We start from the raw sequence: 56,123 nt of genomic DNA, 5'->3' as shown, positions 1-56,123 counted from the left end.
GGTCGGCCAAGGCGCTCACTCCCGGGTTCGCCGCCATGGCCGCCGCCGCACGGCGCACCGGTGAGCCGACGGCCCGGCTGCGTGCCGAGCTGGGGGCGATCGGACGGTGTGCCGAGCATTCGGTGGGGCTCGCGGGCGGCGGGCACCGGGGGAGTCTGTGGGTGCTCGGGCTGCTCGTCGCCGCCGCGGCCCTTGAGCCCCGGGCGGCGGATACGCGGGATCTCGCCGTCCTGGCCAAGCGGATCGCCGCTCATCCGGACCGGGGCGCTCCGCGCCGGGCCACGCGTGGGTCCTCCATGTCGGTGACCTACGGCGCCGCCGGGGCCCGGGGGGAGGCGCGGGCCGGATTTCCGCATGTGCGGCGGGCGTTGGACACCCTCGCCGAGGCTCGCCGTGCCGGAGCCGATGAGTCACGGGCCCGGCTCGACGCCCTGCTCACCGTCATGTCCACCCTTCAGGACACCGAGCTGCTGCACACGGCCGGGCCGCTCGGGCTGCGGCAGGTGCAGGCCGGGGCGCGGGAGGTGCTGGAGAAGGGGAGCACCTCCACACCGGAGGGGTGGCAGGCCCTGTGCGCGTTCGACGCCGAGCTTCAGGCACGTGCCTGGAGTCCGCGGGGGAGTGCGGGGCTGCTGGCCGGGGCGTTGTTCCTGGACGCCCTGCCGCAAGGGGCTCGGAACTGATCAGCTGGGGTCCGCCGGACACGGTGTTACGTTGAGCCCATGGCTCTGCGCAACGCTGTGATGGCCGCCCTTCTGGAGGGCGAGGCGTCCGGATACGACCTCGCGAAGGGCTTCCAGGCATCGGTCGCCAACTTCTGGATGGCCACCGCCCAGCAGATCTACCGCGAGCTGGAGCGCATGGAGGGCGAAGGGCTGGTCGCGGGGCGGCTCGTGCCGCAGGAGCACCGGCCCGACAAGCGGCTGTACACGCTCACCGACGCCGGGCTCGCCGCCGTACGCGCCTACACCGCCGCGCCGCCCGCCCGGCCCACGGCCATCCGCGACGAGCTGATGGTCAAGGTCCAGTGCGTCGACGTCGGCGACCTCGACGCCGTGCGCGCCGCGATCGCCGACCGCATGGAACTGGCCGCGGTGAAGGCGGCACGTTTCGAACGCGGCCGGGTGCGGCTGCTGGCCGGGCGCAGCGAGGACGAGTTCTTCCGTACGGCGGAACGCGTCGGGCCGTATCTCACCTGTCTGCGCGGCCTCGCCCTGGAGCGGGAGAACCTCGCGTGGGGCGAGCGGGCCCTCAAGCTGCTCGACCGGCGTGCCGAGGCGCTCGGCTGACGCCGGTCGAGGCCCGTCAGGTCCCGTCAAGTCCCGTCAGGTCAGGTCCGGTCAGGTTCTGTCGGTCCGGGCAACTTCTGTGCCGCGCGGCTCAGTTCAGCTTGGCCAGCAGCTCCGTGGCCAGGGGAGCGGAGGACGCCGGGTTCTGGCCGGTGACCAGATTGCGGTCCACGACGACGTTCGGTGCCCACGGCTCGCCCACCTGGACCGCCACGCCCGCCTCGGTCAGCCGGGTCTCCAGCAGCCACCTGGCCTTGTCCGCGAGCCCGCCCAGGGTCTCCTCGGTGTTGGTGAACGCGGCGACCCGGTAACCGGCGAACGCGTTGGAGCCGTCCTCCTCCTTCGTCGCCGCCAGCAGCGCGGCCGGTCCGTGGCAGACCACACCGAGCGGCTTGCCGGAGGCCAGGGCGTCGGTCAGCAGCTTCCCGGAGACGGCGTCGACCGCCAGGTCCTCCATCGGGCCGTGCCCGCCGGGGTAGAACACGGCCGCATAGTCGGCGAGTTCGACGTCCTCCAGCCGCAGCGGGTGCTCCAGCTCGGTCATCGCGGCGAGCGTGCCCGCGATCTCGTCGGCCTTGTCCTGGCCGCCGTTGGCCTGAGCGGTGAGGCTGCCCCGGTCGGCGACGGGGACGACTCCGCCGGGCGTGGCCACGACGATCTCGTGACCGGCCGCCTTGAACGCCCGGTACGGCGCCACCGCTTCCTCGGCCCAGAACCCGGTGGGGTGCTTGGTGCCGTCGGCGAGGGTCCAGAAGTCGACGCCGGTCATCACGAAGAGGATCTTGGACATGGTCGGTCTCGGTTCTCCCAGGTCGGGGTGGGGTTCAGGTTTCGGATTGATCACTTCGAACCTAACCCGGTGAGCCATAGATTTCCAATGCAACGATCAATGTCCGGCATTGGATGTCCTATGGGTTCTCGGGAATAATCGGGCAGGTGGAGCATCCCGCCGCATCCCCCGTCGACGCGCGCCTGCCCGGCCAGCCCGATCTGAACCTCCTGCGCACCTTCCTCGCCGTCCACCGCTCCGGCTCCTTCACCGGTGCCGCCCAGCTGCTCGGCCTCTCTCAGCCGACGGTGACGACACAGATGCGCTCGCTGGAGCGGCAGCTCGGCCGGGAGCTGTTCGAGCGGCTGCCGCGCGGCGTCGCGCCCACCGCCGTCGCCGACGAACTCGCGGCCCGTGTCGCCGCCCCGCTCGACGAACTCGCCGCCGTCGCCGGACCGGGCCCCGCGCCCGGTGCCCGACCGGGTCCCGTCCACCTCGCCGGCCCCGCCGAGCTGCTGTGCACCCGCGTCCTGCCCGCCCTGGCACCCCTCGTGGCGGACGGCGGTCTGCGGCTGCGTGTGACGACGGGGCTGACCGAGCCGCTGCTGGACGAACTGCGCGCGGGCCGCCACGACCTGGTGATCTCCACCGTACGGCCGCGCGGCCGCACCCTTTCCGCGGTCCCGCTGACCGACGAGGAGTTCGTGCTGGTCGCGGCACCCGGGTGGGCGGACCGCGTCAAGGACCGTCTCGCCGCCGAGGGCCCGGCCGCGCTGCACTCCGTCCCGCTCGTGACATACGCCGACGATCTCCCCATCGCCCGCCGTTACTGGCGCCATGTCTTCGGACGGCGCCTGTCCTGCCCCGCCGCCGTGACCGTGCCCGATCTGCGCGGCGTGCTGTCGGCGGTCGTCGCGGGTGCGGGCTTCACCGTCCTGCCCCGCTATCTCTGCCTGGACGAACTCGCCACGGGTGCCCTCGTGGCGCTCCACGACCCCGACGACCCGCCGATCAACACCGGCTTCCTCGTCCAACGTCCCGGCACCCCGGAGAACCCGGACGCGGTCCGGGTACGGGAGCGGCTGCTCTCCGCGGGCCGCGGCTGGTGACCGGCCGGCGGCCCGGGCCTTCGCACGCCGGCCGCCGCAGCCGGGGGCCGCAGCCGGGGGCCGCAGCCGGGGGCCGCAGCCGGGGGCCGCCCGGCACATCCTGCTCCGCCGATGAACCCTCCACCGCCCCCACACGTCTACCTACCCGGACGGAGGGGACGGACCGGACCATGGGGGGACGATGCGGAGTACACCTCCGGCTGCCACACTGCTCAGGGCTGCACGAGCCCTCGGGCGCGTGGTGCGGGGCGAGTGGTACGGCATCGTTGTCGATCCCGTACGGCAGTTACTGAGCCGCGGGCTGTCGGGCCTGGTGCTGGCCTTCGTGGCCTGCTCCGGCGTGATCTTCTTCCACGCCATCGCCCAGCACCCGACCGGCGCCGTCGCCGTCCGGCTTCTCGGCGGCGTACGCGGCGAACTCCCGCTGTGGCTGGCCCTGCTGCGCACCCCCGTGTCGCTGTACGTCCCGGCACTCGACCTGCCGGTGTGGGCGGGCATCACCCAGCTCTTTCTGGCGTTCGCGACCGCCGAACTCGCCCTCGGCCGCAGGCGCACCCTCTTCATCGCGTACGCGACGACCCTGGCCGGCACGCTCACCGTACGGCTGATGATCGCGCTCGGACCGGATTGGGGCGGCGGGCTCGGGCTGCCGCCGACGGCCGGGCATGTCCTCGACACCGGGCCGTCCGCCGCGGTGGTCGGCCTGTTCACCTACCTCGCCGTGGTCCGACGGGCGCCCGTGCTGTTCACCCTCACCAGCGGGGCGATGGTGTGGGAGTCGATCGCCGTGCCCAATCTCGCGGGCGGCGAGCATCTGATCGCGGTCGCCACGGCCGTCGTCCTCGGCCTGGCCCACGGACGGCGCGCACCGCGCCGGTACCTGACCGCGCTCAGCGCGCCGGTCCGACGGCCACCCGCCGCCCCGGTCGCCGCACCGGACCCGGTTCCGGCAGTGACCCCGGTCCCGGCAGCAACCTCGGTTCCGGTACCGGTCCCGGGACCGTCACCGCGCCCCGTCCCGGCCAAACGGCCGGTCCAGCCAAGACGGCCGGATCCGGCCGCCGTATGCGGTTCCCGGGAACATCTCGACGTGGTGGGTGACACTACGTAGGACGTATCTGAGACGGGAGACGCGGATGGCCGAAGCAGTCCTGTTCCACCACGCCCTCGGGCTGACCCCCGGCGTCACCGCGTTCGCCGACGAACTGCGCCGAGCCGGGCACACCGTTCACACCCCAGACCTCTTCGAGGGCCGCACCTTCGACAACGTGGACAAGGGCATGGCGTACGTCGAGCAGATCGGCTTCGGCGAGGTGATCGAGCGCGGTGACCGTGCCGTCGAGGGACTGCCCGCAGGTATCGTCCTCGCCGGGTTCTCGCTCGGTGTGCTCCCGGCGCAGAAGCTGGCGCAGACCCGGCCCGGGGCGAGTGGCGCGCTGCTGTACTACTCCTGCGTGCCCACGGCGGAGTTCGGCACGGGCTGGCCGGACGGCGTGCCGGTCCAGGTGCACGGCATGGACGCCGACCCGGTCTTCGCGGGAGAGGGCGACCTGGCGGCGGCACGTGAGCTGGTGGCGTCCACCGGCCGGGCCGAGCTGTTCCTCTACCCCGGGGGCAAGCACTACTTCGCCGACAGCACGCTCGACTCCTACGACCCGGCCGCGGCCGCGCTGCTGCTGGAGCGTACGCTCACCTTTCTGCGGGACGTGGACCAGGGGCCGTCCCCCGCAGCATGATCATGCGCGACACGACGAACGTCACCGGGATCGCGGCGGCGGACGTGACCAGCGGGGCATAGCGGTGCCCGGCGTGCAGGACGTCCACGATCACATACATGCCCGCCGTGGTGAACAGGAAATTGGTGAGGTTCGTCAGCGGAAAGAGCAGGAATTTCCGCAGCGTCGGCCGGGTCCGGTAGGTGAACCGCGCGTTGAGGAAAAAGGAACCGATCATGCTGAGCGTGAACGCGACGGTGTGTGCGGCAAGATAAGGCAAACGCATGAGCAGGAGCAGGTAAAGGCCGTAATAGACACCGGTGTTGACAACACCGACGACGGCAAAGGCGATCATCTGCCGAGAGACACCACCCCTCCTCGCTCCCGCCCGCTCCTCTGGGCCTGCGTCCGTGCCCGCGCCGGAGCCCACGCCCGTGTCCGTGTCCGTGTCCGTGTCCGTGCGAGCCTGCGCAGCAGTCCCCCTCTCCGTGTTCGTCTCCGTCTCCCTCTCCGTCTCCGTGGTCATCAGGGGATCAGATCCTTCGTCGTGTCCAACGGTGAACGCCCGTGCTTCGGTTCCGTGTTGGACGCTTTCACCAGGAAGTGTGGGCGTCGCTTCACCTCGTAGTAGATCCGCCCGGTGTACTCCCCGATCACCCCCAGCATCACCATCTGGACCCCGGCCAGCGCGGTGACCGCGGTGATGATGGTGACATAGCCCGGTGTCTCCACGCCGTTGACGAGCGCGGCGCCAACGATCCACGCCGTATAGCCGCCCGCGCACAGCAGCAGCGCCAGCCCCAGATGGAGGGCGGCGCGCAGCGGCCGGTTGTTGAAGGAGAGCAGCCCGTCCAGGGCGTAGTTGAGCAGGCCGCGGAAGGTCCATGAACTGCGCCCGTGCTCGCGCACCTGGTTCTCGTACTCGAAGGTCGTGGCCGGGAAGCCCACCCAGGCGAACAGGCCCTTGGAGAAACGGTTGTACTCGGTGAGGGACAGCACCGCGTCCACCACGCGCCTGGACAGCAGCCGAAAGTCCCCGACACCGTCGAGGAGTTCGACGTCGACGAGCCGGTTGACGAGGCGGTAGTACAGCCGGGCGGTGACCATGCGGGCGACATGCTCGCCCCTCCTGGTGCGCCGGGCGATCACCTGGTCGTGACCCTGCTCGCGCAACCGCACCATGTGCGCGATGAGTTCGGGCGGATGCTGGAGATCGGCGTCCATGACGACCACGGCGTCCCCCGAGGCATGCCGCAGACCCGCGAGCAGGGCGGCCTCCTTGCCGAAGTTGCGGCTGAAGGAGACGTACCGCACGCGCTTGTCGGCCTCGGCGAGTTGCTGGAGGACGGTGAGCGTGCGGTCGCGGCTGCCGTCGTCGACGTAGACGAACTCCATGTCGTGGCCGAGCGGCAGGAGTTCTTCGGCGACCTTCTGTACCTCCTCGTGGAAGCGCGCGACGACGGCTTCCTCGTTGTAGCAGGGTGCGACGATCGAGATGAGCACGGGTTCTTCTCCCCCCGGGAGCGTGGTCGGTCGGCTTCAGCGAGCGGTGGTCGGGTGCTCGCGCGGATGGTCTGGCGCGGCCGGTGGTGCGGCCCGCCGTCGTCGGCGGACGGCGGGCAGGGTGCCGTAGAGGACGAGGGCCAGCAGTGAGCCGCCCCCGGCAGTCGTGCCCAGCCGCAGGCCGGGCGGATGGAAGGTGCAGGTCACCTCGGCCGAGGAGCCGTCGAGCGGTACCGCGATCAGACCGTGGAACGACTCGGCGGGCTTGGCGGCCGAGTCGCCGGTGGCGCACCGCCAGCCCGCGATCCGGGGCGCCGCCATGACGGCGATCCCCTTGCTCCCGGCGGGTAGTTGGGCCCGCACAGTGCCGTCGGACACGGTGACCTTCGTGGCCCCACCCGCCGTGAGCCCAGCGACGGCGGTGTGCAGCCGGGCGGTGTCCAGGCAGCCGACTGCGCCCAGCGGGATCCGGCTGGTGCCGGCGGGGGACAGCTCGATCCGCACCTGCCCGGACGCGGGCACGGTCCCGAGCCGCTCCATCGCCGCCCGGTTGCGCGGGTACCTGGATCTGAACCGCCCGGTCAGGGTGGTCCCTTGGAGCTGGGCGGTGCCGGAGAAGGACGGTGCCCACAGATACACCTCGCTGCCCGCCGGGCAACGCGCGGTGATCGTCGGACGGCCGGTGACCGAGGGGTCCGGGCCGCCGAGGAGCAGGCCGGCCGGATCGTCGGCGACATACCGCGGGGGCCTGCCGTGCGCAGTGCGGACCGTGAGGGACGGGACGGTGTAGACACGGGAGCCGAGCAGCAACTCCTGGTTGCGGTACGGCGATGGGCCGAAGGCGCCGTCACCGGCCGCGGACGGCCGTACCGTGACCAGCGGAGGCGCCGCCTGCCGGGCGACCGAGGTCCGCGAGCCGTCCTGCGGGAACCAGTTCTGGTGCGGGTCCGGCGGCGAGTGCACCCGGGCGCCCACCGCGAAGATCGCGTCGGTGACCGCGTTGTCCAGGCTCTGCATGTTCCGGCCGCGCGAGGTCCAGCCGTCGCCGAGGGCGGTGAGGGTGCGGGTGAGGACGTCGGCGGTGAGACTGCTGTAGTACTGGGAGCCCTGACCGCCCACCAGCAGCGGGTCGTTGGCGACGGTCTGCTCCCGGCCGGGCTCCGTGCGGTACCGGGGCCAGGCGTCGGCGCCCGCGATCGCCGCCGCCTGCGTCCGCTGGCGCGTGCCCCAGGGTGCGTAGTCGTCCATGTGTGCGAGGCGCAGCCGGTCGGCCACCGCGGAGGTCCCGGCGGCCTCTCCGAGCTGTGTGCACAGCAGCAGGGCGACCGCGAGCCCGGTGACCCAGGTGCGGCGCGGGCGGGTGCCGTCCGCGTGGCGCAGTACGGCGAGGCCCAGCAGCGCGCCCAGCGCGGCGAGCGCGGCCAGGGGCAGGGTGAAACTGCGGTGCGCCAGTTGGCTGCCGCTCGCGAGCAGCGTGACGAGAGCGAGCAGCAGGGCCGACGCCCCCAGTGAACGCCGGTCGGGGGTGCCGTGGCTGAGCGTGTGCCAGGCGGTGATCACCAGGATCGCGCAGAGTACGAACGTCTGCCGGTACGGGCTGCCCTGCGGGGTGGTGAAGGCGTGCCACACCAGATGGGTCGGGCCCCACTGCATCGACAGCGTCATCAGGACCACCAGCAGCGGCCACCCTGCGCGCACCCGCCGGGGTGCCGCGCGGTGGAAGGGCAGCGCGAGTGCGAGCAGCAGCGCCGTGGTCCCGACGAAGGCGGCCGGGGAGCCGAAGCCGTACGTCGTGGGCAGCAGCCGGGCCAGCAGATCCTCGGTCGGCACCGGCGCGAACTGCCGGACCCGGCCCGGGTAGGCGTGCCGGGTGCCGAAGTACACGACCGCCACCAGCGGCGCGGCGAGACCGACGCCCAGCACTACACTCACCGCCGCCCGGCCCAGCGCCAGGAGGCTCTCACGGCGCGGGAGCCGGGCGAGCCACAGCCGTAGCAGCAGCACCAGGCCGGCACCCAGGGTGGCCATGTAGCCGGTGTAGAAGTTGGCCGTCCAGGCGAGCGCCACGACCAGCACGCCCAGCACCCGGTGCTGTCCCGCCAGCGCCCACTCCCCGGCGAGAATGAGCAGCGGAAGGAAGATGAGACCGTCGAGCCACATCGGGTTGTAGACCGCGTCGGTGAGGGTCCAGCCGCACAGCGCGTACGACGTGCCCAGCAGCCCCGCCGCCCACCAGCGGCCCGGCTGCAGCCGCGGCAGCAGCCAGGCCATGGCGGCCCCGGCCGCCGCGGCCTTCAGCAGGGTGATCACATACACGGCCAGGTCGATCTCGTCGCGCGGGAACAGCGCGACGAGCGGTGCGAACGGGCTGCTGAGATAGGTGCCGAGGTCGGGCAGGAAGCTGGAGCCGTACCCCGACTGCCAGTCGACGAACAGCCCGCCGTCCGCCGTGCCGTGCAGCAGGTCCCACAGATGCGCGTGGAAGGGCACGTACTGGTTGCCGAGGTCGTTGACACTGCGGGTGCGCGGGCCGAACGGATAACTGCGGGCGATCGCGTCACCGGCGCACAGCGCGGTGACGGTGAGCAGCGCCGCGAGCAGCGCGGCGGAACCCGCCGCGCCCCTCGGGGACACAGGTCGCGGCAGCCGCAGCCATGGCTTTTTGGCGCCGCGCGGAATATCTCCGGGCGCTGGTAAAGCGGGTGCGGGTATGGCTGAGTACGGCATTCGCGATGGACCCCCAGTGAAGGTGGGACGCAAACTTTCTCGTCCGGGGGTGCCACTCCCCGCGCGTCATCGATTCGCCCGGTTAGACGGGAGGTACCTCCCGATGGTTGTGCCCTGGACGAAAAGTGACGGCCGGAATTCCGAATTCTTTTTTGGGGTGTGAATGGTTGGGAAAGGAATTCTTTCTATTCGGAGGCGATTCGGCGTACCGGGGGTGTCGCCGAGGTGAACTGGCGCAAATGGCGGCCCTGGACGCAGGCCGACACGGAGGGCGGGTGTTCCCGTGCCTGCCGACATCAGGCACGGGAACACCGGTCATGAGGTGCTGCGGCACACGCTCAGCGCGACGTCAGCTTCCAGAGGTGGTCGGCGGTGCCGTTGTCGTCCCACTGGAGGACCTGAGCGCCGGACGACGTGCTCATGCCGCTCACGCCCATCAGCAGCCCGCTGTTGTAGTTGGCGATCTTGTAGTAGCCGTCGCCCGACGGGATCAGCTGCCACAGATGGTCGGCGGTGCCGTTGTCATCCCAGATCAGGGCGGTGCCGCCGTCGGTCGTGACCATGTCCTTGATGCCGAGCAGCAGCCCGCTCGCCTTGTTGACGATCTTGTAGAGGCCCGAGCCCGCCGAGGTGACCGTCCAGGACTGGCTGCTGCCGGTGCCGGACACCGTCTGCACCACTGAGGTGCCCTGCGCCGTGCCCGCGCCCTGGGTGTCCAGGGCGAGAGTGCTGTTGCGGTTGGTGATCTGGTACGTCCCGGCCAGCGAACCGGAGGTGCCGCTCGGGCTGATCGTCAGGTGGTAGCCGTCGGAGGCGTTCATCGCGACGGGCATGGTGATCGAGCCGCCGGAGACCGCGACATCGGTGTCGTAGACGGTGACCGGCCCGGACACCGCGGTCGTACGGCCCTTCGACGGCGTGTACTCCAGCTTGACGTGCACCGTGTTCCCGAACGCGGACAGCGCGCCGAGCCCGTCGACCCGTACGGCGTTCGCCCCGGCGCCACCGCCGAAGATCACACTGATCTGCCGGTCGTCACCGGTGAGCGAGGCGGCGCCGTCGATGCCGGTCTGCGCCGGGGGAGTGGTGACCAGCATGCTGCCGGACATCGCGCCGTACCACTTGTAGAGCCAGTACGACCCGTTGGGCGAGCCCCCGGTGTCGGTCAGGGTGTCGCCGAGGGTGCCGTAGTGGTTCCAGAAGGCCAGTTCGGCGTCGTGCACACCGGTCCGCTCGAACTTGGCGATGTAACCGGCCAGCGGACCGGGCACCCCGACCTCGGACGGAGTGCCGTACTCCTCGATCGCGATGGGCCGCGCGCTGATCCCGAGGCTCGACTCCAGCGCACGGTAGGCGGCCACATGAGCGGCGATGTTCTGCGAGCCCTGGAGCTCGTGCCAGGCGATGATGTCGGGCACGGTGCCGGATGCCTTGGCGTCGGTGAGGAACGTGGTCATCCAGCTCTGGTTCCAGGCGGAGTGGCTGGGGCCCTGGATCGGGGTGCTCGTGTCCTTGGCGCGGACCTCCTTGTACGTCTTCGCCCAGCCGTCGTCGAACGCCCCGGCGGCCGAGGTGTCCCACGTCCAGTCGGGCTCGTTCCACAGCTCGTAGGCGCTCACATTGCTCGCGCCGGACGACTTCACCGCGGCGACCTGTTTGTCCACGGCGGACAGCCAGTCGCTCCAACCGACCCACTTGTAGGGGAAGTCCGGATACCAGTCCGGCATCCGTACGACGACCTTGGCACCCGCACGCGCCGCCTTGGCCGCGACCTTCAGCGCATCACCGGCGGGCGCCGGCTCGCCGTTGGGCAACTGCGCGCCGCCGGGCGCCATCTGGACGAAGGTGTTGGGCTTGAGCGGGGTGACCAAGCTGTCGGCGGGCGTGCTGTCCGTGGCCAGGCCGTAGAGGCTGCCCGTGGCGACGTGGGTGACCGAGCGCAGTGCCTGACTGGCGTTCACCACGAGGGTGGTGGCCGAGGTGGGGGCGGCATGCGCGGGGAGTGCGGTGCCGAGGGAGGCGGCGAGTACGGCCGTCCCGAGGGCGGCGGTGAGGCGGTGACTGCGCCGTCTGACGGTGGGTGTGGATGGGGGTGTGCGGCTCACGCGGGTTCTCCTCTGCGGGAGGTGTTGGGGGGGATTGCCGTGCCGGGGGTTACCAGGTGCTGCTGCACGGATCGGCTGGGGAGTCAGTCCTTCACCGCGCCCGCGGTGATGCCCGCGGCCACATAGCGCTGGGCGAGGATCAGCAGGACGGCGGCGGGGACGGACGCGACGACGGCGGTGGCCATGATCGCGTTCCACTCCTGGTTGTTGTTGCCGATGTACCGGTAGATGCCTAGGGTGATCGGCTTCAGGTCGCCTCCGCTGTCGAGGGTGTTGGCGAAGACGAAGTCGGACCAGGCCCACAGGAAGCCGAAGAGCGAGACGGTGACGACGGCGTTGCGGCTCAGCGGCAGCACCACCGAACGGAACGTCCGCCATGTGCCCGCCCCGTCGACACGGGCCGCGGAGATCAGTTCGCCGGGGATGCCCGACATGAACGCCGCGAAGATCATGACGCCGAACGGCACGGCGATGGTCGAGTCGGCCACGACCAGCCCCCACCAGGAGTTCAGCAGCCCCAGGTCGAGGAAGACGCCGTAGAAGCCCATCGCCATGACGATGCCCGGGATCATCTGCGCGATCAGCAGGGCCAGGCTCAGCACACCGCCGCCGCGCGGGCGCAGCTTGGCCAGGGCGTACCCGGCGGGTGCCGCGACGACCAGGGTGACCGCGACGGTGCCGAGGCCGATGAGCAGACTGGTGCCGAGATACGGCAACTGGTCGTCCAGAACGGCCCGGTAGCCCTCGAACGTGGGGTGCAGCGGGAGCAGATCGGGAGGGTCCTTGCGCATGTCGCGCTGCGGGGTGAGGGACACGTTGAGCATCCAGTACACCGGGAACAGCATCAGCGCGGTGAGAAGCAGGCCGACGGCGGTGTGACACCGGCTGCGGGTACGGGAGTTCACGCCTCGTTCCTCCTCTGGACGCGGACGTACAGCAGCCCGAAGGCGAGCGCGATGAGGATGAGGATGTTGCCGACGGCCGCACCGGGGCCGAACTTGGGCAGCAGAGTGCCGAAGCCGAGCTGGTACGACCAGGTGGCCAGGGTGGTCGAGGCGTCACCGGGACCGCCCTTGGTCATGATCCAGATCAGGTCGAACACCTTCAGCGTGTAGACCAGCCCGAGCAGCAGGGTGATCGCCGACACCGGCCGCAGCAGCGGGAAGGTGATGTGCCGGAAGCGCTGCCAGGCGCTCGCCCCGTCCAGGGCCGCGGCCTCGTACAGTTCGGCCGGGATGTTCTGGAGCCCGCTGTACAGGACGACCAGGTTGAACGGGACACCGATCCAGATGTTGGCCACGATCACCGACGTCAGCGCCCAGTCCGGGGAGGTGAGCCAGCCGACCGGGTCCATGCCGACCAGGTGGAGAGCGTAGTTCACCACGCCCGACTCGCTGTTGAACATCCACGACCAGGTCGACGCCGACACGATCAGCGGCAGCAGCCACGGCACCAGGAACAGCGCCCGCAGCACCACCGACAGCCGGAATCGCCGGTTGAAGAAGACCGCCAGGCCGAGACCGATGACGTACTGGAACACCAGCGACACGAACGTGAAGACCACCGTGTGACGCAGCGCCGGACCGAACGCCGGGTCGTCCAACACGTGTTGGAAGTTGCGCCGGCCGATGAAGGGCGCGTCCCCCGCCACGAACGACCGGACCGTGTAGTCGCGCAGGCTCAGATCGAGGTTGCGGTAGAGCGGATAGACGTAGAAGGCGGCGAGATAGCAGACGAGCGGGGCGACGAACGCGAACGCGGTCAGACTGCTGCGGCGGCGGTGTCTGCGCAGCAGGGCCCGTGGGTCAGGGCGCCCGCCGTCCGCGGCGCTCCGTGCGCCGCTGGCCCCCGTAACGTCCGGTCCGGGCCGGGACCGCCCGGCCCGTGCGACGGCCGTGCCGGCCATGTCAGCCCTTGCCCTTCTGCGCGCTCGACTGCGCGGTCCCCAAGGCGGACCCGGCGTCCTTGCCACCGGACAGGGCCGACTGGACGGCCGTCCACAACGGCTCGGATATCACCGGGTACTTGGTGCCGAGACCGCCGCTGGTCCGGCCGCGGGCGGCGGCCACGGCGGTCACCCAGGGCTTGAGCTCGGGGTTCGCCGCGACCTGCTTGCTCTGTACCGTGCTCGTCGGCGCGACGTACATCAGGGTCGTGTCGGTGGCCAGCAGGTTCGCGGACGACGTCAGACACGTGACGATCTTCTTGCTGACGTCGTAGCGCGCGCTGTCCTTCTGCACCGGCACCGTCACGAACTCGCCGCCCGTCGGCACCGGCGCCGAACCCCCGCTGCGGCCCGGGATGTTGATGATCCCGTACGGGAAGCCCGCCTTGTCGGCGTTGCCGAGCTGCCAGGTGCCGTTCTCCGAGAACGCGTAGTCCCCGGTGGCGAACTCCTGCCAGCTCGTGGTCTGGGTGTTCTGGAGGACGTCTTTGGGCGCGTACCCCTGCTCGACCCAGCCCTGCCACAGCGACAGGGCGGCAACTCCCTTGTCGGAGTCCAGCTTTGTCAGGTCGCCGCCCGCGCCCCAGAACCAGGGCAGGAACTGGAAGCTGCCCTCCTCCGTGTTGATCGCGGAGAAGGTGATGCCCTTCTTCCCGGCCGCCTTCACCTTCTTCAGCGCGGCCGTCAGCGTCGCCCAGTCCTTGACGGAGGCGGGATCGACGCCCGCGGCGGTGAGGATCTTCTTGTTGTAGTAGAGGGCCAGGGTGTTGGCGCCGATCGGCACTCCGTAGGAGGCGCCGTCGAGGGTGCCCGCGCCGATGATGTTCTTCTGGATCGACGAGGTGTCGATGCCGAGATCGCTCGTCTTGTTGAGGATGCCCGCCTCGACCAGCGTGGAGACGACCGGGTTGTCCACGAGCATCACATCGGGTGCGTTGCCCTGCTGCGCGGCCAGCAGCGCCTTGTTGCCGAGATCGGTGGTGTCGTAGGCGGTGCGCTTGAGCTTCACCCCGGCCTGCGTACCGCACGCCGTGACGCGTCTGCCCCAGGCCGAGGACGTGTCGAACTGCGGATAGGGGTCCCAGAAGGTGTACGTCCCCGCGGCGGCGCCGGAGGATCCCGAGGAGCCGGAGCCGCCCTGACAGGCGGTGACGGAGATGAGCGTGCAGGCCGCGGCGAGGGCGGCCAGGAGGGTGCGGCGGGTGGGTGTCACGGGGCGACCTCGTTGTCGTAGAGCAGAGTTGAGGGACGGTCGGGACGGCTGGGACGGTCGGGACGGCAGGGCACGGTCGGGATGGCTGGTGCGGTCAGGACCGCCGGGGCGGTCAGGAGGTGGGCAGCCAGACACGCATGGCGCCGTCCTCGCGGTTGGCCCATGCGTGGTAGGGGACGGCGGTGAGCTCGACGGGATCGCCGTCGCCGGGCTGGGGCGCGGTACCGGGTTCGGCGGCGGGTTCGACGGCGGGTTCGACGGCGGTGTAGGGCCACCAGCCCCGCTCGGGCGTGCGGCGGCGCCTGCCGGCGGCGACCATGGTGGTGACGCCGCCGAGCAGGTCTGGGCGGTGCTTCACGGCGAGCGGCCGGGTGGTGTCCAGGACGAGATCGTCGAGCCCGCCGTCAGGGTGGTCGGCCTGCTCCAGGCAGTACACGAGCGGGCCGCGCTCGATCGCCGCACACCCGCGCACGGCGTCCACGCGCGGATCGGCGGCGGTGAGCCGCGGCTCCAGGGTGAGTTCGAGAACCACCCGGTCGCCGGGCGCCCACCCCCGCTCCAGCCGCAGCCAGCCGTCGGTGACGGGTGCGTCGTGCTGGTCGTACGCCGACTCCCCGCAGGTGAGCCGGAACTCACGGCACCACTGGGGGATGCGCAGCGCCAGCGTCCAGGGGCGGTCGGCGGGGGTGTCCTCGACGGTGAACGTGATGCTGCCGTGCCAGGGGTAGTCGGTCTCGGCACGCACCGCGAACGGCCCGGCGGCGTACCGGCCGCTGGTGAACTGATGGATCTGGAGGCCCTGTTCGTCGCCGCTGGCGAGGTAGTGCCCGAGCCCGGCCAGCAGCCGCATCACGTTGGGCGGGCAGCAGGCGCAGCGGAACCAGCGGGTGCGGCGGGCCGACTGGTCACCCCCGGTGTCGGTGTGACCGTCGCGGACCTGGAGCGGGTTGACGTACAGCCAGTGCTCCCCGTCGAGGGAGACACCGGCCAGGAAGCCGTTGTAGAGGGTGCGTTCGACCAGGTCGGAGTAGCGGGCCTCGCCGGTGAGCAGGGCCATCCGCCAGCTCCACTGGATGGACGCGATGGCGGCGCAGGTCTCGCAGTAGGCGCGTTCGTTGGGCAGTTCGTACGGGTCGCCGAAGTCCTCCCGGTCGTGGTGTGCGCCGAGTCCGCCGGTGAGATGGGTCTTGGCCGCGGTCATCGCGTGCCACAACCGCTCGGCGGCGGCGCGCAGTTCACCGTCCCCGGTCTCGGTGGCGAGATCGGTCGCCCCGGCGAGCAGATACAACTGCCGTACGGCGTGGCCCTCGACGTCCGTCGCCTCGCGCAGCGGTACCCGGTCCTGGCAGTACGCCTCGTGCCCGAGCAGCCCGTGCCCGTGCCGGTCCACGAAGTAGGCGGCCAGCTCCAGATGGCGGTGCTCACCGGTCTCCCGGTACAGCTCGACCAGCGCGGTCTCCACCTCGGGGTGGCCGTCGATGCCGTCGATCGGCCTGCCGCTGCCGGGCGGGCCGAACACTGAGCCGATGTGATCGGCGAACCCGCGGGCCACATCGAGGAGCCCGGTGCGTCCGGTGGCCCGGTGGTGGGCCACGGCGGCCTGGATGAGATGGCCCGCGCAGTACAGCTCGTGCCCCCAGCGCAGGTCCTGGTAGCGCTCACCGCCCTTGACCAGCTGGAAGAAGGTGTTGAGATAGCCGTCGGGCTGCTGGGCCGCCGCGACCAGGGCGATGATCCGCTCCACCTCGGCGGCCAGCGCCGCGTCCTCCGGACGGCGTTGGGCGAGCTGCCAGGACGCGGCCTCCAGCCACTTGTAGACGTCCGTGTCCACGAACGGGAACGCGCCGCGGAACTCGCCTTCCGCCGTGCCCGCCGCCAGCCGCAGATTGTGCAGATTCCCTGCGGACTCCAGCAGATCCGGGCCCTGAGGCACGGAGACCCGGGCGTTGGTCTCCCGGCGGGCGTGCCAGAACCCGGCGGTGATGTCGACGGCGGCGGGACGGAGCACGGCCCGCGCGCCGGGGCCGAGCCGGACGGGGCCCAGGGGAGCGGGAGCGGACGAAGGGGTGGGGCTGGTGCCGGGCATGGCTCTCCGGGGGTGAGAGGCGGGCGGGCCTCGGGACGGACACCCCGTGGCCGGGGCCAGATGTGTCCGATATCCCGAACATTGATCGAAATCAAGAGGCGGGTGATGGGACCACGGTGGGAAACCGTTTTCTCAACGAGCAAGTACAGGGCAGTACACCGACCCGGTCAAGGGTCGCGGCAAAGGTTTTTTCCAAGCCTGCCAGGGAAGGTGGGAGTCTGCACCGCCCCCGAGACTGCCTCTGGAACTTCCGCCCGGAGCCTGCCACCATGGCTGCCGTCACCGTCGTGAGGAAAAGGTTTGCCCGTGCCGCCCGTGTCCCCCTCCGCCCCAGACTCGCCCCCCACCGGCCGAGCGAGGCTCACCGACGTGGCCGCGCTCGCCGGGGTCAGCGTCGGTACCGCGTCCAAGGCGCTGAGCGGTGCCGGCCGGATGCGCCCGGAGACCCGGCAGCGGGTCCTCGACGCGGTGACGGAACTCGGCTTCCGGCCCAACCAGCATGCGCAGAGCCTGCACAGCGGCCGCAGCTGGACGGTCGGCCTGATGACCACCGACGGCATCGGCCGCTTCAGCACCCCCGTGCTGCTCGGCGCCGAGGACGCGCTCGGCGCCGGGAAGATCTCCGTGCTGCTGTGCGACACCCGCGGCGACGCCATCCGTGAGCAGCACCATCTGCGTACCCTCACCGACCGCCGCGTCGACGGCATCATCGTCGCCGGCCGCCGCACCGATCCCCGGCCGCCGCTGACCGGCCTCGATCCCGCGATCCCCGTCGTCTACGCGCTCTCCCCGTCCACCGACCCCGCCGACACCTCCGTCGTCACCGACGACCGCGGCGGCGCCCACCTCGCCATGGAGCATCTGCTGGCGACCGGCCGCACCCGCGTCGCACATGTCACCGGCCCCGAGCATCATCAGGCGGCCCGCGACCGAGCCCGTCACGCGATCGACCACCTGGCCGCCGCCGGACTCGAACTCTCCACCTCACGCGTCCACTTCGGTGAGTGGAGCGAGGCCTGGGGCCGCCGTGCCGCCGCCGCGGTCCTGCGCACCGCCCCGGACACGGACGCCTTCTTCTGCGGCAACGACCAGATCGCCCGGGGCGTCGCCGACACGCTGCGCGAGCGCGGGAGGGACGTGCCCGGGGACATCGCTGTCGTCGGTTACGACAACTGGGACACCATGGCGCTGGCCTGCCGCCCGCCGCTGACCACCATCGACATGAACCTCACCGAGATCGGCAGGATCGCCGCCCTGCGCCTGCTCCAGGCCATCGACGCCGAGCCCGAGCCCGGCGTCCATATGGTGCCGTGCCGCCTGGTGGTGCGGGAGTCGACCTGACGGGGCCTGATACGAATCCGGCCCGACGGCGCCCGGCGCGCCCGTCGGTCTGGTCTCCGCATGCCGGTCAACGGGCCGGGCGCACCCCCGGCGACGCCTGGCCGCCTTCCGCCGCCCAGAGTGCGTCGCGCAGACGCCGTAGATCGTCCGCCGGACGGCCGAGGCCGTTGAACTGGAGCCGGGCGGCCTCGGTGCGGACGCCGGGACGGGTGGTGAATGCCAGGTTCTGCGACTGGCGCAGCATCCACTGGTCGTAGGCGAGCAGTCGTCCGGCGTGCGCCTGGATCTCGGTCAGATCGGGCTCGGTCAGTTGCAGATCCCGCAGCCGGCAGCGCAGCCGGTGCACCGCCGAGGAGGCGAGGCGGCCGTCCTGGGCGGTCCGCGTGGAGACAGGGCCCGGCTCCCCGCATGCGGCCACGGCCGCGTCGGCCGGGCGCTGCACCACCACGGCCTCGTCCAGCACCGACAGCAGCGCCCGCACCTGCGCGGGTCGTGACAGGGGGCGGGGCGCGGGGTGCGGTGTACGCAGCCGGGCCGCCAGCAGGGCGGCAAGGCGCCACGCGCCACCGCAGACCGCGGACACAAGGGGCACTCGCCCAGCGGGTTCGCGCATGGCCCCTCCCCGATCGGTGCGGCAGGTTCCTCCAGTGTGCGCCCGCGGGCCCGCCCCGGAACGGTGTCATCCGTTCGCGGCGGCGTGTGCGCACCGCCCGGGCGGCCGGTGTCGCATATCTTCGGCCAGACAGCGACATCCGGAGTAAAAATGTCAAAAACGGATGAAATGGTTGATGGGGCGGTACGGCTGCCGCGACACCCGGCTGCCGCCCCCGCGGACACACCTCGCCCCCGAGCCCCCGGCAGGGCGATCGCGCTGGTGGCAGCCGTCACCGCGACAGCGGTCGTACTCCTCCTCTCCGCCACGGGCTGGCTGAGCCACCCCGCCGTTCTGGCCTGGCGCACCGTCTGCCTGGCCATCACCGTGCAGGCGCTGCCCTTCCTGGTCCTCGGTACGGCCCTGTCCGGTGCGATCAACGCCTTCGTCCCGGCGGGCCTGTTCACGAGGGTGCTGCCCAAGAGCCCCGCCCTGGCCGTTCCGGTCGCCGGGGCCGCGGGTGCGGTGCTGCCGGGCTGTGAGTGCGCCTCTGTCCCGGTGGCGAACAGTCTGATCGGCCGGGGTGTGACTCCGGCGGCGGCGTTCGCGTTCCTGCTCTCGGCTCCGGCGATCAATCCGGTGGTGCTGACGGCCACGGCGGTGGCGTTTCCGGCTAGTCCGGTCATGGTGCTGGCGCGGTTGCTGGCGTCGCTCGTCACGGCGGCGGTGATGGGGTGGTTGTGGCTCTGGCTGGGCAGGGCGGAGTGGCTGCGTCCGGTCGTGCGGCACGCGGGTCATGACCCCGGAGGGAGCCGCTGGCGGGAGTTCCGCGCTGGCTTCCAGCACGATTTCCTCCACGCGGGTGGCTTTCTGGTGCTGGGTGCCATGGCCGCCGCGACCTTCAATGTGGCTGTACCGCGCGCCGTCCTCGACGCCTTCTCGGGTTCGGCGTGGTTGTCGGTGCTGTTCCTGGCGGGTCTTGCGGTGGTGCTGGCGGTGTGTTCGGAGGCGGATGCGTTCGTGGCGGCGTCGCTGACAGGTTTCTCGCCGGTTGCGCGATTGGCGTTCATGGTGGTCGGTCCGATGGTGGACGTGAAGCTGATCGCGCTTCAGGCGGGCACGTTCGGGCGGGCGTTCGCAGTCCGCTTCTCCTCCGCGACCGCCGTCGTCGCCGTGCTGTGCAGCGTGGTGATCGGAGGCGTACTGCTGTGAAACGCCCCCTCCAGTCCCTCCTCCTGCTCCTGACCGGCGTCGGCCTCCTGCGCACCACCCTCTTCACCGACGACTATCTCCGCTACGTCAAGGAGGGCCTGCGCCTGCCGCTCGTCGCGTCCGGAATCCTGCTCACCCTGCTCGGTCTGGTGAGCGCGGTAAGCGGTGGGAAACACGACGATCACACCGACCACAAAAGCCATGACCGCGACCGTGACCGCGACCACGGCAATGACCACGGTCACGACCACTCTGCCGCCCCCCAAGTCGCCTGGCTGCTTCTCCTCCCCGCCCTCAGCCTGCTCCTGTACGCCCCACCCGCCCTGGGGTCGTACACCGCCTCCCGCTCGGACGCCCAAGCCGTCAAGCAGCAGAAACGCTTCGACCCCCTGCCCGTCGGCTCCCCCGTCCCCTTGACCCTCACCGACTTCACCACCCGCGTCCAGCAGGACCGCACACACGCCGTCGGGGGCCGCAGTCTGCGGCTGACCGGCTTCGTCACCCCGGCCGGGCACGGCGGCGGCTGGTATCTGACCCGGATCATCTTCACCTGCTGCGCGGCCGACTCCCAGACCGTCAAGATCCGTGTCTACGGCCCCGAGTCCCCGTCGGCCGACAGCTGGCTCGCGGTGACCGGCACCTGGCACCCGCACGGCACCCTCGGCACGGCATCCGCCGAGGCCGCGCTCGACGCGCACACCCTCACGCCGATCGCACAGCCGGTGAACGCCTTCACCGACGACCTGCCGCTCACCCCTTCTTGAACGCTGAACGACCTGCCGTCGGTCCGGAAGAGGGTCCGGAAGAGCCCCCTGTCCCCCAAATGGCGGCCCCGGGTTGCGGGGCGCACGATGGTGTGGTCGGAAGGGAGGCTCTGCCATGCTGGAAGTGAAGACGGTCGACAAGCCGGACGAGCGGCGTGATTTCCCGCGCGGCCACCTTGAGGCGGTCCATCTCACGGGTCTCGACTTCGCCGTGGCCACCTTCGAACCGGGCTGGCGCTGGTCGGAGTCCGTGGGCCCGCTGGCGGGCACGGAGAGCTGCCAGATCCACCACAACGGCTATGTCGTCCAAGGCCGGATGCGTATACGCATGGACGACGGCGCCGAGAGCGAGGTCGGTCCCGGCGATGTCTTCGTCTGCCCTCCGGGCCATGACGCCTGGGTCGTCGGAGACGAGCAGGTCATCGCGTACGACTTCGCCGGTGGCATGGCCACGGACTACGCGAAGCCGGCGGGCGCGTGACACAGAAGGCGGTTGGCTTCCCGGGCCGGAACGGAGGTGATCCGGTCCGGCCTCGGCGGCCGTTACCTGTCGTGTGCGTCGATGTCGGCCGAGGCCGGGACTTGCGGGCCCCGGGTGTCCACCAGCACGACCTCCAGGGTGCGCGGCCCATGCACCCCCTCCACCCGGTCCAGCTCGATGTCGCTGGTCGCCGACGGCCCGGAGATCCACGTCAACGGGCGGGCGGGGTCCAGCCGTTCGAGCGCCTGCGGGACGGACGAGACCACCTGGTCCGGCACCCGCACCACACAGATGTGATGGTCCGGGACCAGGGTGATACGGCGGCGCCCCTGGTCGGGTGAGCCGTCGAGGACGATCGTGCCGGTCTCCGCGACGGCCACCGCGCACGCGGTGACCACGCTGTCGACCAGGTCCAGCTCCCGCGCCGTACTGCCCGCCTCGTCGGGCACCCGTGTGACGTCGGCCGCCGTCTCCGACAGCCACTCCTCGGCCGGTCCCGGCGGCACCAGCACCGACCCCGACTTGTGCTCCGCCAGCAACCGGCCCACGACGGCGGCGAGTTCGGCGGTACCGCACCGGTGCACCATTGCCCGGTAGTCGGCGAGGTTCTCGGCGAGCAGGTCCACCGTCTCCTCGGTGCTCCGCTCGCCGTGCTCACGCAGATAACCGCGCTCTACGGCCTGCTCGTACGGTGTGGTGTCGGGCGCGGTGCGCTCCAGCGCCCTGCGCACCCGGCCCAGGATCCGGTCCCTGCTGTTCACCGCTGAGTGTCCTTTCCTCCGTGGGTGCGCTGCCACCAGTCGCGGAACGGCTCCGCGGGCACGGCGGGCAGATCCCGGCTGCCGCTCCACGCCCTGCCCGGGCCGGGCAGCGTACGGGGATGCAGCCGCCGGGTGCGGGAGGCGAGCCGCTGGCCGGTGCCCAGCGCGCCGGGGTGGGTGAACGCCCAGCGCGCCGCGCGCATCGCGGCCCGCTCGGCGGCGTGACCCTTCGCCGGTCTCAGCACCACCTTGTTGCCCTCCCGGACCGCCGGGCCCCCCTGCGCGACCCGTTCGCGCAGATGCACCAGCACCTCGGGGATGTCGATGGCGACCGGGCACACGTCGTAGCAGGCGCCGCACAGCGACGACGCGTACGGCAGCGAGGCGTCGATCTCGCTGGCCGTGCCCCGCAGTTGGGGGCTGAGGATCGCGCCGATCGGGCCGGGGTAGACCGAGCCGTAGGCGTGGCCGCCCGCCCGTTCGTACACCGGACACACGTTGAGGCACGCCGAGCAGCGGATGCAGCGCAGCGCCTGGCGGCCCACCTCGTCGGCGAGGGTGTCGGTGCGCCCGTTGTCCAGCAGCACCAGATGGAAGGTGCGCGGGCCGTCCTCGTCGGTGGTGCCGGTCCACATGCTGGTGTACGGGTTCATCCGCTCGGCGGTGGAGGAGCGCGGTAGGGTCTGGAGGAAGACCTCCAGGTCCCGCCAGGTCGGCACGATCTTCTCGATGCCGACGACCGAGATCAGCGTCTCGGGCAGGGTCAGGCACATCCGCCCGTTGCCCTCCGACTCGACGACCACCAGGGTGCCGGTCTCCGCGACCATGAAGTTGGCGCCGGAGACACCGACCTTGGCGCGCAGGAACTTCTCACGCAGATGCAGCCGGGCCGCCTCCGCCAGCTCGGCGGGCGTGTCGGTGAGCCCGTCGGGGGCAGGGCGGCCCCACTCGCCCATCTCGGAGCGGAAGATGTCGCGGATCTCACCGCGGTTGCGGTGGATCGCCGGGACCAGGATGTGTGAGGGGCGGTCCTTGCCCAACTGGACGATCAGCTCGGCGAGATCGGTCTCGTAGGCGTGGATGCCCGCCGCCTCCAGCGCCTCGTTGAGCCCGATCTCCTGTGTGGCCATCGACTTGACCTTCACGACCTCCGACTCGCCGGTCTCCCGGACCAGTTCGGTGACGATCCGGTTCGCCTCGGCCGCGTCCGCGGCCCAGTGCACTGTGCCGCCCGCCGCGGTGACCGATTCCTCCAATTGCTCCAGATAGCGGTCGAGATGACGCAGCGTATGGTCCTTGATCCGCTTCCCGGCCTCGCGCAGCTCGGCCCAGTCGGACACCTCGGCGACCGCCTTGGCCCGCTTGGCGCGGATGGTGTGTGTGGCGTGCCGGAGATTGCCGCGCAGGGTGCTGTTGCCGACCGCCTCGCGCGCCGCCTCGGGAAAGGCTGTGCTGCCCCCGCCCGCCGCGCCCCGCATACCCACGAACGTGCCGCTCATACGGCCGCCTCCCGCTCCGTGCTGGCCAGGATCTCCGCGATGTGCACGGGCCGCAGGTCCGCGCCGAGCCGGGTCATGGTGCCCCCGATGTGCATCAGACAGGAGTTGTCGGCCGCGCACAGCACCTCCGCGCCGGTCGACTCGGCGTTGCGGACCTTGTCCGTGCCCATCGCAGCCGACACGGCCGAGTTCTTCAGTGCGAAGGTGCCGCCGAACCCGCAGCACTCCTCGGCCCCCGGCAACTCCACCAGCTCAAGACCCCGCACCGCCTCCAGCAGCCGTCGGGGCCGCTCGCCGAGGCCGAGGCCGCGCAGCCCGTGGCAGGTCGGATGGTAGGTCACCTTGTGCGGGTAGTACGCGCCGACGTCCGTCACACCCAGCACGTCCACCAGGAACTCCGTGAGCTCGTACGTCTTCGGCACCACCGGCGCCAGTGCCCTCGCCAGGCTGTCGCCCCGGCCCTCGGCCCTGGCCCGCTCGCCCATCCGCGGATACAGCTCCCGCACCATCGCCCCGCACGACCCGGAGGGGGTCACGATCGCCTCGTAGCCCCGGAAGACCTCCGAGAAATGCCGGGCGAGCGGCTCCGCCTCGTGCCGGTAGCCGGTGTTGTAGTGGGCCTGCCCGCAGCAGGTCTGCGCCATCGGGAAGTCCACCTCGACACCCAGCCTGGACAGCAGTTTCACCACTGCCCGGCCGGTGTCCGGATAGAGCGTGTCGTTGACACACGTCAGGAACAGGGCGACACGCATCACGGCTCCTCGGGGATCGATCATCGGGTGATCATCGGGTGATTGCAGCCTAGTGGGCGGACGGGGCCGCGGACAGGACCACCGGCATGCCCCGGCTCACCGCGTGGCGAGCCGGGCCTCCGCCGCCCGCCAGGCCGCCGGGTCGCCCTGCGGCTCGTAGCGGGTCAGCGGCTGGGTGCGGACGAGGAGCTCCCGCAGCCGGGTGCGGTCGCCGCCCAGCCCGTGCGCCCGCGCCTGTACGAGGACGTTGCCCAGCGCCGCCGCCTCCGCGGGCCCCGCGATCACAGGCAGCCCGCACGCGTCGGCGGTGAGCCGGCACAGCAGGGTGTTGCGGGTGCCGCCGCCGACGATGTGCACCACGTCCACCGGATGCCCGGCGAGCCGCTGGGCGTCCGCCACGGCCCGGCGATGGGCCAGGGCGAGGGAGTCGAGGATGCACCGGGTGATCTCGGCCCGGGTGTTCGGCACCGGCTGCCCCGACTCCCGGCAGGCGTCGGCGATCCGCTCCGGCATATGGCCGGGCGCCAGAAACACCGCGTCCCCGGCGTCCACCACGGACCGCAGTGCCGGTACGGCCGCCGCTTCCCGTAGCAGTTCGTCCAGACCGGGGTTCCCCCAGACCCGTACGCACTCCTGGAGCAGCCACAGGCCCATGATGTTGCGGAGATAGCGGACCGTGCCGTCGAGGCCCAGCTCGTTGGTGAAGTTCGCGGCGCGGCTCTCCTCGGTGAGCACGGGCGCGTCCAGTTCCAGACCGGCCAGCGACCAGGTGCCGGTGCAGATGTAGGCGAACCGCTCGCCCGTCGCGGGCACGGCGGCCACCGCGGACGCCGTGTCGTGCGAACCGACGGCGGTCACCGGCACGGGACCGGTCAGCCCGGTCTCGTCCAGCACCTCCGGGCGCAGCAGGCCCGCCGGGTCGCCGGGGTTGCGGAGCGGCGGGAAGAAGCTGAGGTCGATGCCGAGGCGGGCGGCGATGTCGTACGACCAGTCGCGGGTGCGGGGGTCGATCAGCTGGGTGGTGGAGGCGTTGGTCAGCTCGGTGCCCTGCTCGCCGGTCAGCCAGTACGACAGCAGGTCCGGGATCAGCAACAGCCGTCTGGCGTGGGCGAACTGGGCAGTGGAGCGGGCGGCCAGTAGCTGGTACAGGGTGTTGAAGGGCGCGTGCTGGAGCCCGGTCGCCGCATACAGCTCCGCCGGCGGCACGCTCGCCCACACCTTCTCCGCGACGCCCTCGGTGCGGGCGTCGCGGTAGTGCACGGGGTTGCCGAGCAGGGCGCCGTCGGCGTCGAGCAGGCCGTGGTCGACGGCCCAGCTGTCCACGCCGACCGAGTCGACCTGCCCGGCCGCCCGCAGTCCGTCGAGGACCCCGGCGTAGAGGCCGAGGACGTCCCAGCGCAGCCCCTCCGGGACGCGGACCGGCCGGTTGGGGAAGCGGTGGGCCTCGGTCAGCTCCAGGCTGTCGGGGCCGACGCGGCCGACCATGACGCGCCCGCTGGACGCGCCGAGGTCGACCGCGGCGCAGGTGTGCGACACGGTGTGCGGCACGGCTGTCACCGCAGGAAGGCGGCGGCGACGCCGGCGTCGACCGGGATGTGCAGACCGGTCGTGTGGGTCAGCTCGCCGCCGGTGAGGGCGAAGACCGCGCCCGCCACATGCTCGGGCAGCACCTCGCGCTTGAGGATGGTCCGCTGCGCGTAGAACTCGCCCAGCTTCTCCTCCTCCACCCCGTATGTCGCCGCCCGCCGGGCGCCCCAGCCGCCCGCGAAGATCCCCGAACCGCGCACCACACCGTCCGGGTTGACGCCGTTGACCCGGATGCCGTGCTCACCCAGCTCGGCCGCGAGCAGCCGCACCTGGTGGGCCTGGTCGGCCTTGGTCGCGGAGTAGGCGACATTGTTGGGACCGGCGAAGACGGCGTTCTTGGAGGCGATGTAGACGACGTCGCCGCCCAGCCCCTGCGCGATCATCACCCGTGCCGACTCCCGCGACACCAGGAAGGAGCCGCGCGCCATGATGTCGTGCTGGAGGTCCCAGTCCCGCGCCGTGGTCTCCAGCAGTGGCTTGGAGACGGAGATCCCGGCGTTGTTGACCACCAGGTCCACACCGCCGAAGGCGAGCAGCGCGGCCTTGAACGCCTCGGCGATCTGCTCCTCGGAGGTGACGTCCACGGTCACAGCGACCGCCTTGTCGGGCCCGCCCAGCTCCTCGGCGACCGCGGCGGCGTTGTCGGCGTTCAGATCCGCTACGACGACACACGCGCCCTCGGCGACCAGCCGCCGGGCGGTGGCCTTCCCGATGCCGCTGCCCGCGCCCGTCACCAGCGCGATCCGGGTTGCCAGCGCCTTGGGCCCCGGCATCCGCCGGAGCTTGGCCTCCTCCAGCGCCCAGTACTCGATACGGAACTTCTCCGACTCCTCGATCGGCGCGTACGACGACACCGCCTCGGCGCCGCGCATCACATTGATCGCGTTGACATAGAACTCGCCGGCCACGCGCGCGGTCTGCTTGTCCTTGCCGTAGGAGAACATGCCGACGCCGGGCACCAGCACGATCGCCGGGTCGGCGCCGCGCATCGCGGGGGAGTCGGGCAGGGCGTGCCGGTCGTAGTAGGCGGCGTACTCCTCGCGGTACTCGGTGTGCAGCTCCTTGAGCCGTGCGATCGCCTCGTCCAGCGGCGCGGTGGGCGGCAGGTCGAGGACCAGGGGGCGGACCTTGGTGCGCAGGAAGTGGTCGGGGCAGGAGGTGCCGAGCGCGGCGAGACGCGGGTGCTCGGCGCGGGAGACGAAGTCGAGGACGGTCTCGGAGTCGGTGAAGTGCCCGACCTGCGGGCGGTCCTTCGAGGCGACGGCACGGACGTACGGCGCGAGGGCCGCCGCGCGTTCGCGGCGCTCGGCTTCGGGCAGCGGCTGGTATCCGTCGATCACCGGGCCGAAGGGGTCCGTCGCCTTGCCGCGCTCGGTGAGGAACCGCTCGGCGGTGCGGATGATGTGGAGGGAGTTGCGCTCGCACTCCTCGGCGGTGTCGCCCCAGGAGGTGATCCCGTGGCCGCCGAGCACGCACCCGACGGCCTCGGGGTTGGCCTCCTTGACGGCCGCGATGTCCAGCCCGAGCTGGAAACCGGGCCGCCGCCACGGCACCCATACGACCGTGTCGCCGAAGCACTCCGCGGTCAGCTTCTCGCCGTCTGCGGCGCAGGCGAGGGCGATGCCGGAGTCGGGGTGCAGATGGTCCACGTGGGCGGCGTCGACGAGGCCGTGCATCGCGGTGTCGATGGACGGGGCGGCGCCGCCCTTGCCGTGCAGGCAGTAGTCGAACGCGGCGACCATCTCGTCCTCGCGGTCGACCCCCGGGTACACGGCGGTCAGTGCGCGGAGCCTGTCCAGGCGGAGCACGGCGAGACCGGCCTCGGTGAGCGTCCCGAGGTCACCCCCGGACCCCTTGACCCACATCAGCTCCACATCGGTGCCGGTCACGGGGTCCTGGCCTCGGCCCTTGGCGGAGGCGTTGCCGCCGGCGTAGTTGGTGTTACGGGGATCGGCACCGAGCCGGTGCGAGCGGGCGAGGAGGGCGGCGGCTTCGGGGTGCGTGGCCATGAGGGTTCCTTTTCGGGAGGCGGGGTCTGCGGGGTGGGGTGCGGGTCTGCGGGGTGCGGGTGCGGTGCGGGTGTCGGCGGGGCGGGGTTGCTGTCGGGCGGGTGTGCGGGGTGCGGGTGTTGGGGGGCGGGGCCGGGGTCGCGCAGCCCGGCGCTTACGGGGCGCCGCCTGCGCCCACCCGTGCCGCCCCAGCGGCACGACTGCCCGCAGCTAGTGCTGTGACCGGAAAGGTTCACCGGCCCGCGACGCCCGGCACGGCACCTCGCTGCGTTGTCGCATCACCCGAGTACATCCAGTACGCGGGCGATGCTCCGCCTTGCGATGCACCGCACCGGACGCCGCGGGCTTACCGGCAAACCTTTCCGGTCACAGCACTAGCGGGGGTGGGTGCGGTGGCTGCGGCGCGCGCGGTTGGGGCGCGTCGGGGCTGCGGTGCGCTGCCCGCGGAACCGCGATCGGTACCGGTCGGGCGGCCCGTCTGGCGCCCAGCCACGCCCAGCCGCGCCCAACCGCGGGCAATCGTGCCGCACGGGGGTCCCCCCTGCTCGAAGAGCTTGGGGGAGGCACGGGTGGGCGCGGCGGCACCCCGTCAGCGCCGGGCTGCGCAAACCTCCCCCCGTGAGCCCACCCGCCGCGACAAACCCCGCCCCGCCGGAACGCTTACGCCCCCCACCCCGCCTGCTGCCCCCCCACCCGCTCCGCAGCAATCCGCTCCCCCCACCCGGAGCGGTGATACGCAGCGACGGGGTCGGCATCCAGCCCCATCTCCTCCCGCACCGCCGCCAGCAACGGACGTACATCCGTGTTGAACGCGTCCATCAGCACCGCGTTGGCCAACAACACATCCCCCGAGGCCTGCGCCGGCGAAAGCGCAGAAACGTCGACCAGCAGCGCCTTCGCCGTGGCCTCCTGCACGTTCATCACCGAGCGGATGATCGCCGGGATCTTCGCCTCGATGTTGTGGCACTGGTCGAGCATGAAGGCGATGCCGGAGGTGAGGCCGCCGCCGTGCACCACCTCGTGCATGATGCGGAAGAGCTGGAAGGGATCCGCCGCGCCGACCATCAGATCGTCGTCCGCGTAGAACCGTGAGTTGAAGTCGAACCCGCCGAGCTTCCCCTCGCGCAGCAGCGTGGCCACGATGAACTCGATGTTGGTGCCCGGCGCGTGGTGGCCGGTGTCCACGACGACCTGCGCCTTGGGGCCGAGCTTGAGGCAGTGGGCGTAGGCCGTGCCCCAGTCCGGGACGTCGGTGGTGTAGAACGCCGGCTCGAACAGCTTGTACTCCAGCAGCAGACGCTGCCCGTCGCCGAGCCGCTCGTACACCTCGGCGAGCCCCTCGGCGAGCCGGTCCTGACGGGCCGGGATGTCGTCCTGCCCGGGGTAGTTGGTGCCGTCGGCGAACCACAGCTTGAGGTCGGTGGAGCCGGTGGCGTCCAGGATGTCGACGCACTCCAGCAGATGGCCGACGGCCTTGCGCCGCACCGCCGCGTCCGGGTGGCAGATGCTGCCGAGCTTGTAGTCGTCGTCCTGGAAGGTGTTGGAGTTGATCGTGCCGAGCCGCACCCCGCGCTCCTCGGCGTATTTCGCCAGCGCCGCGTAGTCGTCGACGTTGTCCCACGGGATGTGCAGGGCGACGGTCGGCGCGACGCCCGTGAAGGCGTGTACCTGGGCCGCGTCGTCGAGCTTCTCCTGCGGGGTGCGGGGCACTCCGGTCTGCGCGAACACCTTGAAGCGGGTCCCCGAGTTCCCGTACGCCCACGACGGCGTCTCGACGGCCTGGGTCTTGAGCGCGGACTTCACCGCGGCGAGGTCGGTCACTTCAGGGCTCCTGTGGCATCGGTCGCGACGGCGACTCCATGAAACGATTCAGGATCGCAAGTTATGAGCGGTCCCCGGGGGTGTCAAGGAGTCCGGTCAAGACTGTTTTCCGTGACTTGCCCGTGACCTTCGGATATCAAAAGTTTTTCGACTCCGGCCCATTGACGTGACATGCCTGGAGTGTCTAACTTCCCGGCAACCCAGTTGAAACCTTTCACGACGCGGTGAGGGTCAACCTCGCCGATGTCGTCGAGGAGCCCCCATGACCCACCCGTCCGACACGGGCACCGCCCCGGTACTGGCGCTCAGGGACGTCTCGAAGTCCTTCGGTGCGGTCCGTGCCCTGCGGAACGTGTCGCTCGAGCTGCACGCCGGTGAGGTGCACGCACTCGCCGGTGAGAACGGCGCGGGCAAGTCGACCCTGATCAAGGCGCTCGCCGGGGTGCACCGACCCGACACGGGTCAGGTGCTGCTCGCCGGCCGGCCGGTGACCTTCAACGGCCCCGGTGACGCCCGCGACGCGGGGATCGCCGTCATCTACCAGGAACCCACCCTCTTCCCCGATCTGTCGATCGCCGAGAACATCTTCATGGGCCGTCAGCCGCGGCGCGCCCTCGGCCGCATCGACCACAGGGCGACCCGTGCCGCGACCCTGGAGCTGATGCGCCGCCTCGGCGTCGAGCTCGACCCGGACCGTCCGGCGCGGGGCCTGTCCATCGCCGACCAGCAGATCGTCGAGATCGCCAAGGCCCTCTCCTTCGACGCCCGCGTCCTGATCATGGACGAGCCGACCGCCGCCCTGACCGGCAGCGAGGTCGGCCGGCTCTTCGGCGTGGTGCGCACCCTGCGCGACCAGGGCGCCGCCGTGCTGTTCATCTCCCACCGGCTGGAGGAGATCTTCGAGATCTGCGAACGGGTCACCATCCTGCGCGACGGCGCCCGGATCGCCTGCGAGCCGGTCGCCGGGATGACCGAGGACGACCTGGTGCGCCGCATGGTGGGCCGCGACCTCGACGAGATGTACCCCAAGCAGGACGTCACCCCCGGCGACATCGCGCTCAGCGTCCACCGGCTGACCCGCGAGGGCGTGTTCACCGACGTCTCCTTCGAGGTACGGCGCGGTGAGATCGTCGGCCTCGCCGGGTTGGTCGGAGCCGGGCGCACCGAGGTCGCCCGCGCGGTGTTCGGGGTGGACCGGTGGGACGCGGGGGAGGTCGAGGTCGAGGGAAGGTCTCTGGTCAACGGCGCTCCCTCGACCGCCATGTCCGCGGGCCTCGCGCTCGTCCCCGAGGACCGGCGTGCCCAGGGCCTGGTGATGGACATGTCCATCGAGCGCAACATCGGCCTCACCGGACTGCGCAGCACCGTCCGCGCCGGGTTCATGGACCGCGGCGCCGAGCGCAGCCGCTCCCTCGACTGGGCCGTCAGGCTCCGGGTGAAGTACGCCCGGATCGCCGACAGCGTCTCCACCCTGTCCGGCGGCAACCAGCAGAAGGTCGTCCTCGCCAAGTGGCTGGCCACCGGCCCCAAGGTGCTGATCGTCGACGAGCCCACCCGTGGGATCGACGTCGGCACCAAGGCCGAGGTGCACCGGCTGCTCAGCCAACTGGCCGCCGACGGCGTCGCCGTCCTGATGATCTCCTCCGACCTGCCCGAGATCCTCGGCATGGCCGACCGCGTGCTGGTGATGCACGAGGGCCGGATCACCGCCGAGATCCCCCGCTCCGAAGCCACCGAGGAAACCGTGATGGCCGCAGCCACCGGGAGGGCATGATGGCGGTGACCACCCCTCACGAGACGCCGGTCGCCGACGCGCCCCGCTCCGCCGGCACCCGGCTCGTCGACCGCGTCTTCAGAATGCGCGAACTCGCCATCCTCGTCGTGTTCCTGGTGATGATCGCCGTCACCCAGGCCGGCAACAGCGAGTTCCTCTCCGAGCAGGGCATCAAGGACCTCCTGCTCAACGCGACCATCCTGGTGCTGGTCGCCACCGGCCAGTCCCTGGTCGTCATCACCCGCAACGTCGACCTGTCCGTCGGCTCCACCCTCGGCATCACCGCCTTCGCGGCCGGCAACTACCTCCAGGGCGGCGGCAATCCGGTCGTGGCGATCGTGCTGGCGATGCTCCTGGGCATCGGCTGCGGCGCCGTCAACGGCCTGCTGGTCAGCCTCGGCCAGGTGCCCGCCCTCGTCGTCACCCTCGGCACCCTCTACATCATCCGCGGCGTCGACTCCATCTGGGTCGGCGCACGCCAGATCACCGCGGCCGACCTGCCCGGCGGGTTCGTCGACTTCGGCTCCGGCGGACTGTCCGCGGTGCCGTACCTCGCGCTGATCGCGCTGGGCGTGCTGGTGGTGACCGCGTACTGCATGAAGCAGTACGGCAGTGGCCGCGAACTGTACGCGCTCGGCTCCAACCCCGAGGCCGCCCGCCTCGCCGGCATCCCCGTGCGCAAGCGGATCCTCACCGCCTACACCTTCTGCGGCGGACTCGCCGGACTCGCCGGGGCCATGTATCTCGCCCGGTTCGGCAACGTCGACTCCAGCACCGGCAACGGCTACGAACTCACCGTCGTCAGCGCCGTGGTGGTCGGTGGCGTCGTCTTCACCGGCGGCTCCGGCAGCGTCTACGGCGCGGCGCTCGGCGCCCTGCTGCTGACCTCCATCAACAGCGTGCTGCCCGCGCTCGGTGTCAGCTCCGTGTGGGTGCTCGCCATCAACGGCGTCCTGCTGCTCCTCGCCATCGCGGTCGACCGGATCGTCGCGCTGCGGGTGGCGGCAGCGCTGAAGAGGTCGGCGCTGAAGAAGTCCTCCGTGGAGAAGGCCGCCCGGGACACCCGGAACACCGAGAACCGCGACACGCGGGCCGAGCAGCGGAACGCCGAGAAGGGGAACACCCATGCCTGACTCCCTGACACGCGCGGTCCGCTGGGACACGGTCGTCGGCGCTCTCCTCGTCGTCCTGGTCCTGCTGTCCTTCGGCTCCGTGGACGGATTCGGCAACGCGCTGAACCTGTCCTTCCTGCTCGGCAACGCCCTGCCGATCGCCCTGATCGCGCTGCCGATGACCATGCTCGTGGTGGCCGGCGAGATCGATCTGTCGGTCGCCTCCACCGCGGGCCTGTCCGGCGCGGTGATGGGGAAACTGTGGAACGACGGCATGCCCATCGAGACGATCATCCCGCTGTGCCTGCTGCTCGGCGTGGTGTGCGGGCTGGTCAACGGTCTGCTGGTGACCCGCCTCGGGCTGCCGTCCCTGGCCGTCACCATCGGCACCCTCGCCGCCTACCGGGGCATCGCACAGATCGTGCTCGGCTCGGACGCGGTGACCGACTTCCCCACCCAGTACCTGGACTTCGCGGCCGGACGGGTCGGCGACTCCTTCCTGCCGCGGGCTTTCCTGCCCTTCCTGGTGCTGCTCGCGATCGCCGCGGTCGTTCTGCACGCCACCCCGTTCGGCCGCTCGCTGTTCGCGATCGGCGCCAGCGAGGAGGCCGCCCGGTTCGCCGGCCTGCGCGTCAAGCGGGCCAAGCTGGTCCTGTTCACCGTGACCGGCCTGATGGCCTCCCTCACCGGTGTGTTCTGGGTGCTGCACTACGCCAGCGCCCGCTACGACAACGCCACCGGCGTCGAACTGTCCGTCGTCGCGGCCGTCCTGCTCGGCGGCATCGACTTCGACGGCGGCAAGGGAACGCTCGGCGGCGCGGTCGCCGGGGTGTTCCTGCTCGGCGCGCTCCAGAACGTGATGAGCCTGCTGAGCGTCTCCGCCCAGTCGCAGATCGTCGTCACTGGCGTCCTGCTCGTCGTCTCGGTGCTGGGCCCGCGCGTCGCCCGCCAGGTCGCTCTCGCCAGGGCGGCGGGGTCCCACGGCTAGCTCCGCTGGAACGGCCGCGATGTGTCGTTTGTCGTCTGCGGCACCGTCGTGGCTGGTCGCGCCCACGCGGCGGAGCCGCATATCGATACAGCCCCGCGCCCCTTTGGGGCGCTCCCGAACTGCCGACGGCCGCCCCCCCGTACGTGTCACTCACGGCCGTAGACACCCTACGACCCGCTCACCGCCGTAGCCCCCAGGCGGCCCCGCCTACGGGCCGCACCGCGCCCTCCCCGGGCGCGCCCCAGACCCCGACCGCCCCTCGGGGCGAGTCGCACCCACTTCCACCCGAAGGAACCTGTCATGCGCAAGTCCACCCTCCGCCGCACCGGAGCGGCACTCGCCCTCGCCACCTCCCTCGCCCTCGCCGCCACCGCCTGCGGCGGCACCACCAAGAACGACGTCAAGGACGACTCCGGCTCCGCCGCCACCGCGGGCAAGGCGAATCCGAACGCCGAGCTGAAGAAGGGCCTCACCGTCGGCTTCCTGCCCAAGCAGGTCAACAACCCGTACTTCACCTCCTCCGACAACGGCGGCAAGAAGGCCCTGGAGGAACTGGGCGAGAAGTACAAGGAGGTCGGCCCCAACAGCGCCACCGACACCTCCGGCCAGGTCTCCTACGTCAACACCCTGACCCAGCAGCAGGTCGACGCGATGGCCGTCTCCGCGCAGGACCCGGGCGCGCTGTGCACGGCGCTCAAGCAGGCCATGAGCAACGGCATCAAGGTCGTCGCCTACGACTCCGACACCAAGACCGACTGCCGCAACGCCTTCGTCTCGCAGGCCAGTGCCGAGGACCTCGGCCGTACCGAGGTGCAGTTGCTCGCCGAACAGATCGGCTACAAGGGCGAGATAGCGATCCTGTCCGCCGCGCAGACCGCGACGAACCAGAACACCTGGATCGGCTATATGAAGGACGAGCTCAAGGACCCCAAGTACAAGGACATCAAGCTCGTCAAGACCGCCTACGGCAACGACGACGCCCAGCAGTCCTTCCAGCAGACCCAGGGCCTCCTCCAGGAGCACCCGAACCTGAAGGGGATCATCTCCCCGACCACCGTCGGCATCAAGGCGGCCGCCCAGTACCTGTCCGGCTCGAAGTACAAGGGCAAGGTCAAGCTGACCGGCCTTGGCACCCCCAACGACATGCGCAAGTACGTCAAGAACGGCACCGTCGATGGCTTCGAGCTGTGGGACCCGGCGAAGCTCGGCGACCTCGCCGCCCGGACCGCCGTAGCGCTGGCCTCCGGTCAGATCACCGGCAAGGAGGGCGAGTCCTTCAAGGCCGGCTCGACGACGTACACCATCGGCAAGGACGGTGTGATCAGCCTGGGCAAGCCGACCGTGTTCGACGCCAAGAACATCGACCAGTTCAACTTCTGACACTCAACCTCTGACACTCGACTTCTTGCATCTGAAGGGGTGTTGATGCGACGCGTGTGTTTCCTCCTCAAGGTCAGGGCGGACCGCCTCGACGAGTACCGCGAGCGGCACGCCGCCGTGTGGCCCGAGATGCGCGAGGCGCTGACGGCCACCGGGTGGCACAACTACTCGCTGTTCCTGTGCGACGACGGCCTGCTGGTGGGCTATCTGGAGACGGAGGACTTCGAGGCCGCCAGAGCCGCCATGGAGGCCACCGAGGTCAACGCCCGCTGGCAGACGGAGATGGCGCCGTTCTTCCAGTCGCTGGACGGCGCCCGGCCCGACGAAGCGATGACGCCCCTCACCGAGGTGTTCCACCTCGCCTGACCCCGACCCCGCCCCCGACCCCTGGAGCCCGCCCCATGAAACGACGCACCGTGCTGGCAACCGCTCTGCTCGCCACGGTGGCGGCCCCGGGAACGGCGGCAGCGGCCGCTCCCGGCCCCTCTGCCACCCGGAAGAGCACCACACAACTGGACTCCCAGGCCGTCTACTTCGTCTCCTACGACGGCCTGGTCAACAACAACTCCTTCCAGAAGAACGGCCTGTTCACCTACCAGGGCTACCAGTACGCCGCCTGGTACACCGCCACCCGCTATGCGGTGCTCGCCCGCCGCGCGCTCGGTGCGAGCAACTGGTCCACGCTCACCCTGCCCCACCAGCTCAAGGCCGACGACTCGCACAACGTCATCTCCATGGGCGTCTCGAAGCTCGACGGCCGCCTCCACATCACCATGGACTCCCACAGCGACGGCTTCTTCTATGTGAAGTCCGCCGCCGGCCTGCTCGACAGCCCCGCCACCACCGCCTGGACCACCTCCGCCTTCGGTGCCGTGCAGACCACCCTGGACGGACTCGCCCCCACCTCCCAGTTCACCTATCCCCAGTTCGTCGCCACCCCCGAGGGCAGGCTCCAGCTGAGCTACCGCGCCGGAGTCTCCGGCAACGGACGCAACGCCCTCGCCGAGTACGACGGTTCGGCCTGGACGGCGCTGGGGGAGTGGACCAGCGCGACCGGCACGTACACCAGCTCGCACGGCTCCAGCACCGCACGCAACATGTATCTGCACGGCATCGACTACGACAGCGGCGGCACCCTGCACGCCCTCTTCACCTGGCGCGAGCAGAACGCCGCCGTGATGTGCAGCAGCGGCGGCATCACCAACCACGACACCGGTTATGTCCGCTCCACCGACCGCGGACGCACCTGGCGCAACGACGCGGGCACCCTCGTCGCCAGCACCGGCTCCTCGGACAAGGTGTCCGTCACCGACTCCGGCCTGGTCGTCGACTCCCTGAACCCCGACCACTCCCTGATGAACCAGGAGAGCCAGACAACCGACTCCACCGGCCTGCCCCACGCGATCATCAGCTACGTCCCCGGCCGCTTCGGCCAGTGCACCACGGACTACGTCGCCGACCGCACCGCGAACGGCCGCGCCTTCCATGTCCGCAAGCTCGCCACCGGCACATGGCAGAAGACCGAGATCCCTGTCGCCCTGAACTCCAGCCAGCGCACCAAGCTCGTCCTGGACCGCTACGACAATGCCTACGCGGTCCTGCCGTACGGCCGGATCGCCGCCGCGTCCCGGTCCTCCGGTCACACCGACTGGACCCTGCTGTACGACGGAAGCGACCTGAACGCCTTCGGGGAGGTGGTGATCGACGAGACGCGCGTCGGCGCGGACAACGTGCTGTCGTTCATGTATCAGGAGAAGTCGAGCGGCACGACCCCCTCGGCCCTCCACGTCGTCGACTTCGCGTTACCGGCCTGACCAGCCCTTCATGTGGTGAGATGACGCATACGTGAGGGGCCCGGCCCCTCGTTTCTTCCTGGAGGTTCCGCCCGATGGCCCAGTCGGTGGGTATCAAGGACGTGGCCCGCGCCGCCGGAGTGTCGGTGGGCACGGTCTCGAACGTCATCAACCGTCCGGACAGCGTCGCTGCAGAGACCCGCGCGCGCGTGCAGTCCGCGATCGACCGGCTCGGCTATGTCCGCAGCGAGTCCGCGCGCCAGCTCCGCGCGGGGCGCAGCAGGATCATGGGACTGCTCGTCCTCGACATGGGCAACCCGTTCTTCGTCGACGTGGCCCGCGGCGCCGAGCGGGCCGCCCGCGACGCGGGCCTCGGTGTGATGGTCTGCAACAGCGCCCAGAACGTCGGCGAGGAGGCCGAGTACCTCTCACTCTTCGCCGAGCAGCGGGTGCGCGGGGTGCTGCTCACGCCCACCGACGCGACGGGCCGCAACATCGAGTCGTTCCGTCGGCACGGCATACCGTTCGTGCTCGTGGACCGGGTCGCCGAGGGCGCCACCGAGTGCTCGGTGTCGGTGGACGACGTGGCGGGCGGCGCCCTCGCCGTGCACCATCTCGTGGAGGGCGGCCACCGCTCCATCGCGTACGTCAGCGGCCCGCCCGGCCTCACCCAGGTCCGCGACCGTCGTACCGGCGCCCTGAACGCGCTCGCCGAGGCCGGGCTCGGCCCCGACGCGCTGCGCGAGCTGCCCACCGAACGGCAGGACGTGGCCGCCGGCCGTGACGCGGGTGCCCGGCTGCTCGGCCTCGCCGACCGCCCCACCGCCGTGTTCTGCGCCAACGACCTGCTCGCCCTCGGCGTGCTCCAGGCCATGTACGCGGCCGGGGTCACCGTCCCCGACGACCTCGCGATCGTCGGCTACGACGACATCGAGTTCGCCGCCGCGGCCGCCGTACCGCTCACCTCCGTGCGCCAGCCCGCCGTCACCATAGGAGCGCTGGCCGCCGAACTGCTGCTGGAGGAGACCGAGGCCCATGACGGCGCCGCCCCGCACCAGCACCGCCGGGTGGTGCTCCAGCCGGAACTGGTGGTGCGCCGCTCCAGCCTGACCGCACGCTGACGCGCGACTTCTGCAGCACACGACTTTTGCAACACGCGACTCCTCCAACGGGCCGGGATCCGGCACGATTTCATGATCCGGGGCCGATACGACGGACGTCCGTGTGCTGAACTGGGACGCGGCCCGAAGAAGTGCCGGCACCATCCGTCCGTCCCGGGAGAACCGTTGACCGTCAGCTACCGCCAGCCCGGCGTCGTCCTCACCGACCACCGCTTCACGGTGCCCCTCGACCACGACGACCCCGTCGGCGAGACCATCGAGCTCTACGCCCGTGAGGTCGTCGCGAGCGACAAGGAACACCTGGACCTGCCGTGGCTGGTCTATCTCCAGGGCGGCCCGGGCTTCGGGGCGAACCGTTTCATCGGCAGACAGGCATGGCTGGGCCGCGCCCTGGAGGAGTACCGCGTCCTGCTCCTCGACCAGCGCGGCACCGGCCGCTCCACCCCCGCCACCCGCCAGACCCTCCCGCTGCGCGGCACCCCGGCCGACCAGGCCGCGTATCTCACGCACTTCCGCGCCGACTCGATCGTCCGGGACTGCGAGACGATCCGCCCGAAGCTGACCGGCGGCGCACCTTGGACGGTCCTCGGCCAGAGCTTCGGCGGCTTCTGCACGGTCACTTATCTTTCCCTGGCCCCCGAGGGCTTGGCCGCCGCGCTGATCACCGCCGGCCTGCCCTCCCTCGACGCCCACGCCGACGATGTCTACCGCGCCGCCTATCCGCGCATCGAGCGCAAGGTCGCCGCGCACTACGCGCGTTACCCCCAGGACACCGAGCGCGCCCGCCGGATCGCCGACCACCTCCTGACCACCGAGGTCACCCTCCCCGGCGGCTACCGTCTCACCGCCGAGGCGTTCCAGTCGCTGGGCCTGATGCTGGGCGGCAGCGAGGGCAGCCACCGCCTGCACTACCTCCTGGAACACGCCTTCGTGGACACCCCGCAGGGCCCGGCCCTCACGGACGCCTTCCAGGAGGAGGCCCGCTCCTTGCTCTCCTACGCGGCCCACCCCCTCTACGCCCTCGTCCACGAGACGATCTACGGCCAGGACGAGCGTCCCACCGCCTGGTCCGCCGAACGCGTCCGCGCCGAGTTCCCGCAGTTCGACGCCGCCAAGACCCTGGCGGGCGACGGCCCGCTGCTGTTCACCGGCGAGTCCGTGCACCCGTGGACCTTCGCCTGCGACCCGGCGCTGCGCCCGCTGCGCGACACCGCCGAGGCCCTCGCCGCGCACACCGGCTGGCGCCCGCTCTACGACCCCGCCCGGCTCGCCGCCAACGAGGTCCCGGTGGCCGCGGCCGTCTACCACGACGACATGTACGTCGACACCGCCCACGCCCTGACCACCGCCCACGCGATCCGCGGCCTGCGCACCTGGGTCACCGACGAGTTCGACCACGACGGCGTCCGTGCGGGTGGACCTCGGGTCCTGGATCGGCTGCTTTCCCTGACCCGGGATGAGGTGTGAGCGCTCCGCTGGAAGTGCCGCGAGGTGTCGTCTGTCGTCTGCGGCGCCGTCGTGGCTTGTCGCGCAGTTCCCCGCGCCCCTTCGGGGCGCTGCCCAACCGCAGCTGCCCAACCGCAGCGGACTTCGCCCGACCCGCTTGGGACGCCCCCGGGTCCGGGCGATGCGTTTGTAGGCTGATGTCATGCCTGATCACATGACCGGCCGGTCCGAGCTGCGTGGGGACTGTGAGCGCTGCTTCGGCCTCTGCTGTGTCGCGCTGCCCTTCGCCCGCTCGGCGGACTTCGCCGTGGACAAACCCGCGGGCCGGCCCTGCGTCCATCTGCGGGACGACCACCGCTGCGGTATCCATGCCCGGCTGCGCGAACGCGGCTTCACCGGCTGCACGGTCTACGACTGCTTCGGTGCCGGCCAGAAGGTCGCGCAGGTCACCTTCGGCGGGCGGGACTGGCGCACGGGCCCGGCGGAGCACGCCCGGCTGATGTCCGAGGTGTTCCCCGTCGTACGGCAGTTGCACGAACTGCTCTGGTATCTGACCGAGGCACTCGCCATGCCCGCCGCCCGGCCCGTCCACCCCGCGCTGCGCAGCGCCCTGGAGTCGACCGAGCGGCTCACCCTGGGCACCCCAGCGGAACTGGCCGCCCTCGACGTGGCCGCACACCGCGCGCAGATCAACGAACTGCTCCTGCGCAGCAGCGACTTGGCGCGGGCCGGGATCAAGGGCCGGAAGCGGGACCGCCGGGGTGCGGATCTGATCGGTGCCCGACTGAAGGGGGCCGATCTGCATGGGGCGAGTCTGCGGGGTGCGTATCTCATCGCCGCGGATCTCACCGGTGCCGATCTGCGGCATGCCGACCTGATCGGCGCCGATCTGCGCGACGCGGACCTCACGGACGCCGATCTGACCGGCGCCTTCTTCCTCACCCAGCCCCAGTTGAACGCCGCCAGGGGAAGCGCCGGGACCCGGCTGCCGGGTGCGCTGCGCCGTCCCGGTCACTGGGCGGGGTGAGCTTGGCGTTCCCCGTGATCTCCGATAAGTTAGGTGAGGCTTACCTAGTGAGGAGGTTGGGGATGGGTGACAGCCACAGCGGCACGGGCGACGGCCGCGGCTGGGCGGCCGGGCCCAAGGCGGCCGAACGGGCCCGGTCCGTGCTCGCCGCCGCGTGGTCCTGCGCGGTGACCGGGGCTGGCGGCCAGGAGGAGTTCACCGGCGCGCACTCCGTGACCGACGACGGCCGGGTGCTGCTGCGGGTACCCGTGGACAGGGGGGACGGCGCCCTTGCCGTCGCCGCGATCTGCGCGCCGCGCGGCGAGCCGTCCGCCGTGCTGGAATTCGCCGATGTCGCACCCGTCCCCGTACGCAACCGCATCCGCGCCCGCCTCTGGCTGGCCGGCTGGTTCACGCCCGAGGAAGAAGAAGGCCGGCTCGCCTTCCGGCCCACCCGGGTGGTGCTGCGCAGGCCCGTCGGCCCCCGGGTGATCGACGCCGCGGAGTTCGCCGCCGCCCGGCCCGACCCGCTGGCCGACGCCGAGGCGCATCTGCTGATCCACCTGGCCGACGCCCATCCCGACGCCGTGGAACGGCTCACCCGCCTCGTCGACCCCGCCTGCCTCCAGGGGGCGGTGCGGGTACGGCCGCTCGCCGTGGACCGGCACGGGCTGACGCTGCGCATCGAACGTCTGCGCACCGACGGCGAGGTACGGCTGCCGTTCCACACGCCCGCCGACGACGTCACGCAGCTCGGCGAGCGCATCCACGCCCTGCTCGCCCAGGCGTCCGCGCCCTCCTGCCCCCGCGCCCTGCAACGGCAGCGCGCCGAGGGCGAACGCTGACGCGGGTCACCGCCGCCGGGGGACGAGCAGCGCCGCGGCCCGCTGGAACGCGTTGAGCAGCGGCCCGTGGTCACCGGCGCGGATCGCCAGGATCACCTGGTAGGGCTGCGCGTCCGAGACCGGGACCGTCCTCAGATCGGGCCGCAGGCCCTTGCGGACGCTGTCCGGTGCCAGCGACACCGCCTGACCGCTCGCGATGACCTCCAGCTTGTCCTCGGCGGACGGGAAGCCCGGCGGATCGTCCGGGGAGAGCCGCCAGGGGACCGGCTCACCCGCGATGTCGTCCAGCGTGACCGACTCCTTGCCCGCCAGCCGGTGGCCGACGGGGACCACCAGCACCGTGGGCTCCTCGTACAGGACGGTCACGTCCAGCTCGGTGTCCGGCTCCCCGGCGTCGGCGGGCAGCCGGGTCACTACCACGTCCGCCCGCTGGTCCAGCAGCACGGCGCGCGGCTCGGGCAGATCCAGGTGCAGGGTGCGGACATCGGCGGCCGGGAAGCCGTGGCGCAGGTCGCGCACCGCCGGGGTGACGACGATGTCCGCCGTGTGCCCGATCGTGATGTGGCTGGGCCGGGCGGCGGCACGGGTGCGGGCCGCGGCCCGGGCGGCCGCGCGCAGCAGCGCCCGGGCGTCCGGCAGGAACGCCTCTCCGGCGACGGTCAGCCGGGCGCCCTGCGGAGTGCGGTTCAGCAGCCGGGCGCCGAGATCCTCCTCCAGCCGGCGGATCTGGCGGCTGAGCGACGGCTGCGCCAGATGCAGGGCGGCGGCCGCCCGGCCGAAGTGCAGATGGTCGGCGACGACCGTGAAGTACCGGACCAGCCGCAGATCGAGATCCGGCGGCTGCGGAGGCGGCGGGTAGTGAGAGTATTCGGCCACCCCCCGACTCTAGCGTCGCGATATATCGGCCTGATCTCGGGTGTCACCTGGTGAGCTGCGGCGATGGACGAGTCCTGTCACACCTGCCTCGTGCCGCGCGGAACTGCTCTTGGACACCACGGGAGTTGGGACCGGACGGCGCTCATGGCAGCCGTCCTTCCCCTCCACCGCTCCTCCCGAGGCGAGACCGGGGACCGCCTCGGCCGGCGGCCCACCCGGTGCCCGGGCTCCTCGACAGCCTGGCCGAGAAGCACGGCTTCACCGTCCGAGCGGCGCCCGCCGGTCCCTCACCACTCCCCGTCCGCCACCGGCTTTCCCGGCGCGTCCTTCAGCGGCACGACCTGGCCGGGGGCAGGTGGCTGCCAGGGCTGGTGATCGTCGCCGAGCCACTCGCCGACCGGCTTCACGGCGGACAGAGAGTCGCCGGGGTCGAGATCGACGGCCTCCTCGTCGTAGTAGTCGAACCACGGCAGCCCCGCCCGGTTGTACGCGGCCCGGTCGACCGGGGACGGCGGTGGCGCCTCGCCCGTGATGCGCCGCCACTCCGGAGGCGTCACCAGATGCACGAAGACCCGGCCGCCCGGCTCCTCGGACCAGTCGCCCAGCGGCCGGTCGTCGGCGTAGACCTCCTGCCGCATCGAACCGCCGACACCGAGCCCCATCGCGGGCGCCGGCCTCGGCCCACCACCGGGGCGGGCGCTGCCCACGGAGACGGGCATCCCGCCCGGCGCTGGCGGCGCGCCCGGCGCGGGTGGCGCGGCCAGCGGCATCATGGGCGCGCCGCCGTACACGGGGCCCGCCGACTTCCGCATGACCGTCCGCTCCCGCCGCTGCTCCTCGCGCCACTTCGCCAGCGCGCGGTCGCCCAGCCGGAACGACTGGAGCTGTACGCCGCCCCACACCTCCTCGCCGGTGACCTGGCCCTCGACCGTCGCCCCGAGCCCGAGCGGCACGGCCACGAACTGCCGCACCGTGCCCTTGCCCGAGTTGATGCCGTCCAGCCAGGGCTGACGCGGCAGCACCACATAGTTCTGCGGCCCGCGCGCCAGCCGGTCGCGCCACGGCTCGCCCGACACCGCGCACACCTTGCCCACCCCGACCTGGAGGGCGGCCGGTTCCGTGGCGCCGAAACTCAGCCACATCGCCTCGCGCAGATACACCGGCAGCATCACACCGCCGCGCGCCCGCCACTGCTCCGGCACGGTGTCCGGATAGTCCGCCACACTGCGCACCGGGAACTCACCGAGCCCTGGCGGCAGCGGATGCGTGCCCGTCTCCGGCAGCCGCAGGGTGCGGATGAACCGCACCGTCACCCCGCCCGGCAGCAACAGCCTGTTCCCGTCGATCCGCACCTGCGAACCGCTCATACGCCTGCCCCCCCTCCGCTTCCGCACAGGCCATGGGCGTACGACGCACCCCCGTAGCCGCTGATCAGCCCACCCTCACAGAGAACGCGCGCCCGCCGCCACCCGGTTCCCGCGGGGGCGCACGGCGGCCCGGCCGCGCGCCCGCTACCGACGCCGCCTGCGCCGTCGCAGGGCCCGCCACCGGTCCCGCAGCCCGGTCAGCCGCGGCATGCGCTCGCCCTGTTCGGCGGCGACCCGGTCCAGTTCCTCGAACAACCGCCGCGAACGGTGCTCGGTGTCGAGCTCGTCCACGATCCGGTTCACCTCGGTCAGCACCGCGCCGCGCAACTGCCACTGCCGGCTGTCCTGGCGGACGTCGTCGAGCAGGGCCGACGCCAGTTTGTCCCGGGTGGCCGCGGCCTGCCGCAGCTCTTCCGCCAGCCGGGACTCGGCCGACGCGGCGCTCTGGCTGACATCGGTGGTCACCAGCACCGCGAAGCTGACCACGGCGTCGGCGATCTCCGACAGCAACTGCTCGACCAGCGCGCCCGTGACCGGTGCGAACAGCGGCTCGGGGTCACGCTCCTTGGCGAGGTCGGTGGTGCTGCGGGCGAGCACCCGCAGCACCACCGCGCAGATCTCCAGGGTGTCGAGACCGGTGCGCAGCACGATCCGGTGCAGCAGGCCCTCCCGCACCCTCGGATTGAGCCGCAGGCTGTCCTCGGCCTGCCGTAGTGCCCCGTCCACCTCGACGATGTCGTGGTCGAGCCGGCGCGCCTCGTAAAGCCGCTCGGTGGCCCGCTGGGGCAGGGGTGTCCCGGTCGGCTCCTCGGGTGTGCGGCCCGCGGCCTCCTCGCCCATCCGCAGCATCAGCCGCCGCACCCGGACCGCCAGCCCCTCGATCGACTCCCCGGCCTCGCCCACCCACACCGGGGGCGGGAACACCAGATTGCAGCCGAGCCCCACGGCCGCGCCGATCAGTGTCTCCACCACCCGCGCCCACGCGGTGTTCCCGACCGTGGTCACCCCGAGCACCAGCATCGCGCTGATCGCCACCTCGGGCACGAACTCGTCCACCCGCACCAGATGACCCACGGCCAGCGAGGCCAGGATCACCAGGGCGAGGCTCCACCAGGTCAGCCCCACCAGCAGACTGAACGCGATGGCCACCAGCACCCCCGCGACCACCGAGTTCACCCGGCGCACGCCGGTGGTGAGGGTGGCGTAGAGCGTCACCTGGACGACCAGCAACGCGGTCAGTGGAGCCGTCAGCGGCGCGGACTCGGGACTCAGACGCAGGGCGATGACATAGGCGATCGTCGCCGCGACCGTGGACCGCACCGCCTGCACGACGACTGGTTCCCGGTGGCGTCCGAGCAGCCGGAGCAGGGCAGCGGGGGCAGGGGCAGGGCGTACGGGGTGCTGGGGTTGTCGGTCTCGCATCCTCTTCTGTGTTCCCGGTCGTCGGCGGTTCGAACAGGGACGCGATCGGGACCGGGGACGCGATCGGGGCCGGGGCTGCGAGAAGAAATGGGACCGGGAGAGGGAGCGGACGGCTCAGACGTACAGCTTGTCCAGGAAGGCGAACAGGTTCCCGGTGGCCCGGGCGATCTGCTCCTCGACCGTGAGACTCTCCTCGATCCGGATGCCCGACTGGGGGATCTTCCGTCCCCGTACATACAGGGAACAGGCCAGGTCGGTGCACATGTACACCCCGACGGAGTTGCCCTCGCGCCCCGCCGTGCCCGCCTTGCGCGCGGTCATCAGGGAGACGCCGCCGCCCGCATGGGTCGTCAGGCACAGGGAGCACAGGCTGCGGTGCAGGAAGCCGCGATGCGAGGGCTGGTGGCGCAGGGCGACACCCACGGCCCTGCCCTCCCGCTCGGCCACCAGATAGCTGCGGTCCGGCGCTCCCGGATCCCGCCAGCCCAGGAAGTCCAGATGGGCCCAGGGGCGCTGGTCGAGGTCGCGGGGCATGGGAAGGCGCTTGGTCTCTCCTTTCGAGCAGTTGACGAAGGAGTTACGGATGTCCTGCTCGGTGAGCGGTCGCATGGGGAGGCTCCTGGCCGTGAATCGAGGTGGTCGGGTACGACTGGAAACGAAAACCTAGGACTCCTAGGCAGTTGCCTACATTAATCAGTCCCGTCGGCGGAGCAAACCGAATTTGCCGCCCCGGACCCGGCGGCAGAGACTGAGATGGCCGATGCGGAACCCCTCCGAAGCGCGGCCCGCGGGCCGGGACCGGTGCAAGGGAGCAGGTGGAGCCCATGATCTCCGAGCTGGTGTCGGTGCCCGCCGACCATGTGACGCTCAGCGGGGACCTCGCCGTACCGCCGGAAACACGGGCGACGGTGGTCTGCGCGCACGGCGTCGACAGCACCCGGCGCGACCCGGGCAGCCGGTCCGTGGCCGCCGAGCTGAACACGGCCGGATACGCCACGCTGTCCATGGACCTGCTCAGCGAACGCGAGGAACGGGCGGTGCGGCAGGCGACCGAGGACCAGGGCTCCGACATACGCCTGCTGGGCCGGCGGGCGGTCGCCGGGGTCGACTGGCTGAAAATCCAGCCCGGTATCCGGTCCCGGCCGGTGATCCTCTTCGGCACCGGCGCCGCGGCGGCCGGGGTGCTGGAGGCCGCCGCCGAACTTCCCGACCTGGTGCTGACCGTGGTCGCCTGGGGCGGCAGGCCCGATCGTGCGGGCGACGCGCTACGGCGGCTGAGGGTGCCGGTCCTGCTGGTGACCGGCGACCGGGACCCGGACCTCCTCCGGCTGATGCAGCAGGCGGGGCGGCAGCTGGCGGTGCCGAACGCGGTGCGCGCGGTGCCGGGTCCGGCCGCCCTCCTCGACGATCCGGGAGCGCGGGAGCAGGCCGTGGATCTGACCAGGGAGTGGTGCGACGAGCGGCTGCGCCACCTCGGCGGGACGGCGGCCGAGAGCTAGGGCCTGTCGTAGAGGACGCGCACGGGGTGTGGCCGGAACTGCGCGCACAGTTGCGTACCCTGTACCACACCGGAAGCGCGGACACGGCCGGACGTGCCGCCGCGCGGGCCCGGCAGGGGAGAGGCGGACGCGCGATGGAGAAGTCCTGGGCACGGGCCCGGCACGCACTGGCCGAGGCGGGTATTCCGCCCGAACGGCTCGCGGGTGTCGGCGCGTTGGGCGGAGGCACGTACAACACGGTGGAGGAGCTGCGGCTCACCGACGGCACCCGCCTCGTCCTCAAGACCGCACCGAACACACCCGGCCTGCGCTATGAGGCGCAACTTCTGCGTTCGGAGGCCGAGTTCTGCCGGGCGGCGGCGGAGGCGGGCGTCGCGGCCCCGCGGATCGTGGCCGCCGCGGAGCCGGGCGGCGGGTCCGGCACACGGCATCTGCTGATGACCGCCTGCCCCGGCCGGCCGTGGGACGACTCGCTGACGGCGTCCGAACGGGACGGTCTGCGCGCGGAGTTGGGCCGACAGGTGGCCAGACTGCACCGGCTGACCGGCCCCGGGCACGGCTACCCCTCCGGAGCCCTGGGCCCGCTCGCGCCCACCTGGCGGGCGGCGTTCACCACCATGTTCGAGGCACTCCTGGTGGACGCCGAGCACTACGGAGCGTGGCTGCCCCTCCCCGTCGACGCGGTGGCCCGCACGGCCCGGTCGGCCTACGGGGCGCTCGACGAGGTCACCGTTCCCCGCCCGGTCCACTTCGACCTGTGGCAGGGCAATGTCCTGATCGACCGCGGGGACGACGGCGAACCGCCCCGCATCGGCGGACTGATCGACGGCGAGCGCATGTTCTGGGGCGACCCGCTCGCCGACTTCGTCTCGCTCGCCGTGCTGGACGACATCCGCAAGGACGAGGCGCTCCTCGAGGGCTACCGGGAGGCGGGCGGTCACGCGGACTTCGGCACCGCGGCCTGTCTGCGGCTGGCCCTCTACCGGGCATACCTCTACCTGATCATGCTCATCGAGACGGTGCCGCGGGCGGTGGGGGAGGACGCCGAGCGCTGGGTGCGGGAGCGGGTCGCCCCCGAACTCCTGAGCGCCCTCGACGAGCTGACGGACCTGGCCCCGCGCCCCTGACGGAGGCGTACGGTGCACCCTTGGTCCATACTTAGCTCATAGCATGAACTAAGGGTTGGATTAATCTCGCATCGAGCCCGTCCACCGGGGTATGTTGCAGGTCGGACAGGGTTTGGAGGAGCCAGATGGCGGGGCGGAACGGGCGCACGGTACGCGACCTCAGGCGGGCCAACCGCACGGCCGTGCTGCAACGGCTGTACTTCGACGGACCTCTCAGCCGCTTCGAGCTCGGCCCGGCCACCGGCCTGAGCTCCGGCTCGGTCAGCAATGTCGTGGCGGATCTGATGGCCGACGGCCTGGTGGAGGAGGCGGGCAGCGTCGACTCCGACGGAGGGCGCCCCCGCACCCTGCTGCGCGTCGCCCCGCACAGCGGATACATGATCGGTGTGGATGTCGGCGAGACCCGTGTCCGCGTCGAGCTCTTCGATCTGACGCTCACCGAACTGGCCCGTGCCGAGCGCACGTTGGAGCACCACCGGTACGACGTCTACGTCATCACCGGCCATATCGGCGACGGCATCGCCGAGGTGCTGGCCGCCGCCGGGATCGCCCCCGACCAACTGCTGGGCGTCGGCGTGGGTGTTCCCGGCATCGTCGAGCACACCGAGGACCGCGGCGCCGTGGTGCACGGCCAGACCATCGGTTGGGACGCCGTACCCCTGGAGTCCCTGCTCCGCGAGGGCACCCGGCTCCCGGACACGGCCCCGTACTTCATCGACAACGGCGCCAAGACCCTCGGCCAGGCCGAGATGTGGTTCGGCGCCGGGCGCGGCGCGAGCAACGCGGTCGTGGTCCTGTTCGGCTCCGGTGTCGGCGCCTGCCTCGTCACCCCTGAGGTGGAGAACGGCCGTGCCGTGGAGTGGGGCCATCTGACGGTACGGGTCAGGGGGCGCCGGTGCCGCTGCGGGGCCCTCGGCTGTCTGGAGGCGTACGCCGGGGCGGAGTCGCTGCTGGCGCGGTGGCGGGAGGAGGGCGGGCGCCCGCCGGAGGGCGCGGACGAGGAGACCGCGCTGACCGCGATGCTCGCCGCGGCCTTCCCGCCCGAGGGCACCGAGCCCGACCCCCAGGCGACGGCGGTCCTGGACGAGACCGCCGAGTACCTGGGCGCCGGACTCTCCGACCTGATCAACCTCTTCCAGCCGGAGCGCATCCTCATCGGCGGCTGGGCCGGACTCCAGCTCGGCGCGCGCTTCCTGCCCGCCGTACGCCGGCACGCCACGGCGTACGCGCTGCGCCACCCCGCCGAGCAGGTCACCGTCGATCTGGGCCGCCTCGGCCCCGACGCGGTGACCGTCGGAGCGTCGATCCTTCCGCTGGCGGACTTTTTCGCCCGTGGCGGGCGGCGCCCGGAGCCTACCCCGGAGACTCCGGCCCCGGCCTGGCGCACGGCCCTGCGGGAACGTGAGCCCCACTAGGTGCTCCGCTGGAGGTGCCGGTTCCTGGGCCGTCGATCGTCTGCGGGCGCGTCGTGGCTGGTTGCGCAGTTCCCCGCGCCCCTTTGGGGCGCTTGGGCTAACCGGCGAAGGCGTTGACGCCCGTCAGTTCTGCGGACAGGGCCCACAGCCGGGCTGCCTGCTCGGGAGCGATCGCGTAGTCCTTCACGCCGACGCGGTCCTGGCCGGGGGGAGCGGGCTCGGCGATGTCGCAGTCCTCCAGATACACCCCGCCCAGGCCGTCCAGTTGGGGCGAGGTGGCCGCCCACACCTGGGTGGCCGCGCCCTGCTCGGGCGTCTTGAAGCCCTCCGGGTTCAGCGGGTTGCCGTTCTCGTCGATCCAGCCGCGCTCGATCATCTCCTCCTTGGGCAGATGCCGCTGGAGAGGCGTGAGGATGGCGCCGGGGTGCAGTGCGAAGGCCCGTACGCCCCGGTCGCGGGCGAGCCGGTCGAGGTGCACGGCGAACAGGACATTGGCGGTCTTGGCCTGGCCGTACGCCTGCCACTTGTCGTAGCCCTCGCGCCAGTGGACGTCGTCCCAGTGCATCCCGGAGAAGTGATGGCCGCGGGAGGAGACGGACACGATCCGCGCGCCGCCCGGCTCGATCGCGGGCCACAGCCGGTTGACGAGGGCGAAGTGCCCCAGGTGGTTGGTGGCGAACTGCGCCTCCCAGCCCGGCCCGACCCGGGTCTGAGGGCAGGCCATGATCCCGGCGCTGTCGATCATGATGTCGATGGTGCGACCGGAGGCCAGGAAACGCTCCGCGAAGCCGCGCACGCTCTCCAGGTCCCCGAGGTCGAGCTGGTCCACCTCGACGCGGTCGAGCCCCGCGAGCGCCTCCTGGGCGGTGGAGACCCGCCGGGCCGGTACGACGACATGGGCGCCCGCTTTGACCAGCGCCCGGGTGGTCTCCAGCCCGAGGCCGGAGTAACCACCGGTGACGACGGCGAGTTTCCCGGTGAGATCGATGCCGTCCAGGACGTCGTCCGCGGTGCTCGTGGCACCGAACCCCGAGCCGATCTTGTGCTGTGCTGTGGTCATGTACGGCACGCTACGAATTGGAGCGCGCTCGAAGTCAAGGGGTGCAGGCGGGCGTATGCGGTGGTTTTCAGCCCCGTTCGAGTACACCCGTCAGGTCACGCGCCACCCACACCGCTCACGCGCCGCTCACCGTGCCTGCGGCTCGTCCACTCCAGCAGCTCCGTCTCGGACCAGGCCGTCACCACCCGCTCGACGGGCACCCCGCACTCCTCGGCCCGGGCACACCCGTAGCCCTGCCAGTCCAACTGCCCGGGCGCATGTGCGTCCGTGTCGATGGCGAACAGCACCCCCGCCGCCACCGCCTCCCGCAGCAGTCTCCGAGGCGGATCGAGCCGCTCCGGTCGGCTGTTGATCTCCAGGGCCGTACCGGTCTCGGCGCACGCCTCGAACACCTCACCCGCGTCGAACACGGACTCGGGCCGCCCCCGCCCGGTGATGAGCCGCCCGGTGCAGTGCCCGAGCACATCGGAGTGCGGATCGCGTACGGCGGTCACCATCCGGCGCGTCATGGCGCGGGCGTCCATGCGCAGCTTGGAGTGGACGGAGACCACCACCAGGTCGAGCTGTTCGAGCAACTCGGGTTCCTGGTCCAGGGAACCGTCCTCGAGGATGTCGCACTCGATGCCGGTGAGCAGCCGGAACGGTGCCCAGCGGGTGTTCAGCTCGGCGACGACCGCCACCTGCTCGCGCAGCCGCTCGGCGGACAGCCCCCGGGCGACGGTGAGCCGGGGGGAGTGGTCGGTGAGGACGGCCCAGGCGTGCCCCAGCCGGGCCGCCGTCCGGCCCATCTCCTCGATGGAGCTGCCGCCGTCGGACCAGTCGGAGTGGAGATGGCAGTCGCCGCGCAGCAGCGCCCGCAGCCGTTCACCCCCGGTGGGCGGCGGCACGGCGGTCTCCTCGTCCTCCAGCGAGCGCAGATAGCCGGGCACCTGTCCGGCCAGGGCCTCCTGCACCACCTGGGCCGTCTTGGGGCCGACGCCTTTCAGCGACTCCAGTGTCCCGGCGGCCGCGCGCCGGGCCACCTCGTCCGGGGGCAGGGCGGCGACCACCTGCGCCGCGGTGCGGAAGGCGCGGACGCGGTACGCCGGCGCCAGGGACCGCTCCAGCAGGAAGGCGATCCGGTCCAGCGCCGCGACGGGATCCATGGCCACCTCACCAGGGTGCCCCATTTATTTACATATGACAGGAGTAGGTCCATTTCCGTGTGATCCGGCTTACGCTCGATTGCATGACGGAAATCGCGAGCCCTCACATCACACACCCGCGGATCCTGGTGCTCGGGGTGCAGCCGGGCAAGCCGGGCACGCGGCCGTTCCGGATCGTCGAGGTCGACGGAGAGGTGGTCGGCCGGGCGAGGACGGTGACCGATGTCCTGGAGGCCGCGGCGGCGTACGGTGTCACGGTGCACGATCTGGACGACCCGGACTGGGTCTGCTGGGTGGGCGGCGGCCGCTACACCTGGGGCACGCACTGGGGCGGCACCGTCTGAGCGTGTTCGCCACAGCCAAGAGATGCCGGACACGGCGGCGGGCGGACATGCCGGTCCATGAGGACATGCCGGTCCGTCGACAACACCCTCACTTCCCTCGCGTCTCCCGTGCGTGCACCGCCCGCCCCAGCCGACGGCCCAGCAGGAGATGGCCCACCAGGGCGCCCGCGGTGTTGAGGATGACGTCGTCGATGTCGAAGGCACGGCCCGTGATCAGCGCGCCCTGCGCGAACTCCACCAGGAGCATGACGAGCGCGGTCAGTCCGAGCACCTTGAGCAGGCTGCGCGCCCCCGGGGCCACCACCGGGACCAGCACCCCGAACGGCACGCCGAGCAGGAGGTTCCCGCCGATCTGCTGCACGGCGTCACGCAGCGCGGGCTGGTCCAGATACGCCTTGAGGGTGGTGCCGGGGTGCAGATTGCTGTGCGCCATCGACACCGATGCCGGGGACGGGCGCAGGGTGAGACGGGCGAGGACGACGGCGAACGCCACCATGAGCAGGAAGGCGCACAGGGTCGCGAGGAGCCGTAGGGGGAGGGGGAGAGGACGGCGTTTTCCGGTGGACGTGGCGGCGGGTTCGCCCTTGCGAGGGGGTGCCGTCGTCGTGCCGGGGCTGGGGCTGTCGGTCTTCGCGGGACGGGTACGGAACGCCGTCAGCGTGCGGGGTAATGCCCGGGCCATGCGGTCCTCCATCTTTTCGGTCGTCACATTCCTCATGCGCCGGGACGGTTGCCCACGGACCCGTACGACACGGACACCTCCTTGAACCCGAGCGAGTGCAGCAGCCCCTCCAGCATGTCCGTGGTGTTGGACTCGGCCCGGGTGGCCAGCCCGCTGTCCTCGGCGGCGGTGGCGATGTGCTTGACCGCGAGCCGCTGCACCGCCTGTTCGCTGTTGGGGTTGTCCGAGAAGAGGTCGCCCAGCCGGTCCAGCAGACCGCGCTGTTTGGAGACGGCGTAGGAGTGGTCGGCGTCGAGCGCGGGCCTGCCCAGTCGGGCGTGCGGGAGCCGGAGCGTGGCGGTGGTGCGGTCGGCGTTCACCTTGACGTCGTTCTCCCCGATCCCGCCGAGGTCGACATAGGCGTCCACGGTGCCGGCGCCGACGTACAGGGTGCGGGAGCCGCGGATCGCGTCGGGCAGGTACTTCGCGTTCTTCTCCAGGTCCACGACGACCTGGAAGTTGCCGGAGGCCGCGTCGTAACGGCTCATGTCCTGGATCGACTTGAGCAGAGCGGGACCCGAACGGTCGTGGGTCTGCGTGCCGAAGAGGTCCCGGAGACCGGGGAGCACGGCCAGCCGGACACCGGCGAACAGCACGGCGAGCACCACGACGACGGCGGTGAGCACCTTCGCCCAGCCGGGCAGCCGACGGGGGAACCGGCCGGACGGCGATGGCGGGGACAGGCCACTGAGTGAACTCGTCATACGACGGCCCTCCTTTCCTGTCCTCCCGGGTGCCCGCCAATTCCCCCGACAGACCTGGCGGTTGGCCGATCGGGAGCTCAGGCGGGAGCGCAGGGGCGCATGAGGGCGTGTACAGCGGATCACGTCGGAGGATGCCGTCGGGCACCGCTGTCAGTCAGGCACCGTCATAACGTCCCCGAGCCCGAGGCGGCCTCCGGCTGCCCCAGCGCCGCTTCCAGGGTGGGGCGCGGCGGCAGCAGCTTGGACAGGCCGGTCACCCGAAGGACGCGCAGGGTCAGCGGATGGGTGCACACGAGATGCAGCCGCCCGTCCCGCTCCAGCACCCGCTGCCGGGCCCGGTAGAGCAGGCGCAGCCCGGAGCAGTCGAAGAACTCGACCTGGCGCAGATCGATGACGACCCGGGCGCCCGGCCGGGACGTCACCCGGTCCAGATGCGGGGTCACCTCGGCCGCCGCGGCGATGTCGATCTCACCGCGCAACTCCAGCACCGTGTGGCCCCGGTCGTGGTGGACCCGCAGATGCCTGGTGAACGGCGCGGGTTCCTGCTGCACGACGACATCGCCTCCACCCTGCCCTTGAGCGGCGGGATCGCGGATCACCGGGGGTCGGGGTGACGTCGTGCGGCGAGCGTTGCCCTGCTGTCCGGCCCCGAGTGAGCGCAAAACCGTTCCCCGCCCTGCAAGTTACCCTCGATGGAGTGAATTTGAGCATGTTCGATTGACATATGTCTTGGACTTCGGCCGGGCAAATACTGTGGCGTACACGACAGCGAATTGACAGCCCCTCAGGTTTGAACCGCCGGCCTGTCAGGGAAGTGCGGCCGGATGTTGCCGACGGTACGGCATCCCGGGCCACCCGCGCCCCTCACCGGCTCCGGTGCAACGCCACCAGCAACTGCCACACCTGGTCCGCCATCTCCGCGGGCCCCGCTTCCAGCAGCCCGTGCAGCCAGTCCCCGAGCACTCCCGCGAAGGTGGCCGCGACGGCCGAGGCGACCAGAGCGGCGTCCGGGGCGCCGGCGAGGGCGCGCTCGCGCAGGCTGTAGGCGCGCAGGTCCCGGTGCAGCACCCGGCCCAGCGGGCCGCCCCCGCCGGGCGTGAGCAGAGCCCGGTAGAGGGCGGTGTGCGGGGCCAGTGAGGCGAAGAACTCCGCGAGTGCGGGCGGTGCGTGCACCGGGTCGGGCCGCCCGCGCCAGGCGTGCAGCGCCTCTACCGCCTCGCGTACGACGTCCGCGCAGGCGTCGACGGCCAAGGCCTCCAGATCGGTGTAGTGGACGTAGAAGGTGGCCCTGCCGATCCCCGCCCGGCGCACCAGCGTGGCCACCCCGACCTCCTCCAGTGGGCGTTCGGCGCACTCGGCGAGCAGGGCCTCGCGCAGCCGGGCCCGGGTGCGGGCGCTGCGCGGGTCCTGCGGCGCCGGCCGGGTCATCGGGCGAGGAGGACGGCGGCCAGGGCGAGGGCGCCGGGCAGCGCCTGGGCGACCAGGATGCGGCGGTTCGCGGTGGCCGCGCCGTAGAGCCCGGCGACGATCACGCAGCACAGGAAGAACACCTGGACGCGGAAGCCGGTCGGGTCGGCGGCGATCAGGCCCCAGATCAGACCCGCCGCGAGGAAACCGTTGTAGAGGCCCTGGTTGGCGGCCAGCGGCACGGTGGCGCGGGCCATCTCCGGGCTGAGGCCGTGCAGGGACCTCCCCGGCTTCTTCTCCCACAGGAACATCTCCAGCACCAGGATGTACGCGTGCAGCGCGGCGACCAGCCCGACGAGCACGTTCGCGACCGTCTCCATGAACGGCGACCCCCTCTTCCCTCGTGACACCTTCTCAGGCGCCCTCAACGATTCGGTGCCCTCGATCATCCGGCGCCTTCGATCATGGCTTCCGGATGTCCTGGACAGGTGTCCACTATAACTGGACACCTGTCCAGCATGTTGCGCGGGCCCTTCGCGTGCGCCCCTCGCGCGCCCCTGAAGGTACGTTTCGTCTGACCGTGTTCGGCCGTCGTGATGGGGCAAGTGCCCCGGCACATGGAAGTATTTGAGGATTTGCAGGTGCCTGACGGACCGTGACGGAACCCTCACTTCCGTCACCCCCTGCGGTTGATCCTTTTGCCTCAAGACCCGATAAGCTCCCCTCCGGTACCGCAAGTTGATGTGCCCCCCAGAGGGGCCCGCTCGCGGTGTGCACCCATGAGTGCGGAAACCCGGAACACTCACTGTTCGATCGTGTTGCTTTCGAAGGATGCAGATGGAACTCGCCACTCCGCCGCCGGCGGCGCGGGCCCCTGTCGCCTGGTACAGCTGGTGGCTGATGCCATTGGCCTTAGGGGGCGGAACGGTTGCCGCCACTTTCATGAGCTCCGAGCACATAGCCGCCGGCGTCGCCGGGGCGGCCGCGACGGCGGCCTCCTCCGTGTGCGTACGGCTGCTGGTCCGCTCGCAGAAACAGCTGCGTGGCGCCGAGGAGGGCTTCCGCTCCTCGCAGGCCGAGCACTCCCAGCAATGGCAGAACCATGTCGGCGGCCTGGAGCGGAAGTTCGCCGCCGAACGGTCCGCCCATGAGACCCAGCTCGCCGATCAGGCCCGTGCCTACGAGACCCAGCTCGCCGAGCGGGTCAAGGAGTACGAGGCCCGGCTCGCCGAGCTGAGCACCGTCTCCGACACCCAGCAGACGGAGCGTACGGCCTCGTACGAGACCAAGATCACCGAGCTGGCGCAGGCTGCCCAGCAGCAGCTTGCTGTGCAGCGGGCCGCGGTCACCCGGCTGGCCAACGAGCAGCTTCCGGCTGCCCTCGAACGGCTGCGGGACGGCGACTCCATCGACGACGTGCTGCCGCTGATGGAGCGCGGCGAGGGCGTCGGCGCGGACCTGCACGCCGAGCTGCGCCGGCTGCTGCGCACCGCCCTGATGGGCATCGAGGAGGAGATCGACCGCTCGACCTCCGCCGAGCAGGCCGTGATCAGCATCGGCAACCGTATCCATGTGCTGACCAGCAAGCTGCGTGGCCGGCTGCATGAGATGCAGGGCGAGCACGGACGGCTGCCCGCTGTCGCGCGCGGTCTGATGGAGCTGGACCAGGAGCTCGGCCCCGCCGACTCGCTGGCCGCGAGCATCGGTGTGCTCGGTGGTTCCGACCGGCCCGGCCGCCAGTGGCAGGAGCCGCAGCGGCTGCTCAGTGTGGTCCGCGGCGGCATCGGCCGGATCAAGGACTTCCACCGTGTCGAGGTGCGGCATCTGCCCGAACTCGGTGTCGACGGCGGTCTCGTGGACCACCTCACGCTGATCTTCGCGCATCTCCTTGACAACGCTGCCCGATACTCGCCGCCCACCGAGCCGGTCGTCGTGTCCGGCAAGGAGGTCCCGAACGGCATCGGCATCGAGATCCAGGACTCCGGCAAGGGTCTGAGCGAGGAGAAGAAGCGCGAGGCGGAGCAGTCCCTGGCGGGCGGCGCCGCGGGCGCCGGTCTCGGCGGTATCTCCGAGGACGCCAGCATCGGCCTGCGGGTCGTGGGCATGCTCGCCCGCCGCTACGGCATCCGCGTCACCTTCGCGGACTCCCCGTGGCTGGGCACCTCCGTGGTCGTCGTCGTACCGCACAAGTACTTCAGCCCGCTGACCACGACGGCCACCCCGTCCGCCGCACCGGTGGAACCGGCCGAGCCGGTCGACGACCCGTTCGCCGACCTTCCGGTGTTCACCGG

The 56,123-nt window shown here is 71.4% G+C and carries 51 protein-coding genes (2 of these 51 cut by a window edge); 24 read left to right on the top strand and 27 right to left on the bottom strand.

Going from position 1 to position 56,123, the window contains the following annotated elements; genetic code table 11:
• Together ACSYGN_RS03995 and ACSYGN_RS03990 are read left to right on the top strand one after the other, a co-directional pair.
• On the top strand, positions 1-683 hold the 3' portion of the coding sequence (locus ACSYGN_RS03995; protein WP_460391862.1) for a triphosphoribosyl-dephospho-CoA synthase. It extends 145 nt beyond the left edge of the window; only the last 683 of its 828 coding nucleotides appear in the window; the start codon falls outside the window, past its left edge; it ends in the stop codon at positions 681-683.
• Between the two features lie 39 nt (positions 684-722).
• On the top strand, positions 723-1,289 hold the full coding sequence (locus ACSYGN_RS03990; RefSeq protein WP_460391860.1) for a PadR family transcriptional regulator: 567 nt from the start codon (positions 723-725) through the stop codon (positions 1,287-1,289).
• 91 nt (positions 1,290-1,380) lie between these two features.
• On the opposite strand, the gene ACSYGN_RS03985 is transcribed toward ACSYGN_RS03990, so the two are convergent.
• A complete protein-coding gene (locus ACSYGN_RS03985) occupies positions 1,381-2,079 on the bottom strand; it encodes a type 1 glutamine amidotransferase domain-containing protein (protein WP_460391858.1) in 699 nt (232 codons plus the stop codon).
• Positions 2,080-2,192: 113 nt separating this feature from the next.
• On the opposite strand from ACSYGN_RS03985, the gene ACSYGN_RS03980 reads away from it, so the two are divergent.
• From ACSYGN_RS03980 to ACSYGN_RS03970, 3 genes are all read left to right on the top strand, one after another.
• The gene (locus ACSYGN_RS03980; RefSeq protein WP_460391856.1) at positions 2,193-3,167 is read left to right on the top strand and encodes a LysR family transcriptional regulator; all 975 of its coding nucleotides are present in this window, start codon (positions 2,193-2,195) and stop codon (positions 3,165-3,167) included.
• 181 nt (positions 3,168-3,348) lie between these two features.
• On the top strand, positions 3,349-4,278 hold the full coding sequence (locus ACSYGN_RS03975) for a hypothetical protein (RefSeq protein WP_460391854.1): 930 nt from the start codon (positions 3,349-3,351) through the stop codon (positions 4,276-4,278).
• 25 nt (positions 4,279-4,303) lie between these two features.
• Complete coding sequence (locus ACSYGN_RS03970; RefSeq protein WP_460391852.1) at positions 4,304-4,903, top strand: dienelactone hydrolase family protein; 600 nt, start codon at positions 4,304-4,306, stop codon at positions 4,901-4,903.
• On the opposite strand, the gene ACSYGN_RS03965 is transcribed toward ACSYGN_RS03970, so the two are convergent.
• The 8 genes from ACSYGN_RS03965 to ACSYGN_RS03930 form a co-directional block, all read right to left on the bottom strand.
• On the bottom strand, positions 4,857-5,237 hold the full coding sequence (locus ACSYGN_RS03965; protein ID WP_460391850.1) for a GtrA family protein: 381 nt from the start codon (positions 5,235-5,237) through the stop codon (positions 4,857-4,859). The genes ACSYGN_RS03970 and ACSYGN_RS03965 overlap by 47 nt on opposite strands.
• 170 nt (positions 5,238-5,407) lie before the next feature.
• The gene (locus tag ACSYGN_RS03960; protein WP_460391848.1) at positions 5,408-6,385 is read right to left on the bottom strand and encodes a glycosyltransferase family 2 protein; all 978 of its coding nucleotides are present in this window, start codon (positions 6,383-6,385) and stop codon (positions 5,408-5,410) included.
• Positions 6,386-6,421: 36 nt separating this feature from the next.
• The gene (locus tag ACSYGN_RS03955) at positions 6,422-9,112 is read right to left on the bottom strand and encodes a YfhO family protein (RefSeq protein WP_460391846.1); all 2,691 of its coding nucleotides are present in this window, start codon (positions 9,110-9,112) and stop codon (positions 6,422-6,424) included.
• Positions 9,113-9,450: 338 nt separating this feature from the next.
• Complete coding sequence (locus ACSYGN_RS03950) at positions 9,451-11,217, bottom strand: RICIN domain-containing protein (RefSeq protein WP_460391844.1); 1,767 nt, start codon at positions 11,215-11,217, stop codon at positions 9,451-9,453.
• 83 nt (positions 11,218-11,300) lie between these two features.
• Positions 11,301-12,062 carry a carbohydrate ABC transporter permease gene (locus ACSYGN_RS03945; protein WP_460403209.1) on the bottom strand — a complete coding sequence of 254 codons (762 nt, stop codon included), beginning with the start codon at positions 12,060-12,062 and terminating at the stop codon, positions 11,301-11,303.
• A gap of 56 nt (positions 12,063-12,118) precedes the next feature.
• Positions 12,119-13,123: a carbohydrate ABC transporter permease gene (locus tag ACSYGN_RS03940; protein WP_460391842.1), complete on the bottom strand. Its 1,005-nt coding sequence runs from the start codon at positions 13,121-13,123 to the stop codon at positions 12,119-12,121.
• A gap of 1 nt (position 13,124) precedes the next feature.
• The gene (locus tag ACSYGN_RS03935) at positions 13,125-14,375 is read right to left on the bottom strand and encodes a sugar ABC transporter substrate-binding protein (protein WP_460391840.1); all 1,251 of its coding nucleotides are present in this window, start codon (positions 14,373-14,375) and stop codon (positions 13,125-13,127) included.
• 112 nt (positions 14,376-14,487) lie between these two features.
• Positions 14,488-16,461: a glycoside hydrolase family 127 protein gene (locus ACSYGN_RS03930; RefSeq protein WP_460391838.1), complete on the bottom strand. Its 1,974-nt coding sequence runs from the start codon at positions 16,459-16,461 to the stop codon at positions 14,488-14,490.
• 369 nt (positions 16,462-16,830) lie between these two features.
• On the opposite strand from ACSYGN_RS03930, the gene ACSYGN_RS03925 reads away from it, so the two are divergent.
• On the top strand, positions 16,831-17,802 hold the full coding sequence (locus ACSYGN_RS03925) for a LacI family DNA-binding transcriptional regulator (RefSeq protein ID WP_460391836.1): 972 nt from the start codon (positions 16,831-16,833) through the stop codon (positions 17,800-17,802).
• Positions 17,803-17,869: 67 nt separating this feature from the next.
• Here ACSYGN_RS03925 and ACSYGN_RS03920 read toward each other — a convergent pair whose 3' ends face one another.
• Positions 17,870-18,415 (bottom strand): hypothetical protein, encoded by a 546-nt coding sequence (locus ACSYGN_RS03920; RefSeq protein ID WP_460391834.1) that lies wholly within the window; start codon positions 18,413-18,415, stop codon positions 17,870-17,872.
• A 168-nt stretch (positions 18,416-18,583) separates the two neighbouring features.
• On the opposite strand from ACSYGN_RS03920, the gene ACSYGN_RS03915 reads away from it, so the two are divergent.
• The 3 genes from ACSYGN_RS03915 to ACSYGN_RS03905 all read left to right on the top strand — a co-directional run bounded on the left by ACSYGN_RS03915 (position 18,584) and on the right by ACSYGN_RS03905 (position 20,851).
• A complete protein-coding gene (locus ACSYGN_RS03915) occupies positions 18,584-19,606 on the top strand; it encodes a permease (RefSeq protein WP_460391832.1) in 1,023 nt (340 codons plus the stop codon).
• On the top strand, positions 19,603-20,370 hold the full coding sequence (locus ACSYGN_RS03910) for a TIGR03943 family putative permease subunit (RefSeq protein WP_460391830.1): 768 nt from the start codon (positions 19,603-19,605) through the stop codon (positions 20,368-20,370). Before ACSYGN_RS03915 ends, ACSYGN_RS03910 begins: the two co-directional genes overlap by 4 nt.
• 115 nt (positions 20,371-20,485) lie before the next feature.
• Entirely contained in the window at positions 20,486-20,851 is a 366-nt protein-coding gene (locus ACSYGN_RS03905) for a cupin domain-containing protein (protein ID WP_460391828.1), read from the top strand.
• A 62-nt stretch (positions 20,852-20,913) separates the two neighbouring features.
• On the opposite strand, the gene ACSYGN_RS03900 is transcribed toward ACSYGN_RS03905, so the two are convergent.
• The 6 genes from ACSYGN_RS03900 to rhaI all read right to left on the bottom strand — a co-directional run bounded on the left by ACSYGN_RS03900 (position 20,914) and on the right by rhaI (position 29,280).
• On the bottom strand, positions 20,914-21,612 hold the full coding sequence (locus ACSYGN_RS03900) for a LutC/YkgG family protein (RefSeq protein ID WP_460391826.1): 699 nt from the start codon (positions 21,610-21,612) through the stop codon (positions 20,914-20,916).
• Complete coding sequence (locus tag ACSYGN_RS03895) at positions 21,609-23,111, bottom strand: LutB/LldF family L-lactate oxidation iron-sulfur protein (protein WP_460391824.1); 1,503 nt, start codon at positions 23,109-23,111, stop codon at positions 21,609-21,611. The genes ACSYGN_RS03900 and ACSYGN_RS03895 overlap by 4 nt, the downstream gene beginning before the upstream one ends.
• Entirely contained in the window at positions 23,108-23,863 is a 756-nt protein-coding gene (locus ACSYGN_RS03890) for a (Fe-S)-binding protein (protein ID WP_460403207.1), read from the bottom strand. Before ACSYGN_RS03890 ends, ACSYGN_RS03895 begins: the two co-directional genes overlap by 4 nt.
• A 96-nt stretch (positions 23,864-23,959) precedes the next feature.
• Entirely contained in the window at positions 23,960-25,348 is a 1,389-nt protein-coding gene (locus tag ACSYGN_RS03885; RefSeq protein ID WP_460403205.1) for a rhamnulokinase, read from the bottom strand.
• Positions 25,349-25,416: 68 nt separating this feature from the next.
• The gene (locus ACSYGN_RS03880) at positions 25,417-27,459 is read right to left on the bottom strand and encodes a bifunctional aldolase/short-chain dehydrogenase (RefSeq protein WP_460391822.1); all 2,043 of its coding nucleotides are present in this window, start codon (positions 27,457-27,459) and stop codon (positions 25,417-25,419) included.
• Positions 27,460-28,119: 660 nt separating this feature from the next.
• The gene (rhaI, locus tag ACSYGN_RS03875) at positions 28,120-29,280 is read right to left on the bottom strand and encodes an L-rhamnose isomerase (protein ID WP_460391820.1); all 1,161 of its coding nucleotides are present in this window, start codon (positions 29,278-29,280) and stop codon (positions 28,120-28,122) included.
• A 262-nt stretch (positions 29,281-29,542) separates the two neighbouring features.
• Between rhaI and ACSYGN_RS03870 the strand changes: the two genes are divergently transcribed.
• The 10 genes from ACSYGN_RS03870 to ACSYGN_RS03825 all read left to right on the top strand — a co-directional run bounded on the left by ACSYGN_RS03870 (position 29,543) and on the right by ACSYGN_RS03825 (position 40,745).
• Positions 29,543-31,054: a sugar ABC transporter ATP-binding protein gene (locus ACSYGN_RS03870; protein ID WP_460391818.1), complete on the top strand. Its 1,512-nt coding sequence runs from the start codon at positions 29,543-29,545 to the stop codon at positions 31,052-31,054.
• On the top strand, positions 31,054-32,187 hold the full coding sequence (locus tag ACSYGN_RS03865) for an ABC transporter permease (protein ID WP_460391816.1): 1,134 nt from the start codon (positions 31,054-31,056) through the stop codon (positions 32,185-32,187). Before ACSYGN_RS03870 ends, ACSYGN_RS03865 begins: the two co-directional genes overlap by 1 nt.
• Positions 32,180-33,154, top strand: a complete 975-nt coding sequence (locus tag ACSYGN_RS03860; RefSeq protein ID WP_460391814.1) for an ABC transporter permease — start codon at positions 32,180-32,182, stop codon at positions 33,152-33,154. Before ACSYGN_RS03865 ends, ACSYGN_RS03860 begins: the two co-directional genes overlap by 8 nt.
• A 300-nt stretch (positions 33,155-33,454) precedes the next feature.
• A complete protein-coding gene (rhaS, locus tag ACSYGN_RS03855; RefSeq protein WP_460391812.1) occupies positions 33,455-34,534 on the top strand; it encodes a rhamnose ABC transporter substrate-binding protein in 1,080 nt (359 codons plus the stop codon).
• 45 nt (positions 34,535-34,579) lie between these two features.
• On the top strand, positions 34,580-34,900 hold the full coding sequence (locus ACSYGN_RS03850) for an L-rhamnose mutarotase (RefSeq protein ID WP_460391810.1): 321 nt from the start codon (positions 34,580-34,582) through the stop codon (positions 34,898-34,900).
• Between the two features lie 35 nt (positions 34,901-34,935).
• Positions 34,936-36,348 carry a BNR repeat-containing protein gene (locus ACSYGN_RS03845; RefSeq protein ID WP_460391808.1) on the top strand — a complete coding sequence of 471 codons (1,413 nt, stop codon included), beginning with the start codon at positions 34,936-34,938 and terminating at the stop codon, positions 36,346-36,348.
• A 74-nt stretch (positions 36,349-36,422) separates the two neighbouring features.
• Complete coding sequence (locus ACSYGN_RS03840; RefSeq protein WP_460391806.1) at positions 36,423-37,448, top strand: LacI family DNA-binding transcriptional regulator; 1,026 nt, start codon at positions 36,423-36,425, stop codon at positions 37,446-37,448.
• A gap of 165 nt (positions 37,449-37,613) precedes the next feature.
• The gene (locus tag ACSYGN_RS03835; protein WP_460391804.1) at positions 37,614-38,915 is read left to right on the top strand and encodes an alpha/beta fold hydrolase; all 1,302 of its coding nucleotides are present in this window, start codon (positions 37,614-37,616) and stop codon (positions 38,913-38,915) included.
• Positions 38,916-39,096: 181 nt separating this feature from the next.
• Positions 39,097-39,921: a pentapeptide repeat-containing protein gene (locus ACSYGN_RS03830; protein WP_460391802.1), complete on the top strand. Its 825-nt coding sequence runs from the start codon at positions 39,097-39,099 to the stop codon at positions 39,919-39,921.
• Between the two features lie 62 nt (positions 39,922-39,983).
• Positions 39,984-40,745: a DUF2470 domain-containing protein gene (locus ACSYGN_RS03825; protein ID WP_460391800.1), complete on the top strand. Its 762-nt coding sequence runs from the start codon at positions 39,984-39,986 to the stop codon at positions 40,743-40,745.
• 6 nt (positions 40,746-40,751) lie between these two features.
• On the opposite strand, the gene ACSYGN_RS03820 is transcribed toward ACSYGN_RS03825, so the two are convergent.
• The 4 genes from ACSYGN_RS03820 to ACSYGN_RS03805 form a co-directional block, all read right to left on the bottom strand.
• Positions 40,752-41,621, bottom strand: coding sequence for a LysR family transcriptional regulator (locus ACSYGN_RS03820; RefSeq protein ID WP_460391798.1), 870 nt, complete (start codon positions 41,619-41,621; stop codon positions 40,752-40,754).
• Between the two features lie 287 nt (positions 41,622-41,908).
• On the bottom strand, positions 41,909-42,988 hold the full coding sequence (locus ACSYGN_RS03815) for a hypothetical protein (RefSeq protein ID WP_460391796.1): 1,080 nt from the start codon (positions 42,986-42,988) through the stop codon (positions 41,909-41,911).
• Between the two features lie 144 nt (positions 42,989-43,132).
• Positions 43,133-44,410 carry an FUSC family protein gene (locus ACSYGN_RS03810; RefSeq protein WP_460391794.1) on the bottom strand — a complete coding sequence of 426 codons (1,278 nt, stop codon included), beginning with the start codon at positions 44,408-44,410 and terminating at the stop codon, positions 43,133-43,135.
• A gap of 114 nt (positions 44,411-44,524) precedes the next feature.
• Complete coding sequence (locus tag ACSYGN_RS03805; RefSeq protein WP_460391792.1) at positions 44,525-45,019, bottom strand: FBP domain-containing protein; 495 nt, start codon at positions 45,017-45,019, stop codon at positions 44,525-44,527.
• 215 nt (positions 45,020-45,234) lie between these two features.
• Here ACSYGN_RS03805 and ACSYGN_RS03800 point away from each other — a divergent pair, with 215 nt between their 5' ends.
• From ACSYGN_RS03800 to ACSYGN_RS03790, 3 genes are all read left to right on the top strand, one after another.
• On the top strand, positions 45,235-45,909 hold the full coding sequence (locus ACSYGN_RS03800; RefSeq protein ID WP_460391790.1) for a dienelactone hydrolase family protein: 675 nt from the start codon (positions 45,235-45,237) through the stop codon (positions 45,907-45,909).
• A 134-nt stretch (positions 45,910-46,043) separates the two neighbouring features.
• Entirely contained in the window at positions 46,044-47,036 is a 993-nt protein-coding gene (locus ACSYGN_RS03795) for a phosphotransferase family protein (protein ID WP_460391788.1), read from the top strand.
• 125 nt (positions 47,037-47,161) lie between these two features.
• A complete protein-coding gene (locus ACSYGN_RS03790) occupies positions 47,162-48,451 on the top strand; it encodes an ROK family transcriptional regulator (RefSeq protein ID WP_460391786.1) in 1,290 nt (429 codons plus the stop codon).
• A gap of 97 nt (positions 48,452-48,548) precedes the next feature.
• On the opposite strand, the gene ACSYGN_RS03785 is transcribed toward ACSYGN_RS03790, so the two are convergent.
• Together ACSYGN_RS03785 and ACSYGN_RS03780 are read right to left on the bottom strand one after the other, a co-directional pair.
• Positions 48,549-49,511: an SDR family NAD(P)-dependent oxidoreductase gene (locus ACSYGN_RS03785; protein WP_460391784.1), complete on the bottom strand. Its 963-nt coding sequence runs from the start codon at positions 49,509-49,511 to the stop codon at positions 48,549-48,551.
• Positions 49,512-49,606: 95 nt separating this feature from the next.
• The gene (locus ACSYGN_RS03780; RefSeq protein WP_460403203.1) at positions 49,607-50,656 is read right to left on the bottom strand and encodes a PHP domain-containing protein; all 1,050 of its coding nucleotides are present in this window, start codon (positions 50,654-50,656) and stop codon (positions 49,607-49,609) included.
• 83 nt (positions 50,657-50,739) lie between these two features.
• Here ACSYGN_RS03780 and ACSYGN_RS03775 point away from each other — a divergent pair, with 83 nt between their 5' ends.
• A complete protein-coding gene (locus tag ACSYGN_RS03775) occupies positions 50,740-51,000 on the top strand; it encodes a hypothetical protein (protein WP_460391782.1) in 261 nt (86 codons plus the stop codon).
• An 88-nt stretch (positions 51,001-51,088) separates the two neighbouring features.
• Here the strand turns inward: ACSYGN_RS03775 and ACSYGN_RS03770 are convergent, their stop codons facing one another.
• The 5 genes from ACSYGN_RS03770 to ACSYGN_RS03750 form a co-directional block, all read right to left on the bottom strand.
• On the bottom strand, positions 51,089-51,682 hold the full coding sequence (locus ACSYGN_RS03770) for a VanZ family protein (protein WP_460403201.1): 594 nt from the start codon (positions 51,680-51,682) through the stop codon (positions 51,089-51,091).
• 32 nt (positions 51,683-51,714) lie between these two features.
• Positions 51,715-52,425: a DUF4230 domain-containing protein gene (locus ACSYGN_RS03765; protein ID WP_460391780.1), complete on the bottom strand. Its 711-nt coding sequence runs from the start codon at positions 52,423-52,425 to the stop codon at positions 51,715-51,717.
• Positions 52,426-52,589: 164 nt separating this feature from the next.
• Positions 52,590-52,976, bottom strand: coding sequence for an anti-sigma factor antagonist (locus ACSYGN_RS03760; RefSeq protein WP_460391778.1), 387 nt, complete (start codon positions 52,974-52,976; stop codon positions 52,590-52,592).
• A 313-nt stretch (positions 52,977-53,289) separates the two neighbouring features.
• The gene (locus ACSYGN_RS03755; protein WP_460391776.1) at positions 53,290-53,853 is read right to left on the bottom strand and encodes a TetR/AcrR family transcriptional regulator; all 564 of its coding nucleotides are present in this window, start codon (positions 53,851-53,853) and stop codon (positions 53,290-53,292) included.
• Positions 53,850-54,212 (bottom strand): DUF1304 domain-containing protein, encoded by a 363-nt coding sequence (locus ACSYGN_RS03750; protein ID WP_460391774.1) that lies wholly within the window; start codon positions 54,210-54,212, stop codon positions 53,850-53,852. Before ACSYGN_RS03750 ends, ACSYGN_RS03755 begins: the two co-directional genes overlap by 4 nt.
• 457 nt (positions 54,213-54,669) lie before the next feature.
• On the opposite strand from ACSYGN_RS03750, the gene ACSYGN_RS03745 reads away from it, so the two are divergent.
• Positions 54,670-56,123, top strand: partial view of an ATP-binding protein gene (locus ACSYGN_RS03745; protein ID WP_460391772.1) — the 5' portion only. Its footprint extends 301 nt past the window's final position; the window shows 1,454 of its 1,755 coding nt (coding positions 1-1,454); it begins with the start codon at positions 54,670-54,672; its stop codon lies beyond the right edge, outside the window.

Source organism: Streptomyces sp. YIM S03343 (assembly GCF_054729195.1).
The sequence above is the reverse complement of the archived record's forward strand: the minus strand, read 5'-3'. Positions and strand labels throughout refer to the sequence as shown.

Coding starts and splice junctions, on each gene's coding strand:
- ACSYGN_RS03860 (WP_460391814.1), top strand. CDS start 32,180: ATGCCTGACTCCCTGACACGCGCGGTCCGCTGGGACACGGTCGTCGGC.
- ACSYGN_RS03815 (WP_460391796.1), bottom strand. CDS start 42,988: ATGAGCGGTTCGCAGGTGCGGATCGACGGGAACAGGCTGTTGCTGCCG.
- ACSYGN_RS03965 (WP_460391850.1), bottom strand. CDS start 5,237: ATGATCGCCTTTGCCGTCGTCGGTGTTGTCAACACCGGTGTCTATTAC.
- ACSYGN_RS03895 (WP_460391824.1), bottom strand. CDS start 23,111: ATGAGCGGCACGTTCGTGGGTATGCGGGGCGCGGCGGGCGGGGGCAGC.
- ACSYGN_RS03990 (WP_460391860.1), top strand. CDS start 723: ATGGCTCTGCGCAACGCTGTGATGGCCGCCCTTCTGGAGGGCGAGGCG.
- ACSYGN_RS03975 (WP_460391854.1), top strand. CDS start 3,349: ATGCGGAGTACACCTCCGGCTGCCACACTGCTCAGGGCTGCACGAGCC.
- ACSYGN_RS03810 (WP_460391794.1), bottom strand. CDS start 44,410: ATGCGAGACCGACAACCCCAGCACCCCGTACGCCCTGCCCCTGCCCCC.
- ACSYGN_RS03970 (WP_460391852.1), top strand. CDS start 4,304: ATGGCCGAAGCAGTCCTGTTCCACCACGCCCTCGGGCTGACCCCCGGC.
- ACSYGN_RS03945 (WP_460403209.1), bottom strand. CDS start 12,062: ATGCTGTTCCCGGTGTACTGGATGCTCAACGTGTCCCTCACCCCGCAG.
- ACSYGN_RS03880 (WP_460391822.1), bottom strand. CDS start 27,459: ATGGCCACGCACCCCGAAGCCGCCGCCCTCCTCGCCCGCTCGCACCGG.
- ACSYGN_RS03890 (WP_460403207.1), bottom strand. CDS start 23,863: ATGCGTGTCGCCCTGTTCCTGACGTGTGTCAACGACACGCTCTATCCG.
- ACSYGN_RS03750 (WP_460391774.1), bottom strand. CDS start 54,212: ATGGAGACGGTCGCGAACGTGCTCGTCGGGCTGGTCGCCGCGCTGCAC.
- ACSYGN_RS03850 (WP_460391810.1), top strand. CDS start 34,580: ATGCGACGCGTGTGTTTCCTCCTCAAGGTCAGGGCGGACCGCCTCGAC.
- ACSYGN_RS03825 (WP_460391800.1), top strand. CDS start 39,984: ATGGGTGACAGCCACAGCGGCACGGGCGACGGCCGCGGCTGGGCGGCC.
- ACSYGN_RS03775 (WP_460391782.1), top strand. CDS start 50,740: ATGACGGAAATCGCGAGCCCTCACATCACACACCCGCGGATCCTGGTG.
- ACSYGN_RS03985 (WP_460391858.1), bottom strand. CDS start 2,079: ATGTCCAAGATCCTCTTCGTGATGACCGGCGTCGACTTCTGGACCCTC.
- ACSYGN_RS03755 (WP_460391776.1), bottom strand. CDS start 53,853: ATGACCCGGCCGGCGCCGCAGGACCCGCGCAGCGCCCGCACCCGGGCC.
- ACSYGN_RS03830 (WP_460391802.1), top strand. CDS start 39,097: ATGCCTGATCACATGACCGGCCGGTCCGAGCTGCGTGGGGACTGTGAG.
- ACSYGN_RS03840 (WP_460391806.1), top strand. CDS start 36,423: ATGGCCCAGTCGGTGGGTATCAAGGACGTGGCCCGCGCCGCCGGAGTG.
- ACSYGN_RS03770 (WP_460403201.1), bottom strand. CDS start 51,682: ATGGCCCGGGCATTACCCCGCACGCTGACGGCGTTCCGTACCCGTCCC.
- ACSYGN_RS03930 (WP_460391838.1), bottom strand. CDS start 16,461: ATGCCCGGCACCAGCCCCACCCCTTCGTCCGCTCCCGCTCCCCTGGGC.
- ACSYGN_RS03805 (WP_460391792.1), bottom strand. CDS start 45,019: ATGCGACCGCTCACCGAGCAGGACATCCGTAACTCCTTCGTCAACTGC.
- ACSYGN_RS03955 (WP_460391846.1), bottom strand. CDS start 9,112: ATGCCGTACTCAGCCATACCCGCACCCGCTTTACCAGCGCCCGGAGAT.
- ACSYGN_RS03865 (WP_460391816.1), top strand. CDS start 31,054: ATGGCGGTGACCACCCCTCACGAGACGCCGGTCGCCGACGCGCCCCGC.
- rhaS (WP_460391812.1), top strand. CDS start 33,455: ATGCGCAAGTCCACCCTCCGCCGCACCGGAGCGGCACTCGCCCTCGCC.
- ACSYGN_RS03915 (WP_460391832.1), top strand. CDS start 18,584: ATGGTTGATGGGGCGGTACGGCTGCCGCGACACCCGGCTGCCGCCCCC.
- ACSYGN_RS03765 (WP_460391780.1), bottom strand. CDS start 52,425: ATGACGAGTTCACTCAGTGGCCTGTCCCCGCCATCGCCGTCCGGCCGG.
- ACSYGN_RS03980 (WP_460391856.1), top strand. CDS start 2,193: ATGTCCTATGGGTTCTCGGGAATAATCGGGCAGGTGGAGCATCCCGCC.
- ACSYGN_RS03790 (WP_460391786.1), top strand. CDS start 47,162: ATGGCGGGGCGGAACGGGCGCACGGTACGCGACCTCAGGCGGGCCAAC.
- ACSYGN_RS03780 (WP_460403203.1), bottom strand. CDS start 50,656: ATGGATCCCGTCGCGGCGCTGGACCGGATCGCCTTCCTGCTGGAGCGG.
- ACSYGN_RS03795 (WP_460391788.1), top strand. CDS start 46,044: ATGGAGAAGTCCTGGGCACGGGCCCGGCACGCACTGGCCGAGGCGGGT.
- ACSYGN_RS03905 (WP_460391828.1), top strand. CDS start 20,486: ATGCTGGAAGTGAAGACGGTCGACAAGCCGGACGAGCGGCGTGATTTC.
- ACSYGN_RS03870 (WP_460391818.1), top strand. CDS start 29,543: ATGACCCACCCGTCCGACACGGGCACCGCCCCGGTACTGGCGCTCAGG.
- ACSYGN_RS03845 (WP_460391808.1), top strand. CDS start 34,936: ATGAAACGACGCACCGTGCTGGCAACCGCTCTGCTCGCCACGGTGGCG.
- ACSYGN_RS03920 (WP_460391834.1), bottom strand. CDS start 18,415: ATGCGCGAACCCGCTGGGCGAGTGCCCCTTGTGTCCGCGGTCTGCGGT.
- ACSYGN_RS03940 (WP_460391842.1), bottom strand. CDS start 13,123: ATGGCCGGCACGGCCGTCGCACGGGCCGGGCGGTCCCGGCCCGGACCG.
- ACSYGN_RS03800 (WP_460391790.1), top strand. CDS start 45,235: ATGATCTCCGAGCTGGTGTCGGTGCCCGCCGACCATGTGACGCTCAGC.
- ACSYGN_RS03885 (WP_460403205.1), bottom strand. CDS start 25,348: ATGGTCGGCCGCGTCGGCCCCGACAGCCTGGAGCTGACCGAGGCCCAC.
- ACSYGN_RS03785 (WP_460391784.1), bottom strand. CDS start 49,511: ATGACCACAGCACAGCACAAGATCGGCTCGGGGTTCGGTGCCACGAGC.